Below are 57,671 nucleotides of genomic sequence, written 5' to 3' on the forward strand. Positions count from 1 at the left end.
GTGAACGGGATCCCGATAGTCAGGTTCGGGTAGAGCGCGGAGATGTTGAACCAGAAGATCAACTGCACCAGCACCGGGGTGCCCCGGAAAAGGGTGATGTAGAGCCCTGCAGCGATGGAAATCGGCTTCACGTGAGAGGAGCGCATGATCGCCAGGCCCAGCCCCAGGAGCGTTCCCAGGGTCATGCTGGCCACCGTGAGGAAGATCGTGAGCATCAGCCCACGGAGGATCGATTCATGCGTGAAGTACTGGGCAACCACGCCCCACTTGAAGTTTGGGTTAGTGAGGACGGAGGTGAGGATCCCGATGCCGAGGAGAATGCTGAGGATCCATCCCGCGTACTCGGAGCGGGTCCGAAGCCGAATCCGCGGCTTCAAGGCTGCATCAATGCTACTCATCGTTGCTTTGCTTCCTTTAGTAGCTGTGACCATGGTGGCCTCCCGCTAGTTCAGCTTGGCGTCGGTGATGGCTCCGGATTCCAGGCCCCAAGTCTCCAGGGACTTCTTGTATTCCGGGGTCTCAAGGACGGACTGGATCGCTGCCTGCATGGCCGGGGTCAGCGGGGAGTCCTTCTTCAGGCCGACGGCGGTCACATCGCTGTTGCCGACGTTGACCCGGCCGATGAGGGTGAAGGAGTCCGGCTGCTGCTTCTGGGCCCATCCGAGCGACGTGGTGTCGTAGAGTACGCCGTCGATCCGCTTGGAGTGCAGCTGGGTCAGTGCCTCCTGGACGTTGGGCAGGGTCACGGCGTTGATCGCCGGCTGGCCCTTGGAGGTGCAGGTCTGCTCGCTCAGGGCCGGAAGGCGCTTGAGCTGGCCGGTGGAGCCCTGGGTGACGGCGATGTTCTTCCCGCACAGGGTTTCAACGGTGAGGTTCAGAGGGTTCCCGGCGGCTGCTGCCACGGAGTTTCCAGCCTGGAAGTAGTCGATCATGTCCAGGACCTTGAGCCGCTCTTCGGTCTTGGACATGGTCGTGGCCGTGAAGTCGAACCGGCCGCCGTCCAGGCCCGGGACGATCGTGTCGAACTTCGTGTCCACGAACTTCAGCTTCAGGTCAAGCTTTTTGGCAATGAGCCGTGCCACGTCCGGGTTCAGGCCGATCGGGGTGGTGTTGTCCTCCGCGAGGAACGTCGTCGGCGGGTAGTGCAGGTCCATCGCGACCGTCAGTTCGCCCTTGTCCTTATAGGACTGCGGCAAAAGTGCCACAGCAGCAGCATCCGGCTGGACGCCCTCCGAAATATCGGTGGTGTTGTTGGTCTTTGAGTCAGATCCCGGAGCGCTGGTGGCCGCGCCACCACAGGCACTCAGGGCGAATACAACAGCGAGCCCTGCGGCTGCCGTCTGGATTTTGTTGATGGTCTTCATGGTGCTTCCCTTCGAATGGTTTCAGCTGAAGTCGCTCTGCTGAGATGGGGGGCAGGCTTTGGTGTTGCTCCGAGCGGGTTGTGATCAGGATCTCGTTCCGCATCTACAGCAATGCAACCGGTCAGATCGCAGATTGTCAACAATTGACGATAAATAAATCGAGTATTTTTTACTGGCCCCTTGTTGCGAAGGAATCGCACTAAGAAACTGTTGACAATCTACAATCATCGGATCTACAGTCGAGAAAGAGCGGGAATAGAGCCTTTTGGCGAACCCAGGAACCCGCTGGCGCAGACCACAGGAAGGCGGCAGGCCACACATCCGGGCCTCCCGTTCAAGACGCAACAGAACGGACGAATCATGGCAGCTACGAACAACCGGCCGAAGTACATCTCCTTTGATGTCTACGGCACGCTCATCAACTTCGACATCGATCCCACCACCCGCCGCCTGCTTGATGGCCGCATCTCAGAAGAGCAGTGGCCAACCTTCAAGAAGCAGTTCCGTGGATACCGGTTCGACGAGGTCCTTGGCGATTACAAGCCTTACGAGGCGATCCTTCAGGATTCCTTTGACCGCGTGTGCAAGCGCTGGGGCATTGGCCCGACCCCTGGTGCCGGCGCAGAATTCGCAGAAGCTGTACGCGGCTGGGTTGCGCACGAAGACGTGCCGGCTCCGCTAAAGCTCATGGGCGATAACTACCAGCTGGTGGCGCTGTCCAACGCGGACACCAGCTTCCTGGACATCAGCATCCCCAAGCTCGGGGCCGACTTCCACGCCGTGTTCACCGCCGAGCAGGCCCAGGCCTACAAGCCGCGCTACCAGGCCTTCGAATACATGCTGGACACCCTCAATGCCAAGCCGGAGGACTTCCTGCACGTCTCCTCACACACGCGGTATGACATGCACCCGATGCACGACATGGGCTTCCGGAACCTCTGGATGCTCGACCGTGGCTATGACCCCATTGGCGAGGGCTACGACCTCACCACCGCTAAGTCCCTGGACGAGATCAACAAGCACCTCGGTCTCTAAACCGATTTCGAGGCGAAAGGTCAAACCGTGAAACTCATTCCTTACTGGCTGGACACAGCCCAAGCATCCGGAGACTACCGGCAGACTCCGGTACCGGAAAATGTCGATGTGGCAATCATCGGCGCCGGATTTACGGGGCTGTCCGCGGCCCTGGAATTTGCCAAGCAAGGTGCCACCGTTGCCGTTTTCGAAACCCACACCGTGGGGTGGGGCGCATCCGGCCGCAACGGGGGAATGGCGACAACCGGGTTGGCTATCAGCTTCAGCACCGCGGTCAAGCGCTACGGCGCCACCCGTGCCGTGGAGATGTTCCAGGAATACAACGATGCCATCGACACCATCGAGAAGCTGGTGCATGACAATGGCATCGACTGTGATTACAACCGGTTTGGAAAGCTCTCGCTGGCCTTCCACAAGTCCCACTATGAGGGCTTCCTGAAGTCGCAGGAGAAGCTGGCCAACCTGGCGGACCATCACGTCACCGTGATCCCGAAGTCCGAGATCCACAGCGAAATCGGCACGGACTTCTACCAGGGCGCGATGGTTGACCCGCTGGGAGCGGGTCTGCACGTGGGCAAGTTCGTGCATGGCCTGGCTGGGGTCGCCGTTGCCGCCGGAGCGGATATCTGCGAGAACGCGGCAGTAACCGAGCTGAAAAAGGTCTCGGGCACCGTGCATGACGTGCACACCACCCGGGGCATCACCAGGGCCAAGCAGGTCCTGGTGGCCACCAGCGGTTACACCGGCAACATCACGCCATGGATGCAGCGCCGGGTCATTCCGGTGGGCAGCTTCATCATTGTCACTGACCCGCTGCCCGAAGACGTGGTCAACCGGATCCTGCCCAACCGCCGTCAGGCCTCGGACAGCAAGATGCTGACCTACTACTTCCGGATTACCCCGGACAACAGGCTTCTCTTCGGCGGCCGGGCCCGTTTTGCGCTGTCCAGCCCCGACTCGGACGTCAAGAGCGCCGAAATCCTGCGCAAGGCCATGCTCGAACTCTTCCCCTACCTCTCCAACGCCAAGGTGGACTACATCTGGGGTGGCCTGGTGGACCTTTCCATGGACCAGATGGTCCACGCCGGCGTCCACGACGGACTCTACTACTCCCTCTGCTACAGCGGACACGGTGTGCAGATGGCCGCCCACATGGGCAAGAGGATGGCCCACTACATGGCCGGGGACAAGTCCGCCAACGTTTGGGAAGACCTGAAGAATCCGCCCGTGCCGGGCCACTTCGGTCCACCTTGGTTCCTGCCCTTCATCGGTGCAGCGGCAAAAATCATCGACCGGGTCAAATAGGCAGGGTAAGGGTTCCTATGCTTTCATCAACGACCGCGCCTCAAGCGCGCCCAAAAACAGCTGAGGAAACAGGGTACGGCCGCGTCAACGTGGCCAACCTTCCTGGCGGTGCCTTTTTCGAAGGCCAGTGGCAAACCACTGATATGACCATGGAAACACGGGATCCCGAAGATGGCATCCTGCTTGGCCGGGTCTGCATTTCAACACCGCAGGACGTGCGGCGCGCGATCGCGCACATCTACCGCCACCTCCAGACTGACGAATGGCCGCTCCGTTCACGCCGCGTGGCGCTGGAGAATGCGGTGCAGCTTCTGGGCGAGCAGTCCGAGCGGTTCTCGAAGATCATTGCGGCGGAAAGCAGCAAGACGATCGTCGAGGCGGAGCGTGAGGTGCGGCGTTGCATGGAAACCCTCCGGCTTTCCGCCGCCGCTTCGACCGAGCTCACCGGGGAAACGCTGGGCTTTGATGACAGCTTGGCCGGGGGAAACAAGATCGGCTGGTACAGCCGTAAGCCGGTGGGGATCGTCGCAGCGATCACCCCCTTCAATGATCCGCTGAACCTGGTGGCACACAAACTGGGCCCGGCCCTCATTGGAGGCAACGGCGTCGTGCTTAAGCCATCGGGCCGCACCCCGCTGTCCGGGCTGGCACTGGTCGAGCTGCTGCTTGAAGCGGGTGTTCCGTCGGGCCGTATTGCGGCGATCGTTTCCGGCCCGGGCGTTTCTGAAGCGCTGGTGACGGATCCACAGGTGGATCTGATCTCCTTCACCGGTGGTCCCCGGACTGCGGACCGCATTGCCGCCGCCGCAGGCGCCAAGAAGATCATCTCGGAACTCGGCGGCAACAATGCCACGATTGTCTGCCCGGATGCTGACGCCGCCCACGCAGCCAAGGCGATTGTGGCCGGAGCGTTCGGCGTTGCAGGCCAGAACTGCTTGTCCGTGCAGCGCGTCTACGTACATATCTCGCTGTTCGAGCAGGTCCTCGAACTTGTCATCGACGGTACCAAGGCGCTCAGGACCGGGTCGAAGCTCGACCGGAACACCGACGTCGGTCCTCTTATTTCAGAGGATGAGGCCCGTCGGGTCGAGGAATGGGTGGAGGAGGCAAGGGCCGCCGGGGCCACCGTACAAACCGGAGGCAAACGAAGGAGCGCCTACTACGAACCCACGGTCCTGACCGATGTACCTTCGAAATGCCGGGTGATCCGGGAGGAAGTGTTCGGGCCAGTGGTCAGCATCATGCCGTTCATTGAAGCCCAGGACGCCATTTATGCAGCGAACAATTCCGAATTCGGTCTCCAGGCGGGCGTCTTCACCCAATCCATCGACCTTGCGATGGCCATCGCCGACCGGTTGCACGTCGGCGCCGTGGTCATCAATGAGACCAGCGACGTCCGTATTGATTCAATGCCGTTCGGCGGATTCAAGAAGTCAGGCGTAGGGCGCGAAGGCGTCAAGTACGCCGTCCTGGAGATGACTGAACCCAAGAGCACCATCATCAACCTCGGAGAGCCGGCCCGCCGGCAACAACCGGGCTGGCTGACAGAACGGACGCCATGAGCAGGCACAGCATCGCAGTAATTGCCGGTGATGGCATCGGGAATGAAGTTGTTCCCGCCGCCATCGAATGCCTCGAGCGGATCGCAGCGGTCCATTCCCTGAACCTGGAGTTTACGTACTTCGAGTGGGGATCTGACTACTACGGCCGCCACGGACGGATGATGCCCGTTGACGGACTCGAACAACTCGCCAAACATGACGCCATCTTCCTCGGCGCTGTCGGTTCACCGGACGTCTCCGATGCTGAGTCCCTCTGGGGGTTGCTCATCCCCATCCGCCGTGAATTCCAGCAGTACATCAACCTGCGTCCGGTCAAAACGCTCGACGGCGTCGCATCACCTCTTGCGGCCAAGCATCCGATCGACCTGCTCATCGTCCGGGAAAACAACGAAGGCGAGTATTCGGAGGTCGGCGGCCGGATGTACCGCGGGTTGCCGCACGAGAGCGCGGTGCAGGAGAGTGTGTTTACCCGGCTGGGAGTTTCGCGGGCAGCACATTTCGCATCGGTTTTGGCGGCATCCCGCCGTGGGCACCTGACGTCCGCCACCAAGAGCAACGGCATTGTCCACACCATGCCCTTCTGGGATGAGATCGTCGAGGAGACGGTGCGTGAATATCCCGGCGTGACCCTGACCAGCGAACTGGTGGATGCCCTGGCCGCGCACCTGGTCCTGAAGCCCTGGACCTTCGACGTCATTGTGGCGTCCAACCTCTTCGGCGACATCCTCTCGGACCTGGGCAGCTCGGTGACGGGCTCCATCGGCCTGGCTCCCAGCGCTAACCTGAACCCTGAGGGCAACTTCCCGTCCCTCTTCGAACCGGTCCACGGTTCCGCCCCGGACATCGCCGGCAAGGGCCTGGCAAACCCGGTAGGCCAGATCTGGTCCGGTGCAATGATGCTGGAGCACCTCGGCCACCCAGAAGCGGCAGCCCACCTCCAAGCCGCATTTGAGGCGGCGCTCCGGGACGGCTTCGGCACCCGGGACGTCGGCGGAACGTCGTCGACGTCGGAATTCACAGCCGCCGTCGTCACCTCCATCGATGCTCTGTCCGCCCACTACACGCTCAGCTCCGGCCGAGTGGCGGCGTCATGACAGGTGCTGCAGGAGGCGGGCGGCCTGTGGTCGCAGCGCTTTACCGGGAGGCGCTGCCGCCCCGGCTTTCCGAGATCGAGGAGCTGGCCGAAGTCAGGCTGACTAAGGCAGACGGCCTGGCGACGGCGATGGACGGCGCAGACGTTCTGTACCAGTGGCACTCCTTCTCGCCGGCATTGCGGGAGAACTGGGGTGCGGCCGCGTCGTTGAAGTGGATCCATGTGTCGGCGGCCGGTGTGAGCCAGTTGCTTTTTGACGAGCTGATCAGCAGTGACGTGACCTACACCAACTCACGCGGCGTCCTCAGCACGGCCATCGCTGAGTTTGCCCTCGGTTTCGTGCTGGACATGGCCAAGGACACGCAGCGTTCATATAGGCTGCAGCAGCAACAACGCTGGCAGCATCGCGTTACCCGCAAGATCCAGGGCCAACGCGCTCTGGTGGTGGGCACCGGATCCATCGGACGTGAAATCGGCAGACTCTTCCGCGCCGTCGGAATGAAAACGGACGGTGCCGGCCGGACAGCCCGTCCCGGGGATGCCGATTTTGGCCGGATCCATGCCTCCGGCGAATTGGCTGGGATCGTTCATGACTACGATTACGTCGTCCTCGCGGCCCCGTTGACGGCTGAAACCAAGGGACTGGTTGGCGTCGAAGTCCTTACGGCGATGAAGTCATCTGCCCGGCTGATCAACGTAGGACGCGGTGAACTGGTCGATACAGCCGCGCTCACTGAGGCGCTGACCTCGGGTTCCATTGCAGGTGCGGCCCTGGACGTGGTCCACCCGGAACCCCTGCCCGAAGGACACGCTCTCTGGGACATGGACAACGTCATCATTACCCCTCACATGAGCGGTGACACCGAAGACTACCTCGAGGACCTCGGCAAGCTTTTTGTGGAAAACCTGAAACTGTACTGCAACGGCAAACCGCTGCAAAACGTCGTTGATAAGTCCCTAGGATTCGTTTCGACTCCTGAGCCCTCGCTCACCCGATAAGGAATACCGCTATGACCACGTCAACGACGACGACACTCACCCAGATCAGCCACTTCATCAACGGTGCCGAGACTGTCGGCGAGGGCGGTCGCACGCAGCCGGTTTATAACCCGGCCACGGGTGCGGTGTCCGGGGAGTTGCGGCTGGCGACGGTCTGGTGGTTCCGCCCTAGCCGGGCGGACCTGGACGCCCGAACCCACCCACGCCTCCGGCGCCTCCTACAACTTCCCCTCCAACTAGTCCCCACCGTGGGCCCACGCAAGCCTCCGCGAGATTGAGGAAAGCATTGACCACAATTGCCAAGGCCTATGTGGCAACGTCAGCCACCGAGCCTCTTCAGCCAGGCATCATTGAACGGCGTGATCCCGGCGAGTCCGAAGTGCGGATCGCGATCAAATTCGTAGGGATCTGCCACTCCGATATCCACACGGCGAGGGGCGACTGGGCAGGGGTCAAGTATCCGGTGGTCGTTGGCCATGAGATTTCCGGTGTCGTCGAAGCAGTGGGAGCCAGGGTGAAGCGCTATGCGGTGGGCGACCGCGTAGGCGTGGGCTGTTTCGTGGACTCATGCCGCAAATGCGTCAACTGCCAGGCAGGGGAGGAACAGCATTGCCTCGCGGGATCGATCAGTACCTACAACTCGATCGGCCGGGACGGGCTGCCGACTGCAGGCGGCTACAGCACCAGCATCGTGGTGGATGAGAGCTACGTCCTGGGGATTCCTGTCGGCATTTCGCTTCAGGCGGCTGCGCCGCTGCTGTGCGCGGGCATCACCATGTACTCGCCGCTGCGCAGTTGGGGCGCCGGGCCGGGAAAGCGCGTGGCCATCATCGGCATGGGCGGGCTCGGGCACATGGGCGTCAAGATTGCTGCCGCCCTGGGCGCTGAGGTTACGGTGCTCAGCCAGTCACTGAAGAAGATGGAAGACGCGCTCAGCCTGGGAGCGGAGGGTTACTATGCCACGTCCGACCCCGCTACCTTCGAGGTCTTGAGGGGGCGGTTCGATCTGATCATCAATACGGTTTCGGCCGATATCGACGTCGATGAGTACCTTTCGCTGCTTGCCGTAGGCGGAACGATGGTCATGGTGGGGTTGCCCGCCAAGCCCCTCGGCTTACGTACCTGGTCCCTGGCCGGATTTCGACGCAACCTTGCCGGATCCAAAATGGGCGGCATCCGGCAGACCCAGGAAATGCTCGACTTCTGCGCCGCGCATGGACTGGGAGCGGAGGTCGAGGTCATCCGGGCGAGCGGGATCAACGACGCCTTTGACCGGGTCCTTGCCAGTGATGTCCGATACCGGTTTGTCATCGACGCCGGAACGTTCTGAAGGAAGGAAAACCATGAAAAATCGAACCTTGCTTGAATTGCGTGCCAACGGCAGCCGGGAGGCTTCCGTGACCGGTCATCACTGCCCGCAGACAGGCTGGTGGTCGGCGGACGAAGACTCCGGGCACAGATTCATTGCACGCGGAGACGTGATGCCCGCGCTGAATGGCCTGCCCACACGCTGGAGACTGTCCGACGAGGCAAACACCTCCGCATGACCTGGGACGCCTGACCTTTATGGGCCTCCCCATGCAGTGGTCTTCGCTACCCAGCCGGTGGCGTTCGCGGTCCGCGAGCCACTCGCGGGCTTCAGCGCCAAACGCCGAAAGCCCCCGCAGGATCTGCGAGAGCTTTCGGTGAAAGGTGCAGGACCTGCGCGAGCGTTCCTGGCGGCGGAAGGGCTAGACGCCCAGGGCTTCCTTCAGCGCAGCCACGTGGCCGTCGGCCTTCACCTGGTACTGCGCCAGGGTGACCTTGCCCTCGGGGTCCAGGACCACGGTGGAACGGACGATGCCTTCAGTGATCTCGCCGTTGACCAGCTTCTCGCCCCAGGCGCCGTAAGCCAAGGCAACAGCGTGGTCCTCGTCCGAGAGCAGCGGGAAGGTCAGGGCGAAATCGCCGGTGAAGCCGGCCAGGGCTTCTGGGGTGTCGGGGGAGATCCCGATGACCTCGTAGCCTTTGCCCTGAAGGGAGGCGAGGCTGTCTCGGAAGTCGCAGGCCTCGGTGGTGCAGCCGGGGGTGGCTGCTTTGGGGTAGAAGTAGACGATGACGTTCTTGCCACGGTAATCGGCGAGGGCAGTCTGGCGGCCCTTGGCGTCCTGGAGGGTGAAGTCAGGGGCCTGCGTACCGGGCTGAAGCTTGGTGGTCAGGGTGTGGCTCATGGCATTCCTTTGGCAGACTCTGTCAATTACAGGCAAACAACAAGTGAAGCGGTTTTCCCGCACAAGGAACAACTCCGGCGTCACATGCTGTATTCCGCTGGCCAGACCGGTGACCGCCGTGTAGCGCCTAGACCGGCCGGGCCGACGCCGTCGTTCGCCCACCAAAAGCCTGCCCGGCGTGACACGCGGGAGATGCCAGCGTTGGGCGCTTTCCTTGCAGGAAGTGAGAGAGCGTTGGGCTACAGCCCCAGCTCCTTGCGGAGCGCGGCGACGTGACCCTGCGCGTCCACCTGGTAGCGGGCCAGCACCACAGCGCCCGCAGCATCAATAACCACGGTAGAGCGCAGCACACCCTCCGTAATTTCACCGTTGAGGACCTTCTCGCCCCAGGCGCCGTAGGCCAGTGCGACGGCGTGGTCCTGGTCCGAGATCAACGGGAAGTTCAGCGCGAAGTCCCCGGTGAATTCGGCCAGCGCTGCAGGGTTGTCCGGCGAAATGCCGATGACCTCGTAGCCGGAGCCCTGCAGTGAGGCCAGGTTGTCGCGGAAGTCGCATGCCTCGGTAGTGCAACCTGGGGTCGCAGCCTTCGGGTAGAAGTAGACGATCACGTTCTTCCCACGGTAGTCCGCAAGGGACACGGCCTGTCTGGCGGCATCTGGCAAGGTGAAGTCCGGGGCCGGGGCACCGGGCTGTAGCCGGCCGGTGAGGGCCGTGCCGGGGTGTGCTGGATGCGTGGCGGCCGCGGCGGCCTGGTCGATCATGGTCATGGTGCTCCTTGGATTGGTCTCAGATGGAGTATTCGGCCGGGCCGCGGACGGTGGCGCAAGCGCCGGGGACGAACTGGTACCCGCCGCCCCGGACCGTGGCCACTGCATGCCGGGCGTTGCCCAGCTTCCGGCGCACGCGCCCCACATACACATCGATGGAGCGGGCCGACGCCCCGGGACTTTCAAACGATTCGAGGAAGTGCTGCAACTCCTCACGTCCGATGGCGCGGGAACAGTTCTCCACAAGGTAGCGGAGGACCTTGAATTCCACGCCCGTGAGGTTCACCGGACGGCCGTCCAGCAGTACCTGGTCCGTGGCGAGGTCAACAGCCACTCGGCTGACCGGTCCCACCGCAGGTGGAAGGCCAACCGCAGGAAGGCCAGCAGGGGCAGGTAAGGAGGCGCCGTCGTCGTCCGTGTGCGGGGAGTCCTCCGAGATGGACGACGACGGCGCGGGAGTGCCGCCGTCGGGTCCGGCCGGTGCCCCCTCCCCAGGGAGCGTTCCGGCCGGAGATGTCCCGACGGCGGACGTGGCAGCCCCGGCGGCAGGCCAGTGGACTTCCGCCTCCGGAGCAAACTTCAGGGCACGTTCCAGCAGCAGCCGGGCGGCACGGGCAAGGACGTCGGGGTCGATCGTTGTCCCCGGCTCCGGGCTGACCCAGACGGCCAGGCCTCTCGCGGCCAGCGCGGACTGGCCGCGCCCCGAGGGCGGATCGGTCTGGAGGGCCGGCCGCCCACATATGCCCCGGGGGGAATGTACCTGGACAGCCATGGATGCGGGCCTCAGACCCCGCCGCGGCGGATCAGCTTGCCCGTGGGCGTCTGGCCGTCCACAACGGTCCCGCGGAGGAAGGTCCTGCGGACCACGCCGGAGAGCGCCTTGCCGTCGTACGGAGTGATGGGGTTCTTGTGCTTGAGCTTGGAGACGTCCACCACGAAGGCCTCGTCCGGGGCGAAGACGGCGAAGTCGGCGTCATACCCGAGAGCGAGCTGGCCCTTGTTGGAGAGGCGGGCCAGGGCGGCCGGCTTCTCGGCCATCCAGGACACCACCTGCTCCAGCGGGATGCCGCGATGCCGGGCTTCTGTCCAGATCAGGGACAGCCCCAGCTGCAGCGACGAAACGCCGCCCCAGGCCACGGCGAAGTCCCCGTTTTCGAGGTCCTTCAGGTCAAGGGTGGAGGGGGAATGGTCCGAGACGATGCAGTCGATAGTGCCGTCCTGCAGGCCCTTCCAGAGCAGCTCGCGGTTGGACGCCTCGCGGATGGGCGGGCAGCACTTGTACGCGGTGGCTCCGTTGGGGATCTCCTCGGCCATCAGCGTCAGGTAGTGCGGGCAGGTCTCCACGGTGAGGTGGACGCCGTCGCGTTTTGCCGAAGCGATCATGGGCAGCGCGTCCGATGACGAGAGGTGCAGGATATGCGCGCGGGCACCGGTCCAGCGGGCCCGCTCGATGACCTCGGCGATGGCCTTATTCTCGGCGCCGCGCGGGCGGGAGGCCAGGAAGGTGGAGTACTGGTCGCCGCCGGGGTGGGGCGCGTGGTCGATCGCGTGGGAGTCTTCGGCGTGCACGATCATCAGCGAGTCGAAGGACTTGAGCTCGGCCATGTCCTCCTCCATCTCGTCCGCATCCAGGTGCGGGAATTCGTCCACGCCGGAGTGAAGCAGGAAGCACTTGAACCCGAACACGCCCTCGTCGTGCAGCGGGCGGAGGTCAGCCTTGTTGCCGGGGATGGCGCCGCCCCAGAATCCGACGTCCACGAACGCCTGGTCCTCCGCCACCTCGCGCTTGAGCTTGAGGCCGTCCACGTTGGTGGTGGGCGGGATGGAGTTCAGCGGCATGTCGATGATGGTGGTGACGCCGCCCGCAGCGGCTGCCCGGGTGGCGGACGCGAAACCCTCCCACTCGGTCCGGCCGGGCTCGTTGACGTGGACGTGGGTGTCCACCAGGCCGGGGAGCAGGGTCTCGTCGTCGGCCAGTTCCACCACTTCGGCGCCCGCGAGGCCGTTGCCGAGGGGTTCGATTGCCACGATTTTGCCGCCGCGCACGCCCACCTCGCGGGGCGCGATGCCGGCGGTGGTCAGGATGCGCTGCCCACGGATGACCAGGTCAAAGCGTTCTTCAGACATTCAGGGGCTCCTTTGTGCCGATGCCATCCGCAGGGGCCGGGTTGGCCAGCTCCTGGAGGATGTTCTTTCCCAATTGTTCAAGCAGGGACCCTGCTTCAGCTATACATATATCTACCTTGGGTTCCAGGGCGGTCAGTGGGTAGACCTGCCGGAAACCCGAATCCTGCTGCTGGTCCGGAGAAAGGGTGGTGCGGCCGCAGACGGCCACCACCGGAATCCCGGCAGCGGCTGCGGCCCGGGCCACGCCCATGGGCGTCTTGCCCAGCAGGCTTTGTTCGTCCAGGCTGCCTTCGCCGGTGATCACCAGGTCTGCCCCCGCTATGCGGTGGGCCAGCTGGGTGAATTCAAGGACGACGTCGATGCCCGGCCGGCGCGAAGCCGCGAGGACCGCTATAGCCGCGTAGCCCACACCGCCGGCTGCCCCGGCGCCGGGTGCTTCCGCCGCGCGCTCGGCGCGGAATCCGATTTCCCTGGCCAGGACTTCGACAAACCTGGCCAGGGCGGTGTCGAGCAGTTCGACATCCTGTGGTGTGGCGCCCTTTTGCGGGCCGAAAACCGCCGTGGCGCCCTGAGGGCCCAGCAGGGGGTTGTCGACGTCGGACGCCAGCACAAAGCGTGTTTCCACCAGGCGCGGTTCAAACCCGGTGAAGTCGATGCGGTGCAGGTTGGCCAGCGCGGCTCCTCCGGCGGGCAGTTCGTTGCCCGTGGCGTCCAGGAACCTGGCCCCCAGGCCCTGCAGGAGCCCGGCACCGCCGTCGGTATTCGCGCTGCCCCCGACGCCCAGCACGATCCGGCGGCAGCCGGCGTCCAGCGCTGCGCGGATCAGCTGGCCGGTGCCCAGGCTGGTAGCCGTGGTGGCACTTGCTGAATCCGGCTGCCCGCCGCTTGCCACTTGCGGGACGAGGGCCAGGCCCGAGGCCGCTGCCATTTCGATGACGGCCTCGTGGCCGCGGACGGCAAAGTCCGCCTCGACTGGCTGGCCGGTGGGGCCGCTGACCGTGGCACTCTGGCGGGTGAAGCCGGAGCCGACGGCGGCATCAAGGGTGCCTTCGCCGCCGTCGGCTACTGGGATCCGGAGGATATCCAGGTTATTGCCGGCGGCCGCCTGCAGGCCCCTTTCCAGGTACCTGCAGACGTCCGGGGCCGACAACGATCCCTTGAATTTGTCCGGCGCGATCACGATCCGCATGTTAGGCCTGCAGCGCCAGGATGGCGGTGGGGGCGTCCGCAGCGGACTCGGCCAGTTCCTCGAACTCGTTCACGGCGTTGATTTCCACGCCCATGGAGATGTTGGTGATCTTTTCCAGGATCACTTCCACCACCACGGGCACCTGGAACTCGCCCATGAGGGCCTTGGCCTTGTCGAACGCGGCAGCGAGGTCGTTGGGGTCCTCCACCCGGACGGCCTTGCAGCCCAGGCCTTCGGCCACCTTGAGGTGGTCCACGCCGTACCCGCGTGCGTTTTCGGACAAGTCCGCGCTGTTGATGTTATCGAACGCCAGGGACACGTTCTGCTCCATGTTGAAACCGCGCTGCGACTGCCGGATCAGGCCAAGGTAGGAGTTGTTCACCACCACGTGGATGTACGGCAGGTTGAACTGCGCGCCCACGGCCAGTTCCTCGATCATGAACTGGAAGTCGTAGTCGCCGGACAGGGCAACCACGGTCTCGTCCGGCTTGCCGCGAACGACGCCGAGGGCAGCGGGGGCGGTCCAGCCCAGTGGACCAGCCTGGCCGGCGTTGATCCACTTGCGGGGTCCGAAAACGTGCAGCATCTGCGCGCCGGCGATCTGGGACAGGCCGATGGTGGACACGTAGATGGTGTCGCGGCCGAAAGACTTGTTCATCTCCTCGTACACCCGCTGCGGCTTGATGGGGATGTTTTCGAAGTGCGTCTTGCGGTGCAGGGCTGCCTTGCGCTCGGCGCATTGGGCAACCCAGCTCGAGTAGTCCGGCAGGGAGTTAGTTGCGCGACGCTCGCGGGCGAGGTCGATCAGCCCGGACAGCGCCGCACCGGCGTCGGACGCGATGCCCAGGTCCGGCGAGAACACCCGGCCGATCTGGGTGGGCTCGATGTCGATGTGCACGAACTTGCGGCCTGCCGTGTAGGTGTCCAGGCCTCCGGTGTGGCGGTTGGCCCAGCGGTTGCCGATCCCGATCACAAAGTCGCTGCGCAGGTAGTTCTCGTTGCCGTAGCGGTGCGAGGTCTGCAGGCCCACCATGCCGGCCATCAGCGGGTGGTCATCGGCGATGGAGCCCCAGCCCATCAGGGTGGGAATCACAGGAACGTTCAGGATCTCGGCCAGTTCCACCAGCTGTGCGGACGCGCCGGCATTGATGATGCCACCACCGGCAACGATCAGCGGGCGGTCCCCTGCGGTCAGCATGTCCAGGGCCTTTTCCAGCTGCTTGCGGCTCGCCTTGGGCTTTTCGATGGGCAGCGGCTCGTAGGTGTCGATGTCGAATTCGATCTCGGCCAGCTGCACGTCGATGGGCAGGTCCAGCAACACAGGGCCCGGACGGCCGGAGCGCATCAGCTGGAAGGCCTTCTGGAAGGCACCGGGGACCTGGCCGGGCTCGAGGACGGTCATGGCCATCTTGGTGACGGGCTTGGCGATGGACTCGATGTCCACGGCCTGGAAGTCTTCCTTGTGCAGCTTGGCCACGGGGGCCTGGCCGGTGATGCAAAGCATGGGGATGGAGTCGGCCCAGGCGGCGTAAAGCCCGGTGATCATGTCGGTGCCGGCGGGCCCGGAGGTGCCGATACAGATGCCGATGTTGCCGTCCTTGGCCCGGGAGTACCCGTCGGCCATGTGGCTGGCGCCTTCGACGTGCCGGGCCAGGGTGTGGCGGATGCCGCCGTGGGCGCGCATGGCGGAATAGAAGGGGTTGATTGCCGCGCCTGGCAGGCCGAACGCCTCGATGGCGCCTTCCTTTTCCAGGATGGCAACCGCTGCATCAACGGTACGCATCTTGCTCATGGTGTGCTCCTTGGGAAACTTTGGGGCCTTTTGGGGCTGTTTTGGGGTGTGCTGGGGGAACCGCCGTCGTAATGTACGACGGCGGGTTCCCTGTTTGTTTCTCTATTGGCGCCTTAGCGCCGGGGTGCTTACTCGCGGCCGCTGAGTTTGAGGACCTGCTTGAAGAGTCCTGAGTGGTCCAGTCCGCCGTCGCCCTGGTTGACGGTGGCGGCGACGAGTTGTGCGACGACGGCGCCGAGGGGGACGGCGACGTTGGCTTCGCGGGCGGCCGAGGTGACGATGCCGAGGTCCTTGTGGTGGAGGGCGAGGCGGAAGCCGGGGTCGAAGTTGCGGTCCAGCATCTTCTGGCCCTTCTGGTCCAGGACCTTGGAGCCGGCCAGGCCGCCGCCGAGGACCTTGAGGGCGGCGTCGGTGTCCACGCCGTAGGCCTCAAGGAAAGCGATGGCCTCGCCGAGGACTTCGATGTTGACGGCGACGATCAGCTGGTTGGCTGCCTTGACCGTCTGGCCTGAGCCGGAGGGGCCGACGTGGACGATGGTTTTGCCCACGGCATTGAGGACGTCCTGGGCTGCCTCGAAGTCCTCTTTGTCGCCGCCGACCATGATGGACAGGACGGCGTCGATGGCGCCCTGTTCGCCGCCGGACACCGGGGCGTCCAGGGGGCGGAGGCCGGCTTCGCGGGCTTCGTCGGAGAGGCGCTTGGCGACGTCGGGGCGGATGCTGGAAGCGTCAATCCACAACGAACCCTGCTTCGCGTTGGCGAAGACGCCGTCCGGGCCGCTGACCACACCCTCGACATCCGGGGAGTCCGGCACCATGGTGATGACGACGTCGGCGTCCTTCACGGCGTCCGCGATGCTGGTGGCGCCCTTGCCGCCTTCGGAGACGAGTTTGTCGATCTTGTCCTGGCTGCGGTTGAAGCCCGTGACCGTGTGCCCGGCCTTGGTCAGGTTGATGGCCATGGGAAGGCCCATGATTCCGAGTCCGATGACTGCAACGTTGCTCATGATGGTTCTCTTTTCTGAAGTCTTTGTGATTGAGGAAGCCGGACCCAACTAGGTCGCAATAGATGTCGTTTTGAGGGCTCAAAAGAGCATCTGCTGCTACTCAGTTGGGAGGGGGCTACTGGCTGACGCGCTGGCGGATGGCCCAGGCGAAGGCAGTTTCCTGCGGTTCCTTGTATTCGAGGCCGATGTAGCCCCCGTAGCCGAGTTCGCGGCTGCGGGCGATCCATTCCCCGAGGGGAAGCTCACCGGTTCCGGGAGCCCCACGGCCAGGGTTGTCGGCGATCTGGACGTGGCCGAAGTCCTTGGCATGGTTTTCGATGACGGCGGCGACGTCGTCCCCGTTGACCGCCAGGTGGTAGAAGTCGGCGAGGAGCTTGATGTTGTCGACGCCGGATTCCGCCTTGACACGGTCTATGACCTTGAGTGCGTCTGCGGCGGTGAGGAGCGGATACTTGGGTGCGCCGCTGACCGGTTCGAGGAGGACGGTACCGCCGATGCGCGCGACGCCGGCAGCCGCCGTCGCCAGGTTTTCGGCGCCGATGGCGTCCTGCTTCTCAGCCGATTCCCCGTCCACGCGGTTGCCGTAGAGGGCGTTGAAGGCCTTGCAGCCGAGGCGCTCGCCGATGCCCGCAACAACGTCGATGTTGTCTTGGAATTCGGTGGAGCGTGCGGGCCAGGAGACCAGGCCACGGTCGCCGCCCGGCATGTTGCCGGCGTTGAAGTTCAGGCCGGTGAGCTGAACGCCTGCGTCCTTGATGGCGTTCTCAAATTCGGTGACCTGGGCGTCGGTGGGGACGGAGGTTTCGAAGGGCCACCAGAACTCGACGGCGTCAAAACCGGCTGCCTTCGCGGCTGCGGGGCGCTCGAGCAACGGCAGCTCCGTCAGGAGGATGGAGCAGTTCACTGTGTACGTCATCGTGGGTCCTTCCGGGGAGGGCGTTGATCTATCTTCCCGCCGCTTCACTCTTAGCTTAGTTTCCGCTTTGTGGAATTTAGATTCTGCTTTATGAAAAGTTTAGGGAAGGTCGGGGTGGGAGTCAAGGGGGCCGTTGGTTTATAGGGAAGGTCCGAGGCGGCGTGGACGTTTGCCTCATCTGAAAGCTGGCAATGTTCCCTGTCGTGGGGCATCCCTGCGGGAGGGGACTGACGACGGGCGAACTGAAGCTGTCACGGTGGTCGCAGGAGGTGGAATCGTCATCGTCAGCGGCGGCAAGTTCGTTCCGTCAGCGGCGCGGCGCGGTGTCCGGGCAAGAGGCGTTCCCCTCGTGCCGGATATGATCACCCTTTTAGCTAACGAGGCAGTCTGAAGGTCTGGAAATCGTCTCGGCGACGATTCAAGACGAATCAGCTGGAGCCCCGCCTTCCAGCTGATCTTTCTGATCCTCATAGCCGCGAGCCATCGTTTTCCCGCGACAGCCCGTTAAACGAAGAGACGCCAGGGTCAGGCAAGAATGCAAAATCTGTTCCTGGCATGAACCACCTAACAGGATGCTGTGGACCACTCATTTTGGCCTCAGGCACCACCTAGCTGGTAGGGATCCGTCTATGCTCGGGGTGGGCTGGATGCGCGGGAGCTGCGTCCGGCGGTCATTAGGAGGGGGATGGGCTGTGGCTACGAATGGTGACGCTTTGGCGTGGTGGTCTCAAGGGCGCGCCGGAAGATCACTGCTTGCGAAGATAGCGGGCCTCGAGCCACACCGGTTTAGGTTTGCGTTGCTGGATGGTACCGCCGGCAGCACGCTCATACGGCATGTCCACGAAGCGGCGGATCGATGGATGAAGGGGGCCAGCTCAGTACGTGACGCAACCATTTTCGCTACTGCCTCGGAGTTCGTTAATAGCTATGCACACGGCTTGGACAGCGAGTGGCGGGTGTTTGACGAAATACTTAGGGCTGCTCAGGACTCCCTGACCGGGATTGCACGTGACATTTCTGAGCGGCCAGGCCTTGTGTGGTGGACGGATTCTGTCTCATTCCATCACCAGTTCGCGTATCTTAGGGACGGTTTTCCAGGGGCGCACACGACAGAGGAGGCTATGGAATTTGCGGCGGGGGCTGATCTTGACGGGTCGACGTGGTGGGTGTCTCCGGCTGGTGCCTTGGTTAGCAGCCGTGGACCAATGTTTGGTGCTCCTTGCGTTATCGCCGCAGCGCCGGACGATCACTGGATGAAGGACGAGCAGGACTCATTGTGGTCTGTTAAGGTCTCGGAAGGGGCAAGGATCTTCGATGTCCATACACGGGAGGATTGGTCAAGGCTCGTGGCCACGTACCCCCGAATAGGCGAAGGATTCTTGACGTTTGACTGGGGGCCTCCGCCCAATCCTGGGGCGCACTTGCTGCTTCCTGACTGGCGTCGAGTTGCTCAAGATTGGGATGCGGTGCATGTGTCTTTTGGTGGTTACCTTTCGGCATCCTATGAGTCCATTCCCATCGATGAGTCGCATTACGCCGTACTGGCAGGATGGCACCCTGATGCTACGTGTTGGCTGACGGCGCAGGCTCGAGCCACCCAACAAGTTCATTAGTGACCTTCTGGCTGGACCCAAGTAGCGCCGGCCAGAAGGTCTGCGCTAATGACTAGTTCCGCAAGCTAAAGTTGCTTCGTCGTACGCGGAAGCGATATAGGTTCTGCCAGCGTAGATGACCGTTCCGCGTGTCACCATCCGGAATGTCGTGTTGCGGTCATCGGCGCAGGCCACAGCAGCATTTTTCTGTTCGAGTTTGGATTGACCGTAGTTCACGGCATTGAATGGACCTCCAACTCTTTGCGGGCTCCACCAGACATGTTTGTAGATCGTCGTCGAGTGGTTGATGCTGCTCACCCCCATGGTGCAGGTTGTCTTTGGATGGCCACCCACACCGCCCGAGGTCCTCTTGTAAACAGGTCCTGTACCCAGAGTGCATCGGCCTGGGCCCACAGGCGACGTCACGGAACCCATTCATGCCGAGGACCCCGGGGTTTCGTCCACCAGTTCCATTGCGACCAACCCAGGGAGCAAATCTCCGGTTACGAAGGAGATCGCGCCAAGGTTCCGCCCAGTGCCTTCAACGGGAAGCCCGGAAGCATCGAGGAAGCGGAAGCCCAGAGCGCTGACTGCCCTTCCGCCGTCAGTGCTGGCGCTCCCGCCGAGCACCAGCACCGTCCGTGCGCGACGCCAACGGAAGTACAAAGTTAACAGCCTCGCAACCCCTTATGGGAGGCTTCGCGCTTCTGTCTGAGGTTGGTCTCGCCAGTAGATGGCTCGTTGGTCACTTAGATTTGCCAAATGTTGTACCTATTTCGCAGAATTCAGCACCTAGGCACCATTTCCCGACCTTAGTCTTCCTGCACGGTTCCCATTTTGCGGAGCCACAGAAGACTGGGGGATTGATGGAAATGCGTGTCTTGATTGCTCGGAAGGGCTTGGCTGCAACATCGGCCCTGGCCATTGCCATCGTGGGCCTAGCGGCGACGTCACCAGCGGCGAATGCGTCGGCCACTCAGGATCAAAACCCTTTGGAGCAAGTACTAGCGTCCAGACCCTTCGAGAGCGCACAGAGCCAATCGTCACCTCAAGCGCTGCCTGAAACCAAAGCGCAAATGATCGAATTCGGGGATGGCGGTTCGATGAGTATCGTCGCAGCCGGCGGTCTGCGACTAACGGTCCAGCCGGCGTCGAACCCAAAAGTCAAGCAGTGGAAGGGTAATGTCGAGGCCGCAACGGTGACCGTGGATAGGGGGCACGCCTACGTTTTTGCCCGGCGCGGTGATGAATCAGGAGCCGGTTTCGTCGTGATCAACAATGAAACTGCACCACGATCCTTCGGCTTTGACCTAACACTTAATGGCCAACCTGCGGAAGTCGTCGTTGCAAGCGACGGATCGGCTGTGGTCATGGACGGCAGCGGGCAGGTCGTCAACCATATTGCTGCCCCTTGGGCCCGTGATGCCGCCGGACAGCCGGTTCCTACCAAATACACATCCTCAGGGAACCGCCTCATCCAGCACATTGATGTCGGACCGGCGACCGTGTTTCCCGTGGTTGCCGATCCTCAATTTAGCTGGGTTGGGATATTCCCTGTCGTGGAATTCAATAAGGCCGAGACTGCACATTCACGGGTAGCATCCGGCGTTCTCTATGTGTGCGGATACCTGGCTTCTGGACCGCCGGTTGGCTTGAGTGCCTGCGCAGCGTCTGCTGTGCAAATCGCGATTCAAGCGACAATTGCTCACGGCAGAGGCGAATGCATTCGGCTCGCGCCCGCTCCGATCGGCGCTATGGCCTTCCGCTACACCGGTGGCTATTGCCGGTGACGGCGACTATCAGAGAGGAGTGGCATGCTCTATTACCTAGATGAGCTGATCACGGCAACGAATGCGACCCAGCGCCGACGCTGGTTCAACATCGCCAGTGCATTGCTCGTAGTCGTCTTAATTGGTGCACTCGCCAGAGCGGGTGTGTCGAGCTGGGTTATCGGTGCGGCACTTTGCGTAGATCTCGTCGTACATGTGATTTTCGTCGTTCACTGGGCCCGCAAAGACGCTTTGGCAGCGTACAAGCAAAGCGAACGCGAACCCTAATTATCCCTATCGCCCAAGCGGCAGTTGCTAACTCGTCGGCAACTGCCGCTTGGTTCCGGCCACGAAGGAAGATCCCGGTCGTGATCTATACACCACCTATCCGCACTACGATCGCAGCGCTTGTGCTCGCTTGTATCGCGGGCAGCATCGTCGTTGGGCTCCTTCACGAACCGAAAACTCCACTGCTTGCGTGGACATCTTTGGCCGTCGGGGCAGTTGTCATGTTCGCAGTGCTCGCCACAAAGCGGAATCCGAAGCGTGACGCAATTCTTTTCCTGGTCTGCGGGCTCAGTAGCGGCGTGTTCATGGGTGCCTCGACCGTTGGCTTCCCCGGCTCGCTTCCGATGTGGCTCTGGACGATCGGGACGATGGGGATCGGCGTGATGGCTCTCATAGTGGACGCCGAGTCGTCTCAAAGCAAATCCGTCAATCGTCTTTAGGCGTCAGAAATGGGAAGTCTCAGAGCGGCTTACAAATTCACGGGGGTTCGCCTGCTGGCAGTCACGGGATGGCCGGTATCCATTCGCACACTCATGGTCCTAGGCGTGAGCACCGGCGTCGTTTTGGTCTTCGCAGTTCTGGCCGGATCGCTGTTTGTGATGCGGCTGCTGCGGGAAGCATTGTCCGTCGACAGTGGCGAAGGAACTTACGCGAGCAGCGGTGCCCGGATTACAGTTGTCGCGCTGGCCCTCGTCGTCTGTCTGTACCTCTCCGTTGGCGCTCTGGCACGTGAAGCACTCAGCAGCCGGAGATTTGCCGTTCGGTTCAATCCAAACGGGGAGCTCTACCGGGCGACGGATGTTGCGATGCACCACGTGTTCCTGGCCGAGGCAGGTCCGCGGGCTGTCCTCTTGTTTGGTTTGTCAGGCGCCGTCTGTACGGCGGCCTGGGTTGTTGTGCACGAGGAGGGTGGAGGCGGCGGGCCGCTGGCTCTGGCCCTCTTGGTTGCTCCTTTCGCCTTAGCCGCGGCCTGGCTTGCCTTGAGTTCCAGGCTAGCCGCAACTGACCCGCGCACATCGAGTCAGGCCGCGGGGTCAGCCGTCTTGGTTGGAGCCTGTCTCCTTGCCGCGCTTCTTGGAGTCTTGCTTGCCCGAGGGTTGCTTGCGCTGAAGCGAGCAGGACCCGGGGTTGACCTACGCCCCAATGCAACCGGCGCTGAGGGGTACTGGATCGCGACGGCGGTAGGAATCGCCGTCGTCGTGTTCTCCTTCCTCACAATCCGGAACGTTGGATCGATCAGGAGGCATTCGTTCCCGGTGGCAGCACGGGTGCCCAGGCCCGTCAAAGAGTACTCGTCGAAGACGGCAACGCCAGTCCCCATGCTCTGGAGAGCCCTGATGGTGAACCTTGTCAGGGATAAGTCATTTGCTCTGTTCCGTGGAATAGGGATCTGCCTCCTTCTGTCTGCTGCCAGCGCCATCGGCGTCCGTTTGGGCGGCGTCGGGCCGGATTTCCTTCGGGAGGTCCCCGGAATTCAGAACGCGGGAGCCTGCATAGTTTTCATGGTGAGCGTTGTCGGGTCCGAACTCTTGTCCAAGGCAAACAATCCGGTCGGCCTTCTCCCCCAACTGAGGTATGGATGGGAATCCGGATTCGGAGTCCGATCCCTTGTGTGGGCCGTGATCATGACTCAGTCACTGCTGCTGGTGCTGCTTGGGGCACCGCCAATTGCAGGTATTGTCTGGGCTGCAACTGGCGTCCTGCCGCTTGCGGCGCTCTTGATTCCGTGGGCAATTGCAACCGGGAACATCATTGGAAACGCCTACAGCAAGGTCAAAGTCAGACAGGCCGACGGCTCCATGGAAATGTCCCTGGCGGCAGCGTTCATTTCCCTGATGCTTGCCGTCCCTGTACTCGGACTCTGTCTCCTCGGCGGCGTCCCCGCAGCCATTGCCGCCGTCGTCTATACAGCTCTTCTAACTGGAGGTGCGAAGATTTGCCTGCAACGCAGAATTCTTTCCCAACGATAATCTTTGATCGCGTGATTGCGGGCTATACGGCCGAGCGCCCTGTGTACGAAAACGTCTCCTTCACATTCACTGGGCCTGCCTTGATCCACTTACACGGCAAGAACGGATCCGGAAAATCGACATTCGTAGAACTGGCCAGCGGCTATCTGTCTCCGTGGTTCGGAACAGTCCTGGTCAACGGCACGAGCGCCAATGACCCTGAAGGCAGGAACCGGCGGAGGGTTTGTCGATCTGAAGCAGCACTGTTCGCCCAGATGACTGCTCGGGATCACCTCGTCTTCGCCTGTATTGCCCGAGATATGGATCCTGGCCTCGAGATACTGCGGGCGATCCAACTGGGGATTGAACCGTGGCTCGACGAGAACGCAGGGAACCTGTCCACAGGAAATGCGCGCAAGCTCTGGTACATCATGAACACCGTCGGCCAGTTCGATTGCGTGGTCCTGGACGAACCGTTCAACGGGACTGATGCGGAAGGAGTGGCCTACATGGTTGACGAAATCCGCCGGTGGGCTGAGGCGAAACTGGTGGTCATCGTGACGCACTCACTTCAGGACGTCTTCCCGGAAGCGAGCACAGTCCGGCTGGAAGATCTCAAGTCCCCGGCCGCTAGCGGCATGCGAGGCGGAAGCCTTGACGCGGCCGCCGACGGCGGTGCTGCCGCAAGGAGGGCGGCAGCACCGCCGTCGTAATTTCCCATTGACTTCAGGTGCCGTAGGGATACCTTTAGAGATACACCAGCAGGGTCTGCTGGCTGAGTATGCGTCGGGGCTAGAAAGCGCATGCGATTACTAGGTCTCCGCAACTTCACCGCATGTCGGTATCCGAACCCATCGCCTGGTTCGCCGCCAGGCCTCACCATCTGATCTCTAGGCAGTGTCCTCATGACCGCAAATTTCATCAGAGCTTTGGCAGTAAAGTCCTTTGATATTCCAGACAGGAAGCGGTGCCCGGACAAGGCGGAGTTCGACCTTGTCACCGTTGATGACTACTCCGTGGCCCGGCTGATCCTAGCGCCAGGCTGGCGCTGGTCCGAGTCCGCCAAGCCCGCGGAGATGACTGAATTCTGCGAGCACAACCACCTCGGCTATTGCGTCTCCGGCTCGCTCCAGATTGAAACGGCCGACGGCGTGCGCTCCACAATCCACGCAAACGACACCTATGCGCTCCCTCCCGGGCACGATGAGTGGGTGGTGGGCGATGAGCCGTTCGTTGCCATCGAATTCCTGGGCGCCGCGTCCTTCGGGCGGCCCCGCAGCCACGGGATGCACGCGCTGATCTAAGGCTGCTCCCTAATCCAGGCACCGGGACCTGCAGCATGCCTGCGGGGCGGTTGCGCTGCCAGCGCCATCACACTTAGGCTCATAGGTGCACATACGTGCACCTATGCACAGAAGGTGACGATGCTCTCGGTCCTCAGCAACGCAACCTACCGGAGGCTCTTTCTAGCCCAGGTCGTGGCCCTTGTGGGCACCGGCCTGTTGACGGTGGCGCTCGGCCTGCTCGCGTTTGACCTTGCGGGCAGCAACGCAGGGGCCGTGCTGGGCACCGCCCTGCTCATCAAGATGCTGGCCTATGTGGGGCTTGCCCCGGTGATCAATGCCATGGTGGCGCGGCTGCCCAAGAAGCCTGTCTTGGTCGGCGCGGACCTGGTTCGGGCGGCGATGGCCCTGTGCTTGCCTTTTATCACCGAGGCCTGGCAGATCTACGTGGTTATTTTCCTGCTGCAGTCCGCCTCGGCGGCCTTCACGCCGGCCTTCCAGTCGCTGATTCCGAGCGTGCTAAGGGATGAGCGGGACTACACCCGCGCGCTCTCCCTGTCCCGGCTGGCATATGACATGGAAGCCCTGGTCAGTCCTGCCGCAGCCGCGTTGCTGCTGACCCTTATCAGCTACAACAACCTCTTCCTGGGCACAGTGGCCGGGTTCCTGTTCTCCGCCGCAATGGTGATGATCACCACCCTGCCCCGGGCCGACGTCGTCAAGGGGCTCACTATGTCTGTGTGGCACCGGACAACCCTGGGCACCAGGCTGTTTTGGGCCAACCGGCGCCTGCGCTCGCTGTTGGCGCTGAACGTGGTGGTTGCGGCACCTACGGCGTTGGTCCTGGTCAATACCGTGGTCTACGTCCGCGATGTGCTGCACCGGCCCGACGCGGACCTGGCCTTGGCGCTGGCCTGTTTCGGCATCGGCTCCATGGTGGTGGCACTGTCTGCGCCACGCCTGCTTGAGCGGGCGGGGGACCGGCGTGTCATGCTGACCGGTGCAGCCGTCATTCCTATCGCGCTGGCAGGCGCCACCGTGGCCATCTTGCGGGCGTCTCCTGAAGCGGGATGGTGGTGGTTGTTGGGGCTCTGGTTCCTGCTGGGCGCGGGGAACTCCGCCATCCTCACGCCGTCGTCCCGACTGCTTCGCGAGGCGTCGACCGAGGAGACCCGCCCCTATGTCTTCACGGCGCAGTTCTCCCTCTCGCACGCCTGCTACATCGTCGCCTACCCCCTGTCCGGGTGGGTTGGGGCGGCTGCCGGGCTGGGCTGGGCTGCATTCGCACTGACAATCCTTGCGATACTAGGCAGTGCAGGAGCTTTCCTGTCCTGGCCCCGCCACAGCCGTTACGGGAGAGGCCAGCCCGAGACCGAGGAGCAATCCGTTGAGCAGTCAGCCAAGCAGCGCGCTTCGGGCGCCCGCTGAGGAACCCTCGTTTGTCCACGCGGTCGCGCCCGGGATGGACCTGCTGGAAACCGCCGCAGGAACACTGAGGATGCTCGCCGAACCCACCAGGCTGCACCTGCTCTGGCAACTTGCCCAAGGACCGAAGACAGTCACCGAACTGACAGCGGAGGTAAACGCGCCCCGCACCGTAGTCAGCCAGCACTTGGCCAAACTCCGCCTCAGTGGGCTGGTGGACACGCGCAAGGACGGCCGGCACGTCATCTACTCTCTTCGCGACGGGCACCTGATCCGGCTGATCCAGGAAACCATCAATCATGCAGACCATCGGGTCACCGGCGAACCCGTCCATGAGTAGCAGGTCTAGCAGCTGAGAGCCGCGGCCTCCTTGCCCACGATCCGGGCCAGGCGGGCCACCACTTCGGCCGGCGGGCAGTTCGCGTCGAGCTGCACGAAGTCCGGATATTCAGGCATGGAACGGTAGGCGGTACGCAAGGCTTCCAGGTCCTCCAGGGTCTCCGCGTCGGTGCCGCGGGCCACGATGCGCTGGTGCGCCAACGCCGGCTCCACGTCCAGGTACACCACTGCAGCGGGTGCGGGCAGAACGGACAGGAGCCACGGGAGCAGCCGGCCCCGGGGCAAACCCTTGGCAGCACGCAGGGCCAGTTGGCAGTGGAGGTGGCGGTCCATGACCACCAGGCCATCGAACCGGCTTGCCTTGGCGTGGGAGATCAAAACGTTGACCAATCGAAGGGTGGTTTCCGCAGCGTCGGCAAGGCGGTGCGGCCACTGGATGCCGAGCCGCTGAGCCAGTAAGGACATGCTTCGCCGGCCGGCGTGGTTGCTGAGCAGCAGGGCATTCCTGCCCTCGGCCTGGATCGCGGACACCAAGGCGCGGGCGGCCGTGGATTTTCCCGAGCCGTCGATTCCGGTTAAGACAATAAGCACGTGGCCTCCTTTCGCCAATGGTTTAACGGTAGGGACGGCGTGATCATCCCGCCATGCGGCGGAGGTCACAATAAGCTGAAACCCGATGCTTGCCTGCAGGGGCATGCCAGTGACAACAGGAGTGTGCGCCCCGGTGCCAATTGTTCAGCTTGCCGCCATCGCCGCGTGCGTCATTCTGGCCGCCCTGGCCATCTTCCAGGCGGCCCTTATTGCCGGAGCGCCGCTGGGGAGGTTTGCCTGGGGCGGCCAGCACAACGTGCTCCCCACCAAGCTCCGGATCGGCAGCGCCACCTCCATTGTCCTCTATGTCCTTATCGCCTACGTGGCTCTGGCCAAGGCCGGCCTGGCCGCACCGCTGGTCAGCGAGGGCTTCACGGATGTCACCTGCTGGGTCCTGACAGGCTACTTCACACTGGGCATCGTGCTGAACGGGATCTCCCGCAGCAAACCGGAGCGCCTGGTCATGACACCAACCGTCGTGGTCCTCACGGCCCTCTACTTGATCCTGTCCCTGAACTGAGCAAACGGCCAACTTTTCCATTTTGCGGTTAAACATTTCCGTACTACGGATTTATCCTGCGCGAAACACTGTATCCCTAGCGTTGCGTATGACCGAAGCGGCCTCCTGCCGCTCCTACGTTGATAGGCGACGCCATGATTCCTCCCTCCGCCCCTGCGGCCTCAGCATCCGGCGCTCCGGCGCCTGCAGTTCCGGCCCGGACGAAGAAGCCGTTCTACACTTCCCTCTTTTTCCAGATCCTCATCGCCGTGTGCCTGGGAATCGGTATAGGACACTTCTGGCCCGACATAGGGTCAGGCCTGCGTCCGCTGGGCGACGGCTTTATTCAGCTCATCAAAATGATCATCGCCCCCTTGATTTTCCTGGTGATTGTCACCGGCATCTCGGCGGTGGGCGACGTCAAAGCAGTGGGCAGGGTGGGGGTGAAGGCCCTGGTCTACTTCACGGCAGCAACCCTGTTCGCCTTGGTGTTTGGCCTGGTGGTCGGCAACATCGTCCAGCCGGGCGCAGGACTCAACATCGACCCCAGTGCGCTGTCCCAGGATGCCCTTAACGCCAAGACAGGCACCGCGCCGCCCAAGGACGCCGGCCAGTTCCTCCTCGGCGTCATCCCCACCAGCGTCGTGGGAGCCTTCGCCAACAACAGCCTGCTGCAGGTGCTTTGCTTCTCGGTCTTCTTCGGAGCCGCAATCGTGGTGGTTGGCCGTGAGCGGTGCATGCCGGTGATCAGCCTGCTGGAGACGGTCCTGGAACTTTTCTTCAAGATCATGGCCTGGGTCATGCGTGTGGCGCCCATCGGTGCGTTCGGGGCCATGGCCTTCATCATCGGCCAGTACGGCCTGGGTTCGCTGAGCACTTACGCGCTGCTGATCGCCGCCTGCTACGGCGCCGCCATCGTCTTCATTGGACTCCTGTTCGTGGTGGCGTGGGTGTATCCGCGCGTCCCACTCTGGCAGTTCATCAAGTATTCCCGTGAGGAGTTCCTGCTGGCGCTCGGCACCGCCTCCACGGAATCGGTGCTGCCCCGCATCATGACCAAGCTGACCAACGCCGGCTGCTCCCGCGCCACCACGGGCCTGGTGGTTCCCACGGGCTACTCCTTCAACCTCGACGGCGCCGCCCTCTACTTGTCCATCTCCCTGCTCTTCCTAGCCCAGGCTTTCGGGCACAACCTGGACCTTGGCCAGCAGTTGGCCGCACTGGGCATCCTGATGCTCACCTCCAAAGGCATGGCCGGCGTCCCGGGTTCCGCGTTCCTGGCGCTCTCCGCCACCGCCGGTGCCCTGGGCATCTTCCCGGTGGCCGGCGTTGCGCTGCTGCTCGGCGCCGACCGGCTCATGGATTCCATGCGTGTTTCCGTAAACCTCCTGGGCAACTGCGTGGCCACGTTCGTGGTGGCCAAATGGGAGGGCCAGTTCGACCGCGAAGCCATGCTCCGCGCCTTCCGTGGCGAGTTGCCTGATGGGGAGCCTGCCGAAAGTCCGGCGCGGGAAAGCACGACGGCGGCCGTTCCGACAGCGGGCATGGAACCTGACAACGAAGCGCCGGCCCTTCCCACCACGGCCGCCGGGGTCCGCTAGGAGCCTGCGTTCAAACGGACGCTGTTCAACGGGCCGTGTTCAGCGGGCTCGTGTTCAGCGGGCGCGCGGAGGAAGAACCCGACGGTTGCCGCTGTTGCGAGGCAGAGGCCGGCGTTGATTCCGATTGCCGGCAGCACCGCAGCCAGCACCTGCTCCGGTCCGGCGACACCGGACTGGAGCAGGGACGCCGCGATGATGCTGCTCATGACGGGAATTCCCATGGTGATTCCGATTTGCTGGCTCATGGTGGTCAGTCCGGTAGCCAGGCCCTGTTCGGTGTTGGGGAGCCCCGTGGTGGCAGTGACCATGAATCCGACAATCGCTGCGAGGTTCGCGACGCCGCCGACGAACGTTGCGATCAGCACGATGGCCAAGGAGGCCTGGTCTGTGTTGAGGAAGAGCAGCGATCCAGTGGCGGCGGCCTGCACTGTGAGGCCGCTGATGATGGTCTTCTTGGTGCCGAGTTTGCCGATCAGGTGAGGGGCGATGATCCCGCCTGCCACGGTGCCGGCGCCGAGGACGGCGAAGGCGAGTCCAGCCCCGAGCGGCGTGTAGCCAAGGACCTGCTGGAGGTAGAGGGTCAGCACGAACACGAGGGACGTTTCGGTGGCAAAGGCCAGGATCCCGGCGATGTTGCCCCAGGCAATGTTGTTCCTCCCAAGGATGGTCACAGGTACGAGCGCGTGGGCAGTGTTCTTCTCGATAAGGAAGAACACGACGAAAAGGAGCAGGCCCGCTGCCAGCGGCGCCCAGGCGAGCGGTTCGGCCCAGCCCTTTTCACCGGCAGTGGTCAGCCCGAAGACCAGCAAAAGCAGGGCGAGAGTCACCGTGAAAGCGCCCGGGACATCAAGCCTGGTGTTGTTCCCGCGGGAGGACTCGGTGAGGAACTTCGGAGCGAGGACCAGAACGAAGATGGCGATGGGAATGTTGATGAAGAACGCCCAGCGCCAGGACAACAGATCGGTCAGGAGCCCGCCCAGGACGGCGCCGGCGGTGAACCCCGCGGCCATCAGCGAGCCGTTCAGGCCGAGTGCTTTGTCCCGCAGCGGACCCTCCGGGAAGGAGGTGGTGAGCAGCGACAACGCAGCCGGGGTCACCGCGGCGGTGGCCAGGCCCTGAGCGGCGCGGGCGGCGAGCAGCAGCCCGGGGTCGGTGGCGAGCCCACCTGCCAGTGAACCGATCCCGAGAAGCGCCATGCCGGTGATGAACAGCCGTTTGCGGCCAAACAGGTCAGCGACCCGGCCGAAGAACAAGGTAAACCCAGCCGCGCACAGGGCGAAGGACGTCGCTATCCACTGCAGGTGTTCCAGGGAGAACCCCACGTCCGCGCCGATCCGCGGCAGCGCGACGTTCAAGATGGAGAAGTCCACCGCGAGGGTGAAACTTGCCGTCAACAGCAGCACCATGATGAGCCGCTGCCGTCCGGTCATCCGGAGGGAACTTTGCTGAAGTGCCACGGTTGCCGGCTCTGGGGGTGTGGTTTGCGGCAGGCGTGTTCTCTGGTGTGCTGTCATGGCGGAAGGATCCAATCACTAAACTGCAGGGGCGGGTTTTCCTCTCAACCCTGCCGACGCCGGACAGGAACAGCCACGCCGTGTTGTGGGTAGCACTGCCAGTGCTACCCACGTTCGGGAATGTTCGTGAATACTCACAGTTATGAACCAACCGGCAGCCATGGGCAACTTCCTCCGCAAACGACGCGCTGCCCTGACCCCGGCGGACGTCGGGCTGATGGACTACGGCACCCGCCGCGTACCCGGGCTGCGACGGGAGGAAGTGGCTATGCTCGCCGGCATGAGCGTGACCTACTACGCCAGGCTGGAACAGGGCCAGCATCTCAACGCCTCTGACGCCGTCGTCGATTCCCTCGCCCGGGCCCTGGCCCTGACCGAGGTCGAACGAAAACACCTCGCCGACCTCTCCGGTCACAAACGCCGCACACCCAAAGCTTCCCGGAACCGTCCTGACCAGGTCCGGCCAGGAACGAAGCGCCTGGTCGATTCCATGGGGCCGGTTCCGGCTGTTGTGTTGGGCAAACGCACCGAAGTCCTCGCCTGGAACCAGGCCGGACACAGGCTGGTTGCTTCCCAACTGGACTTCTACGCCCCGGGCATACCGTCCGAACGGCCGAACCTGACGCGGATGCTTTTCCTCGACGAGGCCACCCGCAGCCTCTATCCGCAGTGGCGGGCGGAGGCCAGCCGCGCCGTCGCTTCCTTGCGGCTGCTTTCCGGACGGTTCGCTGACGACGCCGGGCTCGCCGCCCTCGTTGGAGAGCTGACCCTCAAGAGCCCGGATTTCGCGACAATGTGGGCTGAACACCCGGTGGAGAACTGCATGTCAGGGCATAAGGCACTCAACCACCCGCAACTCGGCGCCCTGGAGTTGGGATTCGAGGTCCTGACGATGCCGGATGATTCCGGCCACCGCATCCTCACCTACACCGCCGAACCAGGCAGCCAGGCTGCGGCAGCACTCGACAGGCTGCAGCGTCCCTCCCTGACCCTTGCCCGGGAAGGAGGCGAACTTGGCCAGGCAGGAACTTGGCCAGGCAGTCTGAGACAGGCACAAAGGTAAATCGATGCCCAGTCGCCGTCGACACAGGAACCCGGGACGGCGAGGCCCAACGATTGCTCCGGTAACGCCCTTTAGAGGGCTCAAAACGGCGTTATCGGAGCAACCGATGGCTTCGCTAGGCTGGAGTGGCCCACCAGCCCTACCCAGGAGTCCTTCATGATCACCCGCGCCGATGTGGACCTGGCCGCTGCCCGGATCAAAGGCCTCACCCGACTGACACCCGTCCTCGAAGCGGACCCTGGCGCCTTTCCGGGCCCGGTCTGGTTCAAATGCGAATTCATGCAGCACACCGGCACCTTCAAGGCACGCGGTGCGCTCAACAGGATCCTCGCCAGCAAGGAGCGAGGGGAACTGCACCCGGACGTGGGGGTGGTGGTGGCCTCCGGCGGGAATGCCGGGCTCGCCAACGCGTATGCCGCCGCCCAGCTGGGCGTCCCGGCAAGTGTCTTTGTGCCGGAGTCGGCGCCCGCAGTTAAAGTCCAAAAGCTTAAGGCGATCGGCGCCACGGTGGTCCAGCGCGGTGCCGAATACGCCGTGGCCTATGAGGCCGCCACCGCCCATGCCGCACAAACCGGGGCCGTGTACTGCCACGCCTACGACCAGCCCGAGATCGCTGCCGGCGCCGGCACTGTGGGGTCCGAACTGCTGGACCAGCTGGGCAGTGTGGATACCGTGCTGGTGGCAGTGGGCGGCGGCGGGCTGATGGCCGGAATCGCGGCAGCCGTTGAAGGCCGCGCCAAGGTGGTGGCCGTCGAGCCGGAAACCGCCCCCACGCTCCATGCGGCGCTCGCAGCCGGGCATCCCGTGGACGTGGCGGTGTCCGGCGTCGCCGCCGACTCCCTGGGAGCCCGCAGGATCGGCGGGATTGGGTTTGCCGTAGCGGTCAGGACCGGCGTCGAAAGCGTCCTGGTGTCCGACGCCGATATAGTCGCCGCCCGCAGCCGGCTCTGGGATGAGTACCGCCTCGTGGTGGAACACGGTGCGGCGGCAGCATTCGCCGCGCTGCACGCCAGTGCCTATGTTCCCGCCGCGGGGGAGCGCGTTGCGGTGATCCTCTGCGGCGCCAACACCGATCCGGCCACCCTGTAGGCGGACCACCTGGAGTGGCCTGTCGCCTGGCCTAGTGACGCGGTTCGAGGACGAGTCTAAGCCCGAAGCCCACCAGGACCGTACCCGTGATGCGGTCGATGATCTTCACGCTTCGGGCGCCCTTGAGCCATCGTGATGCCAGCCCGACGCCGTAGATCAGGAACGTTGACCAGGCCAGGCCCAGGGCACAGTGGACTCCAGCAAGCAACACTCCCATGAGCAGGGGTGGGGTGCCGTCGGGGATGAACTGCGGGATCGTGGCAATGTAGAAGACCCCCACCTTGGGGTTGAGCAGGTTGGTTCCGGTCCCAGTGAGCCAGCCCTGGAACAGCTGGCGGCCCGGGGGTATCGGCGAGGAGAGGTCGGCCAACCCCGCCGCAGAGGCCGTGCCGCGGCTTTTCCACAGCAGGGACGCGCCGAGCCAGACCATGTACGCAGCGCCCGCGAGGGTGAGTGCGCGGTAGGCGAGTTCCGACGCCGCCACCAGCGCCGAGACGCCAACGGCTGCGGCGATTCCCCACACCATGGTGCCCGTGTTGATCCCCAGCGCCGTGGCAAACGCGAAGCTCCGCGACTTTGAGATGGAGGACCGGAGCACCAATGCGGTGTCGATGCCCGGAACCACGGTCAACAGACCAGCGACGACGGCGAACGAGAGGAGAGCCTGAACGAGATCCACCGTCCAAGGATAAGCCGCAGCCCGGGCACCCGCGCCGTCAGGCCACCTGCAGCTCGCTCATTGTCAGCGGACCGGCCAGGACAATCCGCACCGCCTCCGGGCCGGCGCCGTCCAACGCACCGCTGGCCAGCACCAGTGCCAGTTCGCCGTCGAACCCGGAATTAACGGTTGCCGCTGCGGAATCCGTCCACGTGCCCCCGCGCCCAGGCAACTGAACGGCCACCCTTCCGGGACCGGACGCCGTGAGCCGCAGCGCCACGCACTCAGGCGTGTTGCCTTGCCAGCCGCGGTAGACCGCCGTCGCACTTTCCTGCGGTGAGCAAGGCGCGACGGCGGTGCCAGCCAGCGGCGTCTCCGGCACCAGCGCGAGGTTGGAACATTCGTCAAAAAGCTCGGCGCGGATCCAGGCACCGCGCTGGCGCGGACCGCTTCCCTCACCGCTCACGGACAGCTCGACACCCAGAGGCAGGCAGTTGGCCGACGGACCGACCATCACTTCGTACGTCCCCGGCTCCACCAGCATCCGCCCGGCCGTGACGCTGAACGTGGCCAGCCGCTCCAGTGGCACCGGAATCCGCACGGTCCGGCGCTCGCCGGGTGCCAGCTCGACCCGGCGGTACGCCACCAGGAGTCGCCGCGGGAACTCGAAACGGTGCCCCGGGGAGGCAGCGTAGACCTGCACGAGCTCGTGCGCGGTCCGCGTGCCGGTGTTGCGCACCGCCACGTCGATACCGCCGTCCGATAGCGAGCCCGACAGCCCGTCGCCCGCCAGAACAGCGGATTCGTAGCTGACCGGGCTGTAGCTGAGGCCATGGCCCAGCGCGTACAGCGGCTCGGCGGTGCTGTACAGGTACGTGCTGTGGGAGGAGATGAGGTCGTAGTCCAGGATTCCTGGCAGGTCCTCGTCGCGCTGCCACCAGGTCTGGGCCAGCCGTCCGGTGGGCTCAAAATCGCCGCTGAGGATGTCCGCCAGGCCATTGCCCAGTTCCTGGCCGCCGTGCGAGGTCCACACAACGGCAGGAGTGTCAGCCAGCGGTCCCAGCGCGTAGGGGTAGGAGGAGACGATCACCAGGACGGTCCGGGGGTTCGCTTCCCGGACCAGCCGGATGAGTTCCTGCTCGGGCTCTGGCAGTGCCAGCGTGGCCCTGTCGATGGTTTCCCGGCCGCCCAGGTGCGGATCATTCCCTACTACTACGACGGCGACATCGGCCGCGGCGGCAGCCTCCCGGGCGGCCTGTTGGCCGGAGCGGACGGTCCGCAGGGCGAAGCGGTCCGCTGCTTCTTCGGTCCCGGCGGACAGGGCTGCGCTTCCGGTGTGCGCCTCAATCCGGATCCATTTGCCGGTGCCGATGTGCTGGATGGACACCGTCCCGTCCACTCCCGGGTGCAGCCGGAACGTTTCCTGCACCACCCAGCCGCCCACCCTGGCCGCTGATGCGCTCAGGTAGTAGCCGTCGGCGGTTACGAACTTGTCAGTGACGGGGGACTGCAGGGTGCATTCGCCGTCGCCCCAGTCCTTGAGCAGGAACGCTTCGTCCGGCCCTGGCGCGGCCGCACCGGCAGTCAGGGAGGTTTTGGGGTTGCCGGCGCCGGGGTAGGTGCCGGTCCGGACGCACCGGAGGGAGACCAAATCTACGCCCGCTTCCGCCACCACGTCGCCGTACCGCGCGGACAGGCCTTCGAAGATGCTGACCTCATCCTGCAGGGTGCCGCTGTACCAGTCGCTGAGTACCGTGGAACCCAGGGCGCCAATCACGGCAACCTTTCCGGGATTCGGGCCAAGCGGAAGCAGGGGATCCGCCGTGCCGGCAGCGGGTGCGTTCCGGAGCAATACCACCGACTTCCGGGCCGCTTCCCGGGCCAGCGCCACGTGGGCCGGATCACCCACGAGTTCAGGGCCGAGGGCGCCGTATGGGCCGCCGTCGGGTTCGAATTCGCCGGTCCGTTCCCGCAGGGTGAGGAGTCGGAGGACGGCGCGGTCGATGTCCGCCTCGGTGATCAGCCCTCGGTCCAGAGCTTGGTGCAGGTGCCTGAGGGACGGCTCCGGGTTGTCGCTATCCTCGGTGAAGTTGTCCACCCCGGCGCGGAGGGCGGCCGCGTAGGCGGACGGGCCGTCGTCGAAATACTTCTCCGCCGTGTACAGCGAGGACGGGGCACCTGCGTCTGTGACGATGGCGATGTCCTCGCCGTTCCGCCACTGCCGCAGCTCGCCGGCCACCAGGTCCGAGACGTGGGCGGGCCGGCCGTTGACCAGGTTGTACGACAGCATGACGGCGCCGGCCACGCCGTCTTCGATGGGGCCGCGGTAGGCCGGAAGCTCGTATTCGTGCAGCACCCTCGCCCGCAGTTGACTGCTGGAAACGTTCCGGTCTGCCTCGTTGTTGTAGGCCAGGAAATGCTTCAGCGTGGGCACCGTCAGCCAGTAGCGTTCATGATCGCCTTTCAGCCCTGCACAGTACGCTCCGGCCAGTGCAGCGGTGAGGTGCGGATCCTCGGAGAAGCCTTCCTCGTTGCGGCCCCAGAGCGGGTGGCGCAGCGGGTTCACCACCGGAGCCCACACGTTGGTGCTCACGGTGGCGTCCACCGCCTTCTTGCCCCGGACCTCGCGCGCGACCGCGGTGCCCACCCGGCGGATCAGGTCCTCATCCCAGCTGGCAGCCAGGCCCACAGGCTGCGGAAACACCGTGGCGGGGCCCAGCCACGCAACTCCGTGTGCCGCCTCGGCTCCGGTGTGGAACCGGGCCAGGCCCAGGGATTCGACGGCGGGCGCGTGCTGGTGGAGCATGGCGATCTTCTGGTCACGGGAGAGCGAGTCCAGAAGACTTTGCGCCTTGGTGATGGCTGCGGTGGAGGCTGAAGCGGCAGGGGGCACGGTGGGTCCAATCGGCGGTGACTGTACGACGGGTTGTTTAAACGCTTCTACAAATGCATCGACATCCAGTGTGGCATCGCACCCTGTGACACGCAACACGTTTGAGTCTTGCGGGTGAAATCTGGATGCTCTACGCTGATCGTTAATCGAAGCGATTCGACAAACTTCGAAATCATCGACGCAATATCCACCACAAAGGAGTGCTGATTATGCTTGGTCACCATGCGGATCCGACACGAAGCCGCCGTCCCCAGAAAACGGGTTCCAACCTCCTCGTCGAGGCCGGCTCCACCGGCGTCAACCGCCGTTCCTTCCTGGGCATCCTCAGCGGTGCCGTGTTCCTGGCCGCTGCGCCCGCGGCACTGACGGCTTGCGGAACCGGGGCGGCGGCTCCGCAGGCAACCACTTCCGGCGGCCTCGCCGAAACCGTGGCCAAACTGGTCCCGTCCTACATCCCGGTGGACCTGGTCAAGCCGGACATCCCGTCGGTCAACGGTTCGACGCCCGGCTTCACGTCCATTCCGAAGTCCCTGGTCAAATCAGTGGCCAGCACGCCCGGCTCCGGCGGGACCTACACCGCCATGGCCCCGGCGTGGTGGGCGGTCCCGCCCGCTTTGCCGGATAACACCTACTACAAGGCCGTCAATGAAAAGCTGGGCGCCACCATCAATTTCCAGGTCAACGACGGCAACGCCTACGCCGACAAGGTCCAGACGGTCCTCGCTTCGCCGAAGGATGTACCGGACTGGATGGTGATCCCCGCATGGAACATGCCGCCACGCTTCGGCCAGGCCGCCACCAGCATCTTCACCGACCTCTCGCCGTTCCTGGCCGGCGACAAGGTCAAGAAGTACCCCAACCTGGCCAACATCCCCACGGCGGCCTGGAAGATGGGCTGCTTCGAAGGCGGACTGTATGGACTGCCCTACCCGGGCGCCCTGATCTCCGACGCCATCTTCTACCGGGCGGACCTCTTCGAGGAACTCGGCGTCGAACCGCCCACGTCCGCTGACGAATACCGCAGCGTCGCGAAGGAACTCACGGACGCTTCCAAGAACCGCTGGGGTTCAGAGGACATCTGGACGGGTGCGCAGATCATGCACGGAGTGGTCCCCAAGTGGAAAAAGGTGGACGGCAAGCTCCAGAACAAGTTCGAAACCGACGAATACCGCGCCGCCCTGGAATGGACCGCCAAGCTGTTCGCCGACGGCTCCGTCCACCCGGACGCAGTTGCCGGAAACTCGCAGCAGGCCAAGCAGCGCTTCGAATCCGGCGCCACCCTGATGACCTCGGACGGCATGGGCGGCTGGCACGAGGCGCTGGCACGCGTCCTGCCGTCCAACCCCAAGTTCAACATGCAGCCCATGGACTACTTCGCCCCGGACGGCGGCAAACCCACCCTGTTCCGGGCCCAGCCCGCGGCGATCTTCAGCTTCATCAAGAAGACGGACCCGGCCAAGGTCGAGGAGATGCTGGCGCTGGCCAACTTCATTGCCGCACCGTTCGGCACCGAGGAGAACGTCCTCATCAATAGCGGAGTCGAAGGCGTGCACTACACCCGCGACTCACAGGGTATTCCGCAGGCCACCGCCAAGGGGACCCAGGAAGTGACCAGCACCTACGCCTTCCTGGTCAACGCTCCGATCGTGAACTCCATGGTCCAGTACCCCGGCCTGGTCCAGTCCCAGTCCGAGTGGGAAGCCCGCCAGGCACCGAACGTCCAGGAGGACATCTTCTTCGGTATGCAGATCCAGGAACCGGCCAAGTTCGGCTCCCTCGGCAAGCCGTTCGAGGACCTGGCGAAGGACATCATCCGCGGCCGCAAGGGCATGCCCGACCTGGACAGCGCCATCGCCACCTGGAAGAGCAAGGGCGGCGACGAGCTACGCGACTTCTACGCCGGATTCCTGGCATAGGGGTGGCGGCGAACATGAGCACCGGTACAGAGAGCAGGGCCGCCGCCCTGACGCCGGCAAGGCCCGACGTCGGCACCTCCTCCCGGCTCGCGGCGCCGGCGACGCGTCCGACGTCGACACCCAGCACCCCGCCGGACGGCGGGCCGGGTAGCGGGCCGGGGGACGCGACCCTCCGCCCCCGCGCCAGCCTGAAGGTACGGTTCAACCGGGACCGTTCCCTGGTGTTCATGGCCTTGCCGGCCGTGATACTGCTGGGCGTCTTCGCCTACCTGCCCATGCTGGGCAACGTGGTGGCTTTCCAGGACTATTCGCCGTTCGTTGGCATCCCGGACAGCCCCTGGGTGGGCATGGAGAACTTCAGCCGGGTGATGGCCGATCCGGAGTTCTGGCTCGCCGTCAAGAACACGCTGGTGATCACCGCATTCCAGCTGGTTTTCTTCTTCCCCATTCCCATCGCCTTGGCCATGCTGCTGAACTCCCTGGTCAACCCCCGGTTGCGGGCGGCCATCCAGGCTGTGGTGTACCTGCCGCACTTCTTTTCCTGGGTGCTGGTGGTCTCCGTCTTCCAGCAGATCTTCGGCGGCGCGGGGCTGCTCAACCAGTCGCTGCGCGCCAACGGCTGGCAGGCCATGGACGTGATGACCAACCCGGACACGTTCCTGTTCCTCATCACCTCCCAGGCGATCTGGAAGGACGCCGGCTGGGGCATCATCGTGTTCCTGGCGGCCCTCAGCGCGATCGATCCCGCCCAGTATGAGGCGGCGGCCGTGGACGGTGCCAACCGCTGGAAGCGTATGTGGCATGTGACCCTCCCGGGGCTGCGGAGCGTCATTGTGCTGCTGCTGATCCTGCGGCTGGGCGACTCACTGACCGTGGGCTTCGAGCAGATGATCCTGCAGCGTGACGCCGTGGGTGCGGACGCCTCCGAGGTCCTGGACACGTTCGTCTACTACACGGGCGTGCAGAACGGTGACTGGAGCTACGCGGCGGCGGCCGGACTGATCAAGGGCCTGGTCAGCCTGGCCCTGATCCTGGCGGCAAACAAGGTGGCCCACATATTCGGCGAAAGCGGTGTGTATTCCAAATGAGCGTAACCACAACCAAACCACTTGCCTCCTCAAAATCGCTGCGGCTCCGGCCGGAACGGCCGGCCTGGGACGAAGAGCCGGGACGCCTGGCGAAAGCCGTCAAGGCCGTGGTGCTCGCCGCCGTCGTCCTTGCTGTCCTGGGGCCGTTGTACACCATCGTGCTGACCAGCATCTCCTCGCAGGCCACCATCACACGCGCCGGCGGCCTGGTCCTGATTCCCGGCGAAATCACCCTCGCCGCCTACCAGCAGATCCTCAGCGGCGGCGTGGTCACCCGGGCCGTGCTGGTGTCCGTGGGCGTGACCGCCACCGGCACCCTGCTGAGCATGGTGGTGTCCGTGCTCTGTGCTTATGGCCTGTCCCGGCCGGGCTCCTTCGCGCACACCCCCATACTCTTCACCCTGCTGGTCACCATGTTCTTCAGCGCCGGCATCATCCCGGCCTACCTGCTGGTGTCCAGCCTGGGCCTGATCAACACCTACTGGGCGCTGATCCTGCCCAGCTGCATCTCCGTATTCAACATCATCATCCTGCGCGGGTTCTTCATGGGGATCGACAGGGGCATCCTGGACAGCGCCCGGATCGACGGGGCCAGTGAATGGCGCACGCTGACCCAGATTGTCCTGCCCATGTCCAAGGCCGTCACCGCCGTCATCGCCCTGTTCTACGGCGTGGGCTATTGGAACGCGTTCTTCAACGCCGTCCTCTACATCAACGACAGCGCCATGAACCCGCTCCAGGTGGTGCTGCGCTCCTACGTGCTGCAGGGCGTCTCGGTGCCAGGCCAGATCGACGTCGGCGACGGCGCCGCGGCTTCCCCTGCCCTGCAGATGGCCGTGATCGTCCTGGCCATGGTCCCCATCCTGCTGGTGTACCCGTTTGTGCAGAAGCACTTCACCAAGGGCGTGATGATCGGCGCGGTGAAGGGATGACCGGCGTGTGGCTACCCGGCCTGATGGGAGCCGGCTTGCTGTTACACGGCCGGGGCGGTTGTCTCGCCGTCCGTCAGGGTGGGCGCAATGAGCCGCAGCTCGGCCGGTTTGTCCAGGCTGAGCCGGTCCATCACCATCTCCACGGCCGCCCGGCCGATGTCCATCGCGGGAATGGAAACTGCGGTCCAGGGATGTGCCGCGGCCATGGCCACGTCCGCCGGTGCAATCACCGCGACCGAGATGTCCTCCGGGATGGACAGGCCGCGGACGCCAAGGTTCTCCCGCAGCATGGGGAGCAGGCCCTCGTTATGGACCAGGAGCGCGGTGATGCTCTCAGGCCCGGAGAACACCCGGTCCAACGCCTTCCCAAGGTCACGCGAGTTGGCTTCGCAGGCCTCGGCCACGTGGGCGATTTCCGCGGCTCGGCACGCATCCTGGAACCCCTGCAGGGCCCGGTCAGCGTAGGTGGCATGCCGGCGCAAGGATGCTGGCGGGGAACCAATGAACGCGATGCCGCGGTGGCCCAGGTCCGCCAGGTGACGGACAGCGGTGCGGGACGCGGCGGCGAAGTCGAAGTCCACGCAGCTCAGTCCGCGCGGATCATCCGGCATCCCGATCAGCACGGCTGGTTTCTGCAGTTTGGCAAGCACCGGGATGCGCGGATCACGGGCCTCGATGTCCATCATGAGCAGCCCGTCCACCATGGACTGCGACGTCACGCGCTCGATGCTTCCGGCGTCGTCCTGTGTCAGCAGCAGCACATCCTGGTTAAACGTCCGGGCCGTGGTGACCACGGCGGTGACGAACTGCATGACGACGCCGACATTGACGTCCGCACGCAGGGGCACCACCAGGCCCAGCACGTTGGAACGGCTCGAGGCCAGCGCACGGGCGCTGGACCGAGGGCTGTAACGCAGCTTCCGCATGGCCGCTTCGACAGTTTCCCGGGTTTCCTTCGATATGGTCCGCTTCCCGCTCATCACGTAGGACACCGTGCTCGTGGAAACACCGGCCTCGCGGGCCACATCATTGATCGTGGCCGCTGTTGAAGCCCTTCGATTGTCCATCCCCCTATTTAACCAAGGATTTCCATGTCTCCCAGCAGCCACAGCCTGAACAGCCTGACGGATCGAACCGGCTTGTTGTTCGGTGCTGACTACAACCCCGAGCAGTGGCCGGCCGACACCTGGCCGGAGGACATCCGGCTGATGCAGGAGGCTGGTATCAACCTGGTCACCGTGGGAGTGTTCAGCTGGGCCCTGCTGGAGCCCCGCGAAGGTGCCCGGAACTTCGGCTGGCTGGACCGGCTCCTGGATCTGCTGCACGAGGGCGGCATCCGCGTCTGCCTGGCAACGCCCACGGCATCGCCGCCGGCCTGGCTGGGCCGCGAGTATCCGGAAACCTTGCCCATGGACGCGGCCGGCAGCACGCTTTGGTACGGCTCGCGCAACCAGTTCAACCCGTCATCCGCCAAGTACCGGCAGGCCGCCGCTGCCATCACGGAGTCCCTGGCCCGGCGCTACGCGGGGCATCCCGCCCTCGCGATGTGGCACGTGGGAAACGAGCTCGGACAGGTGAGCTACGACGACGAAACCGCGCGCGCCTTTCGTGCCTGGCTCACCCGGCGCTACACCACGCTGGACGGACTCAACCGTGCCTGGGGTACTTCCTTTTGGAGCCAGAACTACGGCAGCTGGGAAGAGATCCTGCCTCCGCGCAAAGCGCCGTACCTGATCAACCCCAGCCAAGCACTGGACTTCCAACGGTTCACCTCGGACCAGTTGCTGTCCCTGTTCTGTGCGGAGCGGGACATCATCCGCCGCTACGACACCGCCAGCCCGGTGACCACCAACCTGATGGGCTTCTTCCGCGGGGCGGACTACTTCGCCTTCGCGAACGAGACGGACGTCGTGGCCAATGACTGGTACACCGATCCGGCGGATCCGGAGTCGCACCGGTTTGGATCGCTGACCCACGACCTCTGCCGGGGACTCTCAGGCGGCACCCCGTGGCTCCTCATCGAGTCCGCCACCTCCGGGGTGAACTGGCGGGAGCACAACGTGCCGAAGCAGCCCGGCGAACTCCGGGTTGATGCCCTCTCTGCCGTCGCCCGGGGCGCCGATGGCGTCTGTTTCTTCCAGTTCCGCCAGTCCCGCTTCGGCGCCGAACGCTTCCACTCCGCCGTGGTGCCGCTCGCGGGCGAGCACACGCGGGTGTTCGGCGAGGCCGCGGCCCTGGGCAAGGACCTCCAAGCGTTGCGCCAGCTTGCCGGAACACCCTGCACGGCCAAGATCGCGGTCCTGTTCGACTGGGACAGCTGGTGGGCCGCCGAATCACCGGACACTCCCACCAACCGGCTCCAGGTGCTGGAGCAGCTCCAGGCGTATTACGCGCCCCTGCACCGGAACGGCCTGGCCGTCGAAGTGGTCCATCCCTCGGCGGACCTGGGCCGGTTTGAGCTGGTCCTGGCTCCCAGCCTGTTCCTGCTCAGCCAGGAGCACGCGGACGGGCTGGGCGCGTACGTCCAGGGCGGCGGCCATCTGGTGGTTGGGCCCTTCAGCGCAGTGGCGGACAGCAACGGCCACCTCGCTTCCGGCCGTTTCCCGGCGATACTCGCAGACCTGCTCGGCGTGGACGGCGAGGAATGGATCCCGCTTGGATCACCGGTGGGGATCCGGTTTGGGGAGGCACCCGCCGGGCAGGCCCGGACCTGGGCGGAAGACCTGGCACTGAACAGCAGCACCGCCGACGTGGTGGCGCACTTTGCCGAGGGCCGGCTGGAAGGCCGTCCCGTCGTCGTACATCACCAAACCGGTGCCGGGCACTCCTGGTATGTGGGGGCCGACCTTCCCCCGGAGGCACTGGAGCAGGTCGTGGCGGATGCGCTGGAGTCGGCGGGAATCCGGTATCCCCTGGCCGCGCCGTTGCCGGACCACGTGGAGGCGGCAAGCCGCGGTGGGCACCTGTTCCTGCTGAACCATTCCGGTGAACCGCAGGACGTCCGGCTCGAATGGGCGTCCGTGGACTTGCTGACCGGCGCAGCCCACGGCGACCAGCTCACCCTGCCGCCCTTCGGTGCGCTGGTGCTCAAGGAATCCGCATCCAACGAACTTTCCAACTTGAAGAACCCCCGAAACAGAGGAACAGCATGAAATTCACGGACGGCTACTGGCTCCACAAAAAGGGCCTCTCCGCGCTCCACCCGCGGGACGTGTCCGATGTGGAGACCACAGGCGACAAACTCACCGTGTACGCACCCACGCAGAAGATCAGATCGCGCGGCGACGCCCTGAACTGCCCGCAGCTGACCATCAGCTTCGAGTCGCCGTTACCGGACGTCATTGGTGTAACCATCGAACACTTCCAGGGCGGTGTGCAGAAGGGGCCGCACTTCGGGCTCAAGGAAGGCGGCGCGGACGTCAGCATCACCAACGACGGCGGCACCGCCACGTTCACCTCCGGCGGCCTCACCGCACACATCAGCACCTCGGGCGACTGGAACGTGGATTTCGTGGGGGATGGCCGGCTGCTGACAAGTTCGGTGCCCCGCAGCATCGGCGTCATCACCGACGACGACGGCCGGCACTTTGTGCACGAACAGCTGACACTCGGCGTGGGAACCAATGTCTACGGGCTGGGGGAGCGGTTTGGCCCGCTGGTGAAGAACGGGCAGTCGATTGACATCTGGAACGAGGACGGCGGCACCTCGAGCGACCTCGCCTATAAGAACGTGCCGTTCTTCATCACCAACGCGGGCTATGGCGTGTTCGTGAACCACCCGGAGCGGGTGTCGTACGAGATCGGGTCCGAGGTGGTGTCCCGTACGCAGTTCAGCGTTGAGGGCCAGCGGCTGCAGTACTTCGTGATCCACGGGCCCACCCCCAAGGACATCCTGCGCCGCTACACGGAGCTGACCGGCCGGCCGGCCCGGGTACCGGCCTGGTCCTACGGGCTGTGGCTGTCCACGTCCTTCACAACGGACTACGACGAGAAAACCGTGATGTCCTTCATCGACGGCATGGCTGAACGCAAGCTTCCGCTCTCCGTATTCCACTTTGACTGCCACTGGATGAGGGCGTTCCATTGGAGCGACTTCGTCTGGGACCCGGCCACCTTCCCGGACCCTGAAGGCATGCTGCGGCGCCTGCACGAGCGGGGCCTGAAGGTGTGTGTCTGGATCAACCCGTACATCGCCCAGCGCTCGCACTTGTTCCGGGAGGGTGAAGAGCGGGGCTACCTGGTCAAGCGGGCGGACGGCTCTGTGTGGCAGTGGGACATGTGGCAGGCGGGCATGGGCCTGGTGGACTTCACCAACCCGGACGCCGTGACCTGGTACCAGGACAAGCTGCGCACCCTGCTGAATCAGGGCGTGGATTCCTTTAAGACCGATTTCGGCGAGCGGATCCCCACGGACGTGGCCTGGCACGACGGCTCCGATCCGCAGAAAATGCACAACTATTACGCGCAGCTCTACAACCGAACGGTGTTCGACCTGCTCTCCAAGGAGCTCGGCGAAGGCCAGGCCGTGCTCTTTGCCCGCTCCGCTACCGCCGGAGGTCAGCAGCTTCCGGTGCACTGGGGTGGCGACTGCGAGTCCACGTTCTCCGCCATGTCCGAATCCCTCCGCGGCGGCCTGTCCCTGGCATCCTCAGGATTCGCGTTCTGGAGCCACGACATCGGCGGGTTCGAGGGGACTCCGGATCCCGAACTGTTCAAGCGGTGGATCGCGTTTGGGCTGCTGTCCTCCCATTCCCGGCTGCATGGCTCCAACTCCTACCGCGTGCCTTGGCTGGTGGACGATGAATCCAGTGACGTGCTCCGTCACTTCACCGGGCTGAAGATGCGGCTCATGCCTTACCTTCTGGCATCGGCCGAGGACGCGCACCAGACAGGATCACCCCTGATGCGGCCCATGTTCCTCGAATTCCCGCAGGAGCCCGCCTGTGCCTACCTCGACCGGCAATACATGCTCGGATCGGAGCTGCTGGTTGCACCGGTGATGGGCAAGGGCGGGTCCGTGGACTTCTACCTCCCTGCGGGAACCTGGACCCATCTGGAAAGCGGCGAGCAGCTGGCCGGCCCGCAGTGGCACCGCAAGGAATTCTCGGTGCTGGAGGCCGCGGTGTACGTCCGCGAGGGGGCGGTCTTGCCGCTCGGAACCGTGACGGACCGGCCGGAGTACGACTGGGCCACGGACGTGGAGTTCCACGCCTTCGCCGCTGTTGAGGGCCAGCGCAGGACTGTGGTGGTTCCCAGGGCCGACGGCGGTTTTGCCCGGTTTGAGGTGACGGTGGAAGGCGGCCGGCCGGTCGCCGTCGCGCTCTGACATCCGGTGCCCGGGCGGCCATGTATGGGCGGCCCGGGCACCCTTTCGCCCGGGTTCCGCGTCCCTTCCGCATCCAGTACAAAGCCTCTGGTCAGGGGCATCGGCGGTGCCTAAACTGGCAGGACCATCGTGCGGAGCCTGCCGCCTGTTGATGCCGTCTGTTGCCCCGCGCGGATCAGTCCAACCGAGGAAGCATCATGCGCCGAACAGTACAACGCCGTACCGCCATCGCGTTCATCGCCTTAATGGCACTGCTCACGCCGTCCCTGCCCGCCACCGCGGCGCCGCCTTCCGGCGTCATCGTGCTCGACGGTGCCAACTCCGCCGAGGGGATCGCCGCCGGCCGGGGAACCACCTTCTACGCCGGGGAACTGGCCACCGGCGACATCTTCCAGGGCGACATCCGCACCGGAATCGCCACGAAGATCATTGACGGTCCGGATGACCGAATGGCTGTAGGAATGAAGTTTGATGCCGGCAGCAATCTGCTGTTCGTAGCTGGTGGGGCTGGCGGCAATGCCTACGTTTACAACACGGCGACGCTGGAACTCGTAGCGGAGATCCCGCTCGCACCAGGCTTCATCAACGACGTCGCGCTCACCCCGGACGGGGCATGGTTCACGAATTCCGCCGCTGCCGAGCTGTACTTCGTTCCGGTCAGCCACCGCGGTGAACTGGGTGATGTTGTGACGCTTCCGCTGAGCGGTCCCGCGGCCGACGCAGGGGACCAGTTCAACCTCAACGGCATTGCCTCGGCCAAGGGCGGCCGGGTGCTGTTTGTGTCCCATTCGGGTAATGGGGAGATCTACACGGTCAACCCGGACACCGGCGCCAGCGCACTCGTTGAAGGGGTAAGCGTTCCAAACGTGGACGGCATCCTGGTCCAGGGCCAGCGTCTCTGGGCTGTCCAGAACTTCTCGGACCAGATCAGCCGGATCGACCTCGCCAATAATTTCTCGTCCGGCGTTGTCGAGGATGTCATCACCAGCACCAGTTTCAATACTCCAGCGACGGCTGCCCTGTTCGGCAACACGCTTGCGGCAGTGAACGCCCAGTTCCTGCTTCCGGACACCGAATATGAGGTGGTCCTGGTCCCGGCACGCCTGTAGGACTGATTAGCCCCAACCGGCTGGCAGCAGGCGTCGTCAAGAATGGATTTCGTGACGTCTGCTGCCAGCCAGTTTTTGGGTGTCCTGCCTGGATTGACCGGGGGCGCTAGATGGTTCGCGGGGCGTTAGCCAGGTTTTCCTTCAGCTCAGCCTCGGTCTGCCGGATCACGTAGGCCGGGCGGTCCCGCTCCACGCGCCAGCTCTCGGACAGCAGGCCGATGTTAACGGTGTCGAAGCCGAACTCGTCATATAGCCGGGTCACCAGTTCGGCGGCCTCGGGGTAGTCGCTGGCCGTGGCGAGGGCGCGGCGGTTTTCGGTTCCGGTGGGCGTGCCGTCCGTGGTGATGTCCTTGGCCATGATGTGGTTGAAGCCCTTGGCCACCTTGGATTCGGACAAGTGCTCCTGAAGCAGTCCGGAGGTGGTGGCCTCGCCGTTGTCCAGTGCGGGAATGTGCCCGTCCCGCTCCCAGTAGTAGTTGTTGGTGTCGATCACGATCTTGCCAGCCAGCGGCGCCACGGGAATGTCCCGGTAGTTCCTCAGCGGAACGGTGACGACGGCGAAATCACCTGCCGCCGCTGCCTCCGCCGGGGTCGCGGCCCGGGCTTTAGGGCCCAGTTCCGTTACCAGTTCCGTGAGGGTCTCCGGCCCGCGCGAGTTGCTGATGACCACGTCATAGCCGAGCGCCACCGCCTTCCGGGCAACCTGGCTTCCGATGTGTCCTGCTCCGATGATTCCGATTGTTGTCATGTCCGGGCCAACAGCGGTGCCCACGGAGATATTTCAGGGCTTTCGCGGGAATAATCCGGAGATGCCGTGAAACCTCAGACGAGGTCCGGGGCGCTGGCGACGATGTAGTCCGCGGCAGCGGGCCCGGTCATGTTCAGGTTGTTGTGTTCGGCAGTGATTCCATGGTCTTTGAGGGCCTTCCACAGGGAAGGCGGATCCTGGGGTTCAACGTGGTTGATCAGGCACCAGCTCGTATAAAGGCCATAGAGCTCATCGCGGCCCAATCCCGTTCCAGAGTCCCGCTGCGGCGTCACGGATTCAGCCAGGAAACGTTCAAAATGGGTGGCAGGCACAGTTGCTCACTTTCGGCGTTACGCGGGCGCCGTACTGCTTCAGCGCTGGAGCCCGCCGGGCAGGCGGGTCATGCTTCGACGCTAAGACAGTACCGGCCGCCGTGTCCAGTCATGGCGGCCGGGACTGTGGCAGGACTGCGGAATGAATGTGGTCCGCAGTCAGCCGGCCGCGGGCTGCAGCACCCCTGCGGCGGCCAGCCTGGCCGCGAATGCCGGCGCGGCGGCGTCGAGCTTTGACACCGCGAGCAGGCGTGCCTGCTCAGGATCGGAGCCCAGCACCGTGGGTGCGAAGCGGACATGGGTGGCATCCTGAATGCCCACGAATTCCAGCCAGTCGGCGAAGAAGGTGCTGCTGAAGTCCCGGCCGAACGCCGGAGGAACGCCCGGCGCGTAGACCCCGCTGGTGTGGATGGCCACGGCCTGCCTGCCCGTCATGAGCCCGGTGTAGCCGGCCTGGGGATCGAAGCCGAAGCTCCAGCCCGGCTGGGTAACGACGTCGATCCACTGCTTGAGAACGTAAGGGATGCCGGAGTTCCACATGGGGATGTTGAAGACATACGCGTCCGCGGCTGCGAACTGGTCGAACACCGCCCGGGCCTCGTCCCAGGCGCGCGTCTGCTCGCTGGTTTGCTGCTGCCCGGTGAAGATGGCCATCTTGGCGTCGGCGGCCGTGGTGCCATACTCCGGGAGCGCACCGGAATCGAACAGATTCAGGGTCTCTACGCCGACGTCGCTGCCGGAGGACTCCCGGACGGAGTCGATGAACGTGCGGGCCAGCTTCAGCGAGCTGCTGTGGGAACCGCGGGGAGACGCATTGATATGGAGGAGGGTGGGCATGGGTGTCCTTTCGAAAGTGCCGGGATTGCTTAACTGATCTTCGCGGGCAAGCGGTGCCTTCGTAAGAAGGCACTTTGAAGTGCCTATGGCACCTGGACGTGCCTTGCCAGCGGGTCCGCAGCTAATCTGGTGCTTCATGCCGGAACACGATGGGGGACGTAGAGATGAGCCTCACGGCCGAACAGAAGCACCTGCAGCATCGGGCCACGTATAACGCCGCGCTGGAGCATTGCCCCGCCCGGCAACTCCTGGAGACCATCAGCAGCAAGTGGGTCACCCTGGTGCTGCTGGAACTCGCCGAAGGCCCGCGCCGGCATAGCGAACTGCGGCGCAGGGTTGCGGGGGCCAGCCAGAAGATGCTGACCTCCACGCTTCGTTCGCTGGAACGGGACGGCCTGGTGCTGCGCCACGTAACAGCCTCGGTCCCGGTCCGCACCGACTATGAACTGAGCCCGCTGGGCCGCTCGCTCCTTGGCGTGGTGTATGGGCTCAAGGACTGGGCCGAAGCTTCCATGCCCGCGGTGGAACTCGCCCGCCTCGAGCACGACCACCTGGCTGGCGAAACCCCAAGGCTACCTGAGGCCGCCCCCGGCAAGATCGAAACGAAACGGAACAATTTCTCCCATATTTGATCGTGAAGGCCTTGACCGACCTTCTCATGCCCTGATAAACCTTAGGGGCGGAAAGCGCTTTCTTTCCACTCCGAAACCTCCAGGGAAATCCGGAAGTGCTCGTTCGGCGTCGGAATGAAACGTTACAAAAACGACCGTGTGGCAGACTCAGCTGCCGCCAGCATCAAAGGAGATGTTCTTTGGCATACCCCGCGAAATATTCCCTACCCACGAGACCCAAAAAGATACGGAAAACGGCGCCCTTGGCTGCCGCAGCAACCCTGGCCGCAGCTGCCTTGGCCCTCACCGGTGTACCGCTGGCTCAGGCGGCTCCCACCCTCCCACCCCTGCCTGAACAGTCCGGGCTGAACGTGCAGAAGCGTCAGGTCGAAAGCCTGGATCGCGCCCCCGTAGCGGTCCTCACGGACCAAGGCGTCACCGTCAGCTGGCGGATGCTGGGCCTGGATCCTGACAGCATCGGCTTCCATGTAATCCGCGACGGCGTCCAGCTCACCGCGGACCCGGTCCGCAACAGCACCACCTACGTCGACCCCGCCGGAACGGCAACCTCGAAGTACGTCATTCGGGCAGTGGGAAACGGCGACGGACTGGATCAGGTCGTGACCGGGGAGTTCAGCCCGCTCGCCCAGAACTACCTCGCCATCAAGCTGGACAAGCCGGCGGACGGCGTCACGCCCGCCGGGGCGGCCTACACCTACACCGCCAACGATGCCACCGTGGCTGACCTGGACGGCGACGGCGCCTATGAGATCGTCCAGCTCTGGAACCCGTCCAACGCCAAGGACAACTCGCAGTCCGGCTACACCGGCAACGTTTACGTGGATGCCTACAAGATGGATGGCACCAAGCTCTGGCGCATCGATCTCGGCCGAAACATCCGTGCCGGGGCGCACTACACCCAGTTGCTGGCCTACGACTTTGACGGCGACGGCAAAGCTGAAGTCTCCCTGAAGACCGCCGACGGCACTCGCGACGGCGCCGGAACGGTCATCGGCGATCCGGCCGCGGATTACCGCAACAGCGCCGGTTACGTACTCTCCGGCCCCGAGTTCCTCACCGTTTTCAAGGGCGAAACCGGCACCATCATGGACACCGTCGCCTACGATCCGCCGCGCGGCAACGTCTCCGCCTGGGGGGACGGCTACGGCAACCGGGTGGACCGGTTCCTTGCCGGCGTGGCTTACCTCGACGGCGAACACCCCTCCATGATGTTCAGCCGTGGCTACTACACGCGCACGGTCCTGGTTACCTACGACCTGGTGGACGGCAAGCTGAAGCAGCGCTGGAAGTTCGATTCCGACGTCGCCGGCGCCGAGTACAAGGGCCAGGGCAACCACAACCTGTCCGTGGCCGACGTCGACCAGGATGGCAAGGACGAATTCGTCTTCGGTTCCATGACCATCGACGACAACGGCGCGCCCCTCTACAACACCAAGCTGGGCCACGGCGACGCCATCCACACGTCTGATCTGGACCCGTCGCGGCCCGGACTGGAAACCTTCGCGGTGCACGAGAGCATGAGCCAGAGCGGCAACCGCGGAGCCACCTTCCGTGACGCCGCCACCGGCGAAGTCCTCTGGAGCATCCCGGCCATCAGGGACACGGGGCGTGGAGCCGCCGGCGACATTGATCCGCGGTACGCCGGGGCCGAAGGCTGGGCCGTGGGCGGCGACGCCTCCTGGAACTCCCCGCGGGGGCAGCTGATGTCCGCCAAGGGCGTGCTGATCGCGGAGAAAATCCCGGCCGCGAACTTCCTGGCCTGGTGGGACGGGGACCTGCTGCGCGAGATCGTGGACCATGACTTCGATGCCACTGCCGGCGTCGGCGTGCCCACCATCTCCAAGTGGAACTGGGAAACCGAATCCAGCGACCGGCTGCTGACAGCCACCGGCGCCCGCAGCAACAACCACACCAAGGGCAACCCGTCGCTGCAGGCAGACCTGCTGGGTGACTGGCGCGAGGAACTGGCCTTCCCGTCGTCGGACAGCACTGAACTGCGGATCTACACCACTACGGCTCCCACCGAAGTCCGTCTCCGCACGCTGATGCACGACCCCGTGTACCGTACGGCAGTGGCCCGTGAGAACGTGGCCTACAACCAGCCGCCGCACCCGGGTTTCTTCATCGGCGAAGGCATGAAAACCCCGGCGATGCCCGCCGTCACCTATGTAGGGGGCAGCGAGTAGCAGCCGTCAGCCCAAAAGCACCGCCCGCTTCCCCCGGGAAACTGGCGGTGCTTTTGCATCTGGAACGCCCGACGGCGTGTGGCGGCTCGGGCAGGCAGGTTCAGAGCGATCCAAGGTTGGGATTGGGCGGGAGGAAGCGGTCGTCGCGGTCATGCCGGTGCTTCCGTTCCGAGGAACTGTAGTTCTCGCCCTCGGCCGTTTCGTCCGACTCGCCCTCAATATCCACCAGTCCGTTGGTCTGGTCGAACGGGTGCGCGAACCTGTTGAATTCGGGCCCTGCCGCACCCGTCCCGCCTTCCACGGATTCTGTCGCGGGGATGGACTTCCGCCACGCACCGGTGGCATGGCCCTCGTGTTCGATGAACTCCTTGAACTTTTTCAGGTCATGCTCCGCCTGCCGGGCCACCACGTGAAGCAGGTCGCCCACCTTTTCCACCATGCCCTCGGGCTGATATTCCAAGGTGAGCGTCAGCTGGGTCTTGTTCCCGCCGGCATCCTGGAACTCCACGGCGCCTGAGTTGGTGGCACCTTCAGTGGACGCCCAGGCCACCCTGTGGTCCGGGATCTGTTCGATGATCCTGGCTTCCCACTGCCTGCGGACTCCGGCGATGTGCGCCACCCATCTCAGCCTGTCATCGCTGAGTTGGGTCACACTTTCCACACCGCCCATAAAATGGGGGAAGTCCTCAAACTGGGTCCACTGGTTGTACGCAGTGCCCACCGGTACGTCGACAACAATCCGTTTCTCCACTTTCGTGCCCACAACGTCTCCTTCGACTGGAACCGAATCTGATGAAGGTCCAGGGGGTCATCAGTAGGCTTAACATAGCGCCGTTGGAGGCGGTGAACCAGAGCCACGGATTGCCCCGCGGGGGCGCCCGTCAGTGCTGTCCGAGGCCTCCTCCTACGGGCGGAAGCCCGCCCGGGCGGTTGTCCTCTTCGCGACGTTCGCCTTCGCTGTACCGCTCACCTTCGGCTGTTTCGTCGGACTCGCCCTCGGTGTCCACCAGGCCGTTGGTTTGGTCGAACGCATGCCCGCTCCTGTCGTCCCCGAGATCGGCGAGCGAACCCGAGGAGGCGTCTGCCGCCGTCGTGCCCGCAGGTGAGACGGGTGACATCGGTTCTGCCGGGATAGGTGTCACAGTGACTGGCTCTGCCGGAACGGCGTCCGGTGCGGTGACGTCGCGGGCCTCGTGGGCGTCCTTGTTAGTACCCGCGCTCATGGCTGCGGCTGCGCCTGCGGCCGCCGCCACCCCTGCCGCTGCTGCCATTTTGCCGGAGAATCCTGCCTTGCCTGAATCGCCGCGGGAGGCCGCTGCGTCCTCCACGCCCGGGGTGCCCACAGCAGCGCCTTCGCCCACAGACCCCCGCCAGGCGCCGGATGCGTAGCCCTCGTCCTCGATGAATTCCTTGAACCTCTTCAGGTCGGCTTCGGCCTGGCGGTCAACCACGTGGAGCTTGTCGCCCACTTTTTCAACGAAACCCTCGGGATCGTATTCCAGGGTCAGCCGTAGGGATGTTTGGCCGCCGCCGACATCTTCGAATTCCACGGCGCCGGCGTTTGTGGCTCCTTCGGTGGCTGCCCAGGCAACCCTGCGGTCAGGGATCTGTTCCAGGATCTTTGCGGTCCACTGGCGCCGGACGCCCGCGATCTCGGCCACCCACTCCAGCCGGTCATCACTGAGCTGCTTAACGCTCTTGACGCCGCCCATGAAGTGGGGAAATTCCTCGAACTGCGTCCACTGGTTGTAGGCCGTGCTGACCGGTACGTTCACCAGAATGCGCTTTTCCACTTTCGTGCTCACAACGTCTCCTTCGATTGGAACCGGAGCTGATGAAAGAACAAAAAATTCATCAGCATGCTTACCATACCTTCCGGCGGAGCCCACGGCCAGACCCCAACTAGGTAGCAGCAGATGTCGTTATGAGGCGCCAAAACGACATCTGCTTCTACCTAGTTGGGATGGGACGACGGCGGGAGGCTGGGTTGCGTGCGGCGGGAAGTCGGGCGGAAGTACGACGGCGGGGGCTGGGTTTGGTGCGCGGTGCCGGGTTGCTCAGCGGGGGAGGTGGTCCCCGATCAGTGCCAGGTTCTGGATCACCGCCAGGCCAAACTGGGAGGCGTCGTTAGTGGAAACAGTCGGTGCTTCGTCCACCGGGAGCAGCACATACGGCGGTTCGATGTTCTGAAGGGTAAAGGCGTTTTCGTGGTTGAGATGCTCGCCGCCTTCGGCGAAGCTCTCCCACGCCCGGGCCGCCAGATCCGGATCACGGAGCCGGGCGGCTGCGTAGGCGCTGAGCCTGCTGTGGGCCTGCGTCAGGTAGATTCCGGGCAGCGGCTGCCCCACGGCGTCGATCTGTTCCTCCTCGGTGGCCAGGAACAGCCGGCAGTACTGCAACCACGCCCGCTCGAAGGCCTCGTCCGGGACCAGGTCCACCAGTTCGCTGCAGATTTCCACCAGCCCGAACACCGCTGAAAGGTGGGAGACCTGGATCCTTTCCCGGCCGGCGTCGAACCTTCCCTGATCCAGGTCGTACAGCGCCTCGCCCGTGAGGAATCCGTACTTCAGGGCGCCGATGTCGGCCATAGTCCCCAGCAGTCGGTCGCGGGAGCGGGGGTTCCCGGTGCGCTCCCAGTCGGTGAGCCACGTGGCCGCCAGCGAACCCCAATCCGTGCCCAGCCCCACGCCCAGGGCATTCCGGTCCGGCCGGTAGGTGTCGGCGTCGGGCCTTACTTTTCGGACCGGGTCCAACCCCAGGAAGTTCTGGTCGCTGTCCACCAATTCGGACAGCAGGTCCCCGGTCCGTTCGTCCGCCGTCAGGTAGTAGTAGAACCGGCGGTAGGCGGGCGTGCTGATGCGCAGCTGCTTGGCGCTGCAGCCCCAGTGCTGGACATTGTGGCGGGAGCCAAGGCCCTTCCAGGGGCCGAGGTGGTAGACGTCCACCTCGCCGGTGTGCCTGGTCATGGCTTCGGCGAAGCGGAAGACGTCTGCCCGGCCTGAGCGCAGGTACGAATACCAGAGCCACAGGTCCGGGGAGAGCTCCGAGTTGTCCCAGGCATAGCCGCCGACGTCGTACCGCCACACGTGCCGGTCGAAGTCGTAGGTGTGCATGACGTCCCCGTAGTTCCAGAAGCCGTACCAGCGGCGCTGCTCCACCTGGCCGGCGTAGAAGTCGAAGAGGAAATCCAGCCTGTCCTCAAGCTCGGCCCGCGCCGGAGTGCTGCGGTCCACCGGGGCCCAATCACCGAAGACCCGCGCTGAGTGGAGGTATTCCGGGGTGGCCTGGAGCAGCGCAGGCACGGAGGCTGCCCGTGCATCGGCGGCGAGGGTTTCCGTGGCTGGCGTGAAGCCGTAGGCAAACAGAGTTAACTCATGTGTGCGGGCAATGCCAGCGGGGTTGCCGAAGCCGGGTTCATAGTCCTCGTACGTAATTTCCAGGCCTTCGAGCTGTTCCTCGAAGGTGTCCTGGCCCAGGCCGTCGTGATAGAAACGCAGGTCCATCGGCTGGGCCTCCGGGGAGTACAGCCAGGCCGTCAGCGACGCGCCGTCCGTGGCAGCATTCCGGATGTCCAGCTGTCCCGGGTGCGACTGCCAGAAGTCACGGATCCCCACGCCCAGTCCGCCTCGCGTATCGCTCAGGGAGCAGAAGCCCGCCGCCCTGGTTCCGCCGGAAATGCCCACCCACGCATGGCCCGCCGCGGTGCGTTTGCGCAGCTCGAAGCCGTCGGCACTTAGCTGGCTGAGCGTGAAGTCGTTCCAGGCGGGAATGAGGTGCAGCCTGCCCGAGACCTCCTCGTTCCATTCGGCCAGGGGAGGGGTGGGGCGGCCCGCCAGCTGCGCCCGGCGTACGTCCTCGCCGGGATCGCGACGGAGGCCGGTCAGCCCGCGCACGGCCTCGGCCAGGAAGCCGCCGTCCGCGCCGGCGATCCGGATGTGCCGGTCATGGAGTTCGCTCTGGAGCGGCACGGTAAAGCGCACGCCGAGCCCGGCGAGGAAGTCCTGCTCGGCGTCGCCGTCCCAGATGAACGAGTGGACCATCCGAACGCTCCGCGCCCCCGCGTAAAAGTAGAACCGAACCACGAACGGCAGCCAGTCCCGTTTCTCGCTCGTGGGCGAGTCCGGCCGGTGCATACCTTCAAGCCGCACCACTGCGCGGACGGGGCCGCTTTGTTCAAGCACGACGGCGGTGACCTCGCCGGTGAATCCCTCCCGGCTGACTGAGCCGGCGCCGTCCGCGATGCCGTCCTGAAGCAGGCTGACCAGGCGTCCGTCGGAAGCCACTGTGGTTCCGCCACGGGAGAGTGAGCTGAACAGGGTGGAACCGCTGCGATTGATGACCATTTCCAGCGTGCCTGTGGACACCGTGATGCTGTCATTGCGCTCCGCGACGGTGACCCCCGGTGAGCTGCCCGCGGCCGGTGCGGTGCCGACGTCGTGCGTCACTTCGTACTCCCGGGACGGGGAGTCCGTGGCCGGCAGGGCAATGCCCGCCCACTTGAGTGAGCCATCAGGCCACGTGGCCAGCGGCCAGGCCTGGCTGGCTACCGGCTGCCCGAAGGAGTCCCGGACCGCCACAGCATCGGCGCTGGCCACCGTTCCGCGGGCGAACGGCATGCCCCACGTGGTTCCGCCGCTGAGTTCCAGGGGTGCTTCGCCGTCGAGCCACCCGACAGTGGTGTTTACAGTCATCATGTCCAATTCCGCTGGGAAGCCGCTCCTGGCACGCGCCTCGATGCGACGTGGGAAAGCGGTTTCTTGTATCGATTCAACCTAACTGGAATGAACGGGGTACCGCAAGACCCACTCAGGAGTTGGTCGGGTAATTAAGGCTTGGCCTCAGGTTCGATGTCCGCGCCCTCGGCGGGTTCCTGGGAATGCATCCGGAGGTCGGTGGGATCCGCCAGTTCGTCCCCTTCGGCCGGTGCTTCGCTGTGGATGCGCTGTGCCGATCCCAATTTATCGTTCATGACCGCTGCTCCTGTGCTCCCGGTTGCTGCTGTGGATCCCCTCTTAAAGATCATTCAGCGCCTGCCCGGACGGGGTGTCAAGGACCTTCCCGAGGCTCTGGCCGCCGGGGGTCTTCTGTGCTGGACTGGGGGACGCATTGTGCTTTAAGTCCATGCTTGACCAACCACAGCACCGTCGGCCAGCCGGTCCCCCCGGCTGTTAGGAAGGATGTTTGTTATGGCAACTCACAAGATCGGCTACTTCGTCGGCAGCCTGGCACGCGGCTCCATCAACCGCACCCTCGCCAAGGCCTTGATCAGCCTGGCCCCGGCCGACCTCGAGTTCACCGAAATCCCCATTAAGGACCTGCCGCTCTACAGCTACGATTACGACGCCGATTTCCCACCGGCCGGCCGGGCCCTGAAGGAAGCGGTGGAGGCCTCTGACGGCATCCTGTTTGTGTCCCCCGAGTACAACCGTTCCATCCCCGGTGCCCTGAAGAACGCCATCGACTGGGGATCCCGACCGTGGGGGACCAACTCGTTCGCACGCAAGCCCACCGGGATCATCGGCGCCTCGCCCGGAAGCATCGGAACGGCGGTCATGCAGTCCTCCATGCGCAGCGTACTGAGCTTCCTTGACGCTCCCCAGCTCAACGCCCCGGAGGCCTACGTCAAGTTCAACCCGGCGGCATTCGGGGAGGAGGGCGAAGTCAAGGATGAAGCCACGGCCAAGTTCCTGCGCCACTACATGGAGGAGTACTGCGCGTTCGTCCAGCGGGTCACGGCGGCCAACGCGCCAGGCCACATCGGCGATCTCGAACCCGACGCCGAGAAGCTGTCGCGCTAGAGGTACGGAGGCCCGCCGCCCCCAAAGTGCGGCGGGCTTCCGTCCTAGTCCAGTGGAAGGGTAACGGTCACGCAGGTGCCGCGGCCGGGGCTGGAGTAGATGTCCACGGAGCCGCCGGCCTCATGGACGGCCACGGACATCAGCCTGAGGCCGTAGCCGTGGTGCCGGCCGCTCACGGCGAGCTGGCAGTCAAAGCCCGCACCGTCGTCGGACACCACCAGGCGGATGCCGTGGTCCACGGCCGCGAGCTGGACCGTGAGCTGGGAAGCATCCGAGTATTTGAACGCGTTGCTTAGCGCTTCGCGGGCCGACTGGTAAAGCAGGGACGCGCAGTCCGCCGGGATCTCGATGCCCCAGTGCGGAGTATCCCAGCGGACTGCTGTCCCTTGCTGACGGAGGGGCACGGTAAGCCGGTCGATGCAGCCGGCAAGCCCCAAGGTGTGGAAGTCGACCGGATGCTGGTCTGTGATCACGCCTCCCACGGCGATGACCTCATCCAGAGCTGATTCGTTCCCCATGACTCTTCCTGCTTCCCCGCAGATGGTGGTCTGATGCTTATAGCGTGGACCGCCAACTGCAGGGGATCCGAAGGGATGCCTCAAGATCGGCTCAAATTTCGTAGAAGATTCGGGCGCCTTTGCGAGCCCTGGCGGCGCCGCCGGCCATCTCTTGTTTCGGATCGAGGGAAATGCACGACGGCGGCGCGCACCTCAGTGCGCTCTGCGGTCCCTCAGCCTCCTCAGGCTGCGGCCACTGTGCGTTGAGACGGTCTTTACCAAAGCTTGTGCCTTCGTTGTCAGTTCCCTGCCGATGGATTGAGTTGCCGCTGGAATGCTCGAAGGAAATAA

53 protein-coding genes are annotated in these 57,671 nt (G+C 64.3%); 29 read left to right on the top strand and 24 right to left on the bottom strand.

The genetic code is table 11. The features are described from left to right. Both V9L17_RS19165 and V9L17_RS19170 read right to left on the bottom strand, forming a co-directional pair. The coding region (locus tag V9L17_RS19165) for an ABC transporter permease subunit (protein ID WP_337352531.1) at positions 1-398 on the bottom strand (398 nt) is incomplete at its 3' end. Positions 399-443: 45 nt separating this feature from the next. Further along, complete coding sequence (locus V9L17_RS19170) at positions 444-1,364, bottom strand: ABC transporter substrate-binding protein (RefSeq protein WP_337349037.1); 921 nt, start codon at positions 1,362-1,364, stop codon at positions 444-446. Positions 1,365-1,724: 360 nt separating this feature from the next. On the opposite strand from V9L17_RS19170, the gene V9L17_RS19175 reads away from it, so the two are divergent. From V9L17_RS19175 to V9L17_RS19210, 8 genes are all read left to right on the top strand, one after another. Further along, positions 1,725-2,399 carry a haloacid dehalogenase type II gene (locus tag V9L17_RS19175; protein WP_337349038.1) on the top strand — a complete coding sequence of 225 codons (675 nt, stop codon included), beginning with the start codon at positions 1,725-1,727 and terminating at the stop codon, positions 2,397-2,399. Between the two features lie 27 nt (positions 2,400-2,426). Beyond that, positions 2,427-3,704 carry an NAD(P)/FAD-dependent oxidoreductase gene (locus V9L17_RS19180; RefSeq protein ID WP_337349039.1) on the top strand — a complete coding sequence of 426 codons (1,278 nt, stop codon included), beginning with the start codon at positions 2,427-2,429 and terminating at the stop codon, positions 3,702-3,704. 143 nt (positions 3,705-3,847) lie between these two features. Continuing rightward, entirely contained in the window at positions 3,848-5,266 is a 1,419-nt protein-coding gene (locus V9L17_RS19185; RefSeq protein ID WP_337352532.1) for an aldehyde dehydrogenase family protein, read from the top strand. Continuing rightward, complete coding sequence (locus tag V9L17_RS19190; RefSeq protein WP_337349041.1) at positions 5,263-6,360, top strand: tartrate dehydrogenase; 1,098 nt, start codon at positions 5,263-5,265, stop codon at positions 6,358-6,360. The genes V9L17_RS19185 and V9L17_RS19190 overlap by 4 nt, the downstream gene beginning before the upstream one ends. Then, positions 6,357-7,358, top strand: a complete 1,002-nt coding sequence (locus V9L17_RS19195) for a D-2-hydroxyacid dehydrogenase (RefSeq protein WP_337349042.1) — start codon at positions 6,357-6,359, stop codon at positions 7,356-7,358. Before V9L17_RS19190 ends, V9L17_RS19195 begins: the two co-directional genes overlap by 4 nt. A gap of 11 nt (positions 7,359-7,369) precedes the next feature. Further along, positions 7,370-7,636, top strand: coding sequence for a hypothetical protein (locus V9L17_RS19200; protein ID WP_337352580.1), 267 nt, complete (start codon positions 7,370-7,372; stop codon positions 7,634-7,636). An 8-nt stretch (positions 7,637-7,644) separates the two neighbouring features. After that, entirely contained in the window at positions 7,645-8,688 is a 1,044-nt protein-coding gene (locus tag V9L17_RS19205; RefSeq protein WP_376047865.1) for an NAD(P)-dependent alcohol dehydrogenase, read from the top strand. Between the two features lie 13 nt (positions 8,689-8,701). After that, positions 8,702-8,905 (top strand): hypothetical protein, encoded by a 204-nt coding sequence (locus V9L17_RS19210; protein WP_337352533.1) that lies wholly within the window; start codon positions 8,702-8,704, stop codon positions 8,903-8,905. 183 nt (positions 8,906-9,088) lie between these two features. Here the strand turns inward: V9L17_RS19210 and bcp (V9L17_RS19215) are convergent, their stop codons facing one another. The 9 genes from bcp (V9L17_RS19215) to V9L17_RS19255 form a co-directional block, all read right to left on the bottom strand. After that, on the bottom strand, positions 9,089-9,568 hold the full coding sequence (gene bcp / locus V9L17_RS19215; protein WP_337352534.1) for a thioredoxin-dependent thiol peroxidase: 480 nt from the start codon (positions 9,566-9,568) through the stop codon (positions 9,089-9,091). Between the two features lie 239 nt (positions 9,569-9,807). Beyond that, positions 9,808-10,335, bottom strand: coding sequence for a thioredoxin-dependent thiol peroxidase (gene bcp, locus V9L17_RS19220; protein ID WP_337352535.1), 528 nt, complete (start codon positions 10,333-10,335; stop codon positions 9,808-9,810). 19 nt (positions 10,336-10,354) lie between these two features. Then, positions 10,355-11,107 (bottom strand): winged helix-turn-helix domain-containing protein, encoded by a 753-nt coding sequence (locus V9L17_RS19225; RefSeq protein ID WP_337352536.1) that lies wholly within the window; start codon positions 11,105-11,107, stop codon positions 10,355-10,357. A gap of 11 nt (positions 11,108-11,118) precedes the next feature. Further along, positions 11,119-12,462 carry an allantoinase AllB gene (allB, locus tag V9L17_RS19230; protein ID WP_337352537.1) on the bottom strand — a complete coding sequence of 448 codons (1,344 nt, stop codon included), beginning with the start codon at positions 12,460-12,462 and terminating at the stop codon, positions 11,119-11,121. Next, positions 12,455-13,651: a glycerate kinase gene (locus V9L17_RS19235; protein WP_337352538.1), complete on the bottom strand. Its 1,197-nt coding sequence runs from the start codon at positions 13,649-13,651 to the stop codon at positions 12,455-12,457. Before V9L17_RS19235 ends, allB begins: the two co-directional genes overlap by 8 nt. Before the next feature lies 1 nt (position 13,652). Further along, entirely contained in the window at positions 13,653-15,443 is a 1,791-nt protein-coding gene (gene gcl, locus V9L17_RS19240; protein ID WP_337352539.1) for a glyoxylate carboligase, read from the bottom strand. 128 nt (positions 15,444-15,571) lie between these two features. Continuing rightward, on the bottom strand, positions 15,572-16,450 hold the full coding sequence (locus V9L17_RS19245; RefSeq protein ID WP_337352540.1) for a 2-hydroxy-3-oxopropionate reductase: 879 nt from the start codon (positions 16,448-16,450) through the stop codon (positions 15,572-15,574). A 115-nt stretch (positions 16,451-16,565) separates the two neighbouring features. Continuing rightward, a complete protein-coding gene (locus tag V9L17_RS19250; RefSeq protein ID WP_337352541.1) occupies positions 16,566-17,366 on the bottom strand; it encodes a hydroxypyruvate isomerase family protein in 801 nt (266 codons plus the stop codon). A gap of 2,027 nt (positions 17,367-19,393) precedes the next feature. Further along, positions 19,394-19,594 carry a glycerate kinase gene (locus V9L17_RS19255; protein ID WP_337352577.1) on the bottom strand — a complete coding sequence of 67 codons (201 nt, stop codon included), beginning with the start codon at positions 19,592-19,594 and terminating at the stop codon, positions 19,394-19,396. A 227-nt stretch (positions 19,595-19,821) separates the two neighbouring features. Between V9L17_RS19255 and V9L17_RS19260 the strand changes: the two genes are divergently transcribed. From V9L17_RS19260 to V9L17_RS19295, 8 genes are all read left to right on the top strand, one after another. Further along, positions 19,822-20,748: a hypothetical protein gene (locus V9L17_RS19260; protein WP_337352542.1), complete on the top strand. Its 927-nt coding sequence runs from the start codon at positions 19,822-19,824 to the stop codon at positions 20,746-20,748. A gap of 24 nt (positions 20,749-20,772) precedes the next feature. After that, the gene (locus V9L17_RS19265; protein WP_337349052.1) at positions 20,773-21,015 is read left to right on the top strand and encodes a hypothetical protein; all 243 of its coding nucleotides are present in this window, start codon (positions 20,773-20,775) and stop codon (positions 21,013-21,015) included. A gap of 80 nt (positions 21,016-21,095) precedes the next feature. Further along, positions 21,096-21,455, top strand: a complete 360-nt coding sequence (locus tag V9L17_RS19270; RefSeq protein WP_337352543.1) for a hypothetical protein — start codon at positions 21,096-21,098, stop codon at positions 21,453-21,455. Between the two features lie 105 nt (positions 21,456-21,560). After that, positions 21,561-22,985: a hypothetical protein gene (locus V9L17_RS19275; protein WP_337352544.1), complete on the top strand. Its 1,425-nt coding sequence runs from the start codon at positions 21,561-21,563 to the stop codon at positions 22,983-22,985. Positions 22,986-23,026: 41 nt separating this feature from the next. Beyond that, the gene (locus V9L17_RS19280; RefSeq protein WP_337349065.1) at positions 23,027-23,677 is read left to right on the top strand and encodes an ABC transporter ATP-binding protein; all 651 of its coding nucleotides are present in this window, start codon (positions 23,027-23,029) and stop codon (positions 23,675-23,677) included. Positions 23,678-23,869: 192 nt separating this feature from the next. Beyond that, the gene (locus V9L17_RS19285) at positions 23,870-24,268 is read left to right on the top strand and encodes a cupin domain-containing protein (protein ID WP_337349055.1); all 399 of its coding nucleotides are present in this window, start codon (positions 23,870-23,872) and stop codon (positions 24,266-24,268) included. 120 nt (positions 24,269-24,388) lie between these two features. After that, positions 24,389-25,675: an MFS transporter gene (locus tag V9L17_RS19290; protein WP_337352578.1), complete on the top strand. Its 1,287-nt coding sequence runs from the start codon at positions 24,389-24,391 to the stop codon at positions 25,673-25,675. Next, on the top strand, positions 25,635-26,012 hold the full coding sequence (locus V9L17_RS19295) for an ArsR/SmtB family transcription factor (protein ID WP_337352545.1): 378 nt from the start codon (positions 25,635-25,637) through the stop codon (positions 26,010-26,012). Before V9L17_RS19290 ends, V9L17_RS19295 begins: the two co-directional genes overlap by 41 nt. Before the next feature lie 5 nt (positions 26,013-26,017). Here the strand turns inward: V9L17_RS19295 and V9L17_RS19300 are convergent, their stop codons facing one another. Beyond that, entirely contained in the window at positions 26,018-26,602 is a 585-nt protein-coding gene (locus tag V9L17_RS19300) for a dTMP kinase (RefSeq protein ID WP_337352546.1), read from the bottom strand. A 133-nt stretch (positions 26,603-26,735) separates the two neighbouring features. Here V9L17_RS19300 and V9L17_RS19305 point away from each other — a divergent pair, with 133 nt between their 5' ends. Both V9L17_RS19305 and V9L17_RS19310 read left to right on the top strand, forming a co-directional pair. Beyond that, the gene (locus tag V9L17_RS19305; RefSeq protein WP_337352547.1) at positions 26,736-27,122 is read left to right on the top strand and encodes a hypothetical protein; all 387 of its coding nucleotides are present in this window, start codon (positions 26,736-26,738) and stop codon (positions 27,120-27,122) included. Positions 27,123-27,256: 134 nt separating this feature from the next. Next, a complete protein-coding gene (locus tag V9L17_RS19310) occupies positions 27,257-28,702 on the top strand; it encodes a cation:dicarboxylate symporter family transporter (protein ID WP_337349059.1) in 1,446 nt (481 codons plus the stop codon). Here the strand turns inward: V9L17_RS19310 and V9L17_RS19315 are convergent. After that, a complete protein-coding gene (locus tag V9L17_RS19315) occupies positions 28,699-30,216 on the bottom strand; it encodes an MFS transporter (protein ID WP_337352548.1) in 1,518 nt (505 codons plus the stop codon). The genes V9L17_RS19310 and V9L17_RS19315 overlap by 4 nt on opposite strands. A gap of 142 nt (positions 30,217-30,358) precedes the next feature. Between V9L17_RS19315 and V9L17_RS19320 the strand changes: the two genes are divergently transcribed. Further along, positions 30,359-31,279 (top strand): helix-turn-helix transcriptional regulator, encoded by a 921-nt coding sequence (locus V9L17_RS19320; RefSeq protein ID WP_337352549.1) that lies wholly within the window; start codon positions 30,359-30,361, stop codon positions 31,277-31,279. A gap of 156 nt (positions 31,280-31,435) precedes the next feature. Next, the gene (locus V9L17_RS19325) at positions 31,436-32,368 is read left to right on the top strand and encodes a threonine/serine dehydratase (RefSeq protein ID WP_337352550.1); all 933 of its coding nucleotides are present in this window, start codon (positions 31,436-31,438) and stop codon (positions 32,366-32,368) included. 31 nt (positions 32,369-32,399) lie between these two features. Here V9L17_RS19325 and V9L17_RS19330 read toward each other — a convergent pair whose 3' ends face one another. Both V9L17_RS19330 and V9L17_RS19335 read right to left on the bottom strand, forming a co-directional pair. Continuing rightward, entirely contained in the window at positions 32,400-33,047 is a 648-nt protein-coding gene (locus V9L17_RS19330) for a LysE family translocator (protein WP_337348938.1), read from the bottom strand. A gap of 37 nt (positions 33,048-33,084) precedes the next feature. Then, positions 33,085-35,919, bottom strand: coding sequence for a glycoside hydrolase family 3 C-terminal domain-containing protein (locus V9L17_RS19335; protein ID WP_337352551.1), 2,835 nt, complete (start codon positions 35,917-35,919; stop codon positions 33,085-33,087). A gap of 209 nt (positions 35,920-36,128) precedes the next feature. On the opposite strand from V9L17_RS19335, the gene V9L17_RS19340 reads away from it, so the two are divergent. From V9L17_RS19340 to V9L17_RS19350, 3 genes are read left to right on the top strand one after another with little or no spacing between them, the layout of a single operon-like run. Then, on the top strand, positions 36,129-37,835 hold the full coding sequence (locus tag V9L17_RS19340; RefSeq protein WP_337352552.1) for an extracellular solute-binding protein: 1,707 nt from the start codon (positions 36,129-36,131) through the stop codon (positions 37,833-37,835). Between the two features lie 14 nt (positions 37,836-37,849). Continuing rightward, positions 37,850-38,923, top strand: a complete 1,074-nt coding sequence (locus tag V9L17_RS19345; protein WP_337352553.1) for an ABC transporter permease — start codon at positions 37,850-37,852, stop codon at positions 38,921-38,923. Further along, the gene (locus tag V9L17_RS19350; protein ID WP_337352554.1) at positions 38,920-39,855 is read left to right on the top strand and encodes a carbohydrate ABC transporter permease; all 936 of its coding nucleotides are present in this window, start codon (positions 38,920-38,922) and stop codon (positions 39,853-39,855) included. Before V9L17_RS19345 ends, V9L17_RS19350 begins: the two co-directional genes overlap by 4 nt. 41 nt (positions 39,856-39,896) lie before the next feature. On the opposite strand, the gene V9L17_RS19355 is transcribed toward V9L17_RS19350, so the two are convergent. After that, a complete protein-coding gene (locus V9L17_RS19355) occupies positions 39,897-40,922 on the bottom strand; it encodes a LacI family DNA-binding transcriptional regulator (RefSeq protein WP_337352555.1) in 1,026 nt (341 codons plus the stop codon). Between the two features lie 24 nt (positions 40,923-40,946). Here V9L17_RS19355 and V9L17_RS19360 point away from each other — a divergent pair, with 24 nt between their 5' ends. The 3 genes from V9L17_RS19360 (at position 40,947) to V9L17_RS19370 (ending at position 46,290) form a co-directional block, all read left to right on the top strand. Further along, entirely contained in the window at positions 40,947-43,007 is a 2,061-nt protein-coding gene (locus V9L17_RS19360) for a beta-galactosidase (protein WP_337352556.1), read from the top strand. Further along, positions 43,004-45,181 carry an alpha-xylosidase gene (gene yicI, locus V9L17_RS19365; protein WP_337352557.1) on the top strand — a complete coding sequence of 726 codons (2,178 nt, stop codon included), beginning with the start codon at positions 43,004-43,006 and terminating at the stop codon, positions 45,179-45,181. Before V9L17_RS19360 ends, yicI begins: the two co-directional genes overlap by 4 nt. A gap of 197 nt (positions 45,182-45,378) precedes the next feature. After that, positions 45,379-46,290, top strand: coding sequence for a hypothetical protein (locus tag V9L17_RS19370; RefSeq protein WP_337352558.1), 912 nt, complete (start codon positions 45,379-45,381; stop codon positions 46,288-46,290). A gap of 106 nt (positions 46,291-46,396) precedes the next feature. Here V9L17_RS19370 and V9L17_RS19375 read toward each other — a convergent pair whose 3' ends face one another. From V9L17_RS19375 to V9L17_RS19385, 3 genes are all read right to left on the bottom strand, one after another. Beyond that, on the bottom strand, positions 46,397-47,038 hold the full coding sequence (locus tag V9L17_RS19375; RefSeq protein ID WP_337348969.1) for an NADPH-dependent F420 reductase: 642 nt from the start codon (positions 47,036-47,038) through the stop codon (positions 46,397-46,399). Positions 47,039-47,112: 74 nt separating this feature from the next. Beyond that, positions 47,113-47,370: a hypothetical protein gene (locus V9L17_RS19380; RefSeq protein ID WP_337348947.1), complete on the bottom strand. Its 258-nt coding sequence runs from the start codon at positions 47,368-47,370 to the stop codon at positions 47,113-47,115. A gap of 159 nt (positions 47,371-47,529) precedes the next feature. Beyond that, entirely contained in the window at positions 47,530-48,207 is a 678-nt protein-coding gene (locus V9L17_RS19385; RefSeq protein WP_337352559.1) for an FMN-dependent NADH-azoreductase, read from the bottom strand. Between the two features lie 164 nt (positions 48,208-48,371). On the opposite strand from V9L17_RS19385, the gene V9L17_RS19390 reads away from it, so the two are divergent. Together V9L17_RS19390 and V9L17_RS19395 are read left to right on the top strand one after the other, a co-directional pair. Beyond that, positions 48,372-48,839, top strand: a complete 468-nt coding sequence (locus tag V9L17_RS19390) for a winged helix-turn-helix transcriptional regulator (protein WP_337352560.1) — start codon at positions 48,372-48,374, stop codon at positions 48,837-48,839. 179 nt (positions 48,840-49,018) lie between these two features. Then, entirely contained in the window at positions 49,019-51,025 is a 2,007-nt protein-coding gene (locus V9L17_RS19395; protein ID WP_337352561.1) for a rhamnogalacturonan lyase, read from the top strand. A gap of 100 nt (positions 51,026-51,125) precedes the next feature. On the opposite strand, the gene V9L17_RS19400 is transcribed toward V9L17_RS19395, so the two are convergent. The 4 genes from V9L17_RS19400 to V9L17_RS19415 form a co-directional block, all read right to left on the bottom strand. Further along, a complete protein-coding gene (locus V9L17_RS19400) occupies positions 51,126-51,788 on the bottom strand; it encodes an SRPBCC family protein (RefSeq protein WP_337352562.1) in 663 nt (220 codons plus the stop codon). A 118-nt stretch (positions 51,789-51,906) separates the two neighbouring features. After that, positions 51,907-52,830 carry an SRPBCC family protein gene (locus tag V9L17_RS19405; RefSeq protein ID WP_337352563.1) on the bottom strand — a complete coding sequence of 308 codons (924 nt, stop codon included), beginning with the start codon at positions 52,828-52,830 and terminating at the stop codon, positions 51,907-51,909. 252 nt (positions 52,831-53,082) lie between these two features. Next, complete coding sequence (locus V9L17_RS19410) at positions 53,083-55,719, bottom strand: exo-rhamnogalacturonan lyase family protein (RefSeq protein WP_337352564.1); 2,637 nt, start codon at positions 55,717-55,719, stop codon at positions 53,083-53,085. A gap of 131 nt (positions 55,720-55,850) precedes the next feature. Continuing rightward, on the bottom strand, positions 55,851-55,994 hold the full coding sequence (locus tag V9L17_RS19415; protein WP_337348954.1) for a hypothetical protein: 144 nt from the start codon (positions 55,992-55,994) through the stop codon (positions 55,851-55,853). Between the two features lie 217 nt (positions 55,995-56,211). On the opposite strand from V9L17_RS19415, the gene V9L17_RS19420 reads away from it, so the two are divergent. Then, positions 56,212-56,823: an NADPH-dependent FMN reductase gene (locus V9L17_RS19420; RefSeq protein WP_337348955.1), complete on the top strand. Its 612-nt coding sequence runs from the start codon at positions 56,212-56,214 to the stop codon at positions 56,821-56,823. Between the two features lie 44 nt (positions 56,824-56,867). Here the strand turns inward: V9L17_RS19420 and V9L17_RS19425 are convergent, their stop codons facing one another. After that, positions 56,868-57,341, bottom strand: a complete 474-nt coding sequence (locus V9L17_RS19425; RefSeq protein WP_337352565.1) for a sensor histidine kinase — start codon at positions 57,339-57,341, stop codon at positions 56,868-56,870. Positions 57,342-57,671 lie beyond the last annotated feature (330 nt).

The sequence above is a fragment of the Pseudarthrobacter sp. CCNWLW207 genome (genome assembly GCF_037203945.1).
In the GTDB taxonomy this organism is placed as follows: Bacteria; Actinomycetota; Actinomycetes; order Actinomycetales; family Micrococcaceae; genus Arthrobacter.

Coding starts and splice junctions, on each gene's coding strand:
- bcp (WP_337352535.1), bottom strand. CDS start 10,335: ATGACCATGATCGACCAGGCCGCCGCGGCCGCCACGCATCCAGCACAC.
- V9L17_RS19235 (WP_337352538.1), bottom strand. CDS start 13,651: ATGCGGATCGTGATCGCGCCGGACAAATTCAAGGGATCGTTGTCGGCC.
- V9L17_RS19360 (WP_337352556.1), top strand. CDS start 40,947: ATGTCTCCCAGCAGCCACAGCCTGAACAGCCTGACGGATCGAACCGGC.
- V9L17_RS19385 (WP_337352559.1), bottom strand. CDS start 48,207: ATGCCCACCCTCCTCCATATCAATGCGTCTCCCCGCGGTTCCCACAGC.
- V9L17_RS19350 (WP_337352554.1), top strand. CDS start 38,920: ATGAGCGTAACCACAACCAAACCACTTGCCTCCTCAAAATCGCTGCGG.
- V9L17_RS19410 (WP_337352564.1), bottom strand. CDS start 55,719: ATGATGACTGTAAACACCACTGTCGGGTGGCTCGACGGCGAAGCACCC.
- V9L17_RS19290 (WP_337352578.1), top strand. CDS start 24,389: ATGCTCTCGGTCCTCAGCAACGCAACCTACCGGAGGCTCTTTCTAGCC.
- V9L17_RS19375 (WP_337348969.1), bottom strand. CDS start 47,038: ATGACAACAATCGGAATCATCGGAGCAGGACACATCGGAAGCCAGGTT.
- V9L17_RS19265 (WP_337349052.1), top strand. CDS start 20,773: ATGCTCTATTACCTAGATGAGCTGATCACGGCAACGAATGCGACCCAG.
- V9L17_RS19175 (WP_337349038.1), top strand. CDS start 1,725: ATGGCAGCTACGAACAACCGGCCGAAGTACATCTCCTTTGATGTCTAC.
- allB (WP_337352537.1), bottom strand. CDS start 12,462: ATGTCTGAAGAACGCTTTGACCTGGTCATCCGTGGGCAGCGCATCCTG.
- V9L17_RS19325 (WP_337352550.1), top strand. CDS start 31,436: ATGATCACCCGCGCCGATGTGGACCTGGCCGCTGCCCGGATCAAAGGC.
- V9L17_RS19200 (WP_337352580.1), top strand. CDS start 7,370: ATGACCACGTCAACGACGACGACACTCACCCAGATCAGCCACTTCATC.
- V9L17_RS19285 (WP_337349055.1), top strand. CDS start 23,870: ATGACCGCAAATTTCATCAGAGCTTTGGCAGTAAAGTCCTTTGATATT.
- V9L17_RS19320 (WP_337352549.1), top strand. CDS start 30,359: ATGAACCAACCGGCAGCCATGGGCAACTTCCTCCGCAAACGACGCGCT.
- yicI (WP_337352557.1), top strand. CDS start 43,004: ATGAAATTCACGGACGGCTACTGGCTCCACAAAAAGGGCCTCTCCGCG.
- V9L17_RS19185 (WP_337352532.1), top strand. CDS start 3,848: ATGACCATGGAAACACGGGATCCCGAAGATGGCATCCTGCTTGGCCGG.
- V9L17_RS19195 (WP_337349042.1), top strand. CDS start 6,357: ATGACAGGTGCTGCAGGAGGCGGGCGGCCTGTGGTCGCAGCGCTTTAC.
- V9L17_RS19355 (WP_337352555.1), bottom strand. CDS start 40,922: ATGGACAATCGAAGGGCTTCAACAGCGGCCACGATCAATGATGTGGCC.
- bcp (WP_337352534.1), bottom strand. CDS start 9,568: ATGAGCCACACCCTGACCACCAAGCTTCAGCCCGGTACGCAGGCCCCT.
- V9L17_RS19170 (WP_337349037.1), bottom strand. CDS start 1,364: ATGAAGACCATCAACAAAATCCAGACGGCAGCCGCAGGGCTCGCTGTT.
- V9L17_RS19345 (WP_337352553.1), top strand. CDS start 37,850: ATGAGCACCGGTACAGAGAGCAGGGCCGCCGCCCTGACGCCGGCAAGG.
- V9L17_RS19420 (WP_337348955.1), top strand. CDS start 56,212: ATGGCAACTCACAAGATCGGCTACTTCGTCGGCAGCCTGGCACGCGGC.
- V9L17_RS19340 (WP_337352552.1), top strand. CDS start 36,129: ATGCTTGGTCACCATGCGGATCCGACACGAAGCCGCCGTCCCCAGAAA.
- V9L17_RS19310 (WP_337349059.1), top strand. CDS start 27,257: ATGATTCCTCCCTCCGCCCCTGCGGCCTCAGCATCCGGCGCTCCGGCG.
- V9L17_RS19315 (WP_337352548.1), bottom strand. CDS start 30,216: ATGACAGCACACCAGAGAACACGCCTGCCGCAAACCACACCCCCAGAG.
- V9L17_RS19225 (WP_337352536.1), bottom strand. CDS start 11,107: ATGGCTGTCCAGGTACATTCCCCCCGGGGCATATGTGGGCGGCCGGCC.
- gcl (WP_337352539.1), bottom strand. CDS start 15,443: ATGAGCAAGATGCGTACCGTTGATGCAGCGGTTGCCATCCTGGAAAAG.
- V9L17_RS19390 (WP_337352560.1), top strand. CDS start 48,372: ATGAGCCTCACGGCCGAACAGAAGCACCTGCAGCATCGGGCCACGTAT.
- V9L17_RS19415 (WP_337348954.1), bottom strand. CDS start 55,994: ATGAACGATAAATTGGGATCGGCACAGCGCATCCACAGCGAAGCACCG.
- V9L17_RS19370 (WP_337352558.1), top strand. CDS start 45,379: ATGCGCCGAACAGTACAACGCCGTACCGCCATCGCGTTCATCGCCTTA.
- V9L17_RS19190 (WP_337349041.1), top strand. CDS start 5,263: ATGAGCAGGCACAGCATCGCAGTAATTGCCGGTGATGGCATCGGGAAT.
- V9L17_RS19425 (WP_337352565.1), bottom strand. CDS start 57,341: ATGGGGAACGAATCAGCTCTGGATGAGGTCATCGCCGTGGGAGGCGTG.
- V9L17_RS19245 (WP_337352540.1), bottom strand. CDS start 16,450: ATGAGCAACGTTGCAGTCATCGGACTCGGAATCATGGGCCTTCCCATG.
- V9L17_RS19250 (WP_337352541.1), bottom strand. CDS start 17,366: ATGACGTACACAGTGAACTGCTCCATCCTCCTGACGGAGCTGCCGTTG.
- V9L17_RS19210 (WP_337352533.1), top strand. CDS start 8,702: ATGAAAAATCGAACCTTGCTTGAATTGCGTGCCAACGGCAGCCGGGAG.